Origin of the sequence: Neolewinella aquimaris, from assembly GCF_014197245.1 — a bacterium.
GTDB classification, from domain to species: Bacteria; Bacteroidota; Bacteroidia; order Chitinophagales; family Saprospiraceae; genus Neolewinella; species Neolewinella aquimaris.
This window is the reverse complement of record NZ_JACIFF010000009.1, coordinates 173015-230685: the sequence shown is the minus strand read 5'-3', so window position 1 is coordinate 230685 and position 57671 is coordinate 173015. Positions and strand designations below refer to the sequence as shown.

Sequence of the window (57671 nt, the reverse complement as noted above, 5' to 3'; positions counted from 1 at the left end):
ATCAGCGCCCGGTACTCGTCGAGGCCGTGGGGCACGTAGGTAAGGTGGTGCTTGCCGAACAGTGAGGTGCGGTAGCCGGCGTCGTGGAGGGCCTCCGGGAAGGTCCACTGGTCGGGGTCGAAGGGACTCAGGTTGTCGATCTTCCCGTTGAGGTGACTGTACTTGCTGGTCAGGATGGCAGCGCGGCTGGGCGCGCAAATCGAGTTGGTCACGAAGCTGTTGCGGAAGAGCATCCCGCCGTCGGCAATTCGGTCCAGGTTCGGGGTCTGCGTCAGCTCGTCGGTGTAGGCCGAGATGGCCCGCTGCGCGTGATCGTCCGACATAATGAAGATAATGTTCGGCCGGGCGGATGGCGTACTACCCGTCACCTCGTCTTCGGGGGCGGGGCCGCAGGAGCAGAGCAAAAGGAGGAGCAGCAAAGGGGGCAGGGTACGGAACGCGAGCATAGTGGTACGTTGAAATAGTAATGCGGGTCAAGTTAGCTAATGGGCGAAAACCCGGAATAATCAAAAGGCAGAGTTAGCGCTCGTCCAGGTCAATCAGTTGATCTTTACCCTTAACAAGCTCGCGTTGGTGCTCGGCGACGGCGGACTGAATTTCCGTAATGACCTCCGGGTGAGCTTCTGCAATGTTGTGGCGCTCGGACGGGTCCATGCTAAGGTTATAGAGCAGGGGCGGGTCGTGCTCCGCACGCTCTTCCCCGCCGTAAGCGCCCTGGGTGATGAAGTGGGCCTTATAGTCCCCCACCCGGATGGCGTAAAGCTCATCGCCGCGGTAGTAAAATACCGTATTGCGCGGACTGCTGCCATCGCCGAAGAGGACGGGGGCCAGGTCCAGTCCGTCCATCGGTCGGTCCTCCGGTTCCGGAACGCCGGCCAGGGCGGTGAACGTGGTGAACAGGTCCATGGTGGTACCCAGATCGGTCACTACGCCCGGCCGGATCATTCCGGGCCCCCAGAAGATGCAGGGTTCCCGCATGCCGCCCTCCCAGGTGGTTCCCTTGCCTTCGCGCAGGAGTCCGGCGCTGCCGCCCTGGATGCCGAAGGGCAGCCACGGTCCGTTGTCCGAGGTAAAGACGATCAGGGTATTTTTGGCGAGCCCTTCCTCCTCCAGTAGTTGCCGGATGCGGCCGATCCCGGCGTCGATTTCTTCGACCACGTCGCCGTAAATTCCGCGCTGGCTGGTTCCTTCAAATTCTTCCGAAGCAAACAGGGGGATGTGGGGTAAATTATGTGCCAGGTAGACAAAAAACGGTTCGTCGCCCCGTCCGCGGATAAAGTCCATGGCCTCTTCCGTGTACCGCCGGGTGATGGTGTGCTGGTCGGCGGGGCGCTCCACGATCTCGGTATTGCGCATCAGCGGCACATTGTAGCTCTCCGTTTCCGCGCCGGCCGGGGAGGTGAAGAAGTTCCAGTACCCCCCGGCCGCTTCCAGGTCGGCGACAATGTCCATATCGTTGGAATACGGAATGCCGAAGTAGTAGTCGAAGCCGTTGTTGGTGGGCAGGTAGGGCTCCTTATGCCCCAGGTGCCACTTCCCAACGCAGGCGGTGGCGTAGCCGGCGGATTTGAGTTGATCGGCGATCGTTATTTCGGATTCGGGCAGTCCGTTTTTGGAGTAGGGGTAGAGCACCCGACGCTCCCGGCTTACCATTCCGCTCCGCACCGGTAAGCGACCGGTCATCAGAGCGGCCCGACTTGGTGTGCAGACGCTGGCCCCCACGTAGAAGTTGGTCCACTTCTGTCCCTCCGCGGCCATGCGGTCGAGGTGGGGGGTACGGATGGTCGGATGTCCGTACGCGCCCAGGTCTCCGTAGCCCAGATCGTCGGCGAAGACGACGATGATATTTGGTGGCCGTTCCGGATTTTCTCCGGCTTGACCCCGTAGAGCTAGGGACAGCAGCAGGGCAATCACGGCGAGACCGAACCGAGGAAGGGAAGCGAGCAGGATCTTCATTAGTAGCCGGGGTTTTGCTCGAGCAGGCCGTTTGCATCGATTTCTACCTGGGGGAGGGGGAACAGTACCCGGAAGTCTTCCGCATTGTGGCCCCGGGCACGCGCCTGCGGGATGAAGCGATCGTGGCGCCGTTGGTCCTCCCGCTGCTTCGATTCGAACCAGAACTCCCACTCCCGCTCGCGCAGAATGGCATCGCGCAAGGAGGATTGGTCGTAATCGGCCAGCTGCAGGGGATCCGCACCGGCCCGCTGGCGAACCATATTTACCAGATCGATCGCTTCCTGGCTGGGACCGTTCAGCTCGTTCAGGGCTTCGGCCCGGCTGATCAGGATGTCGGCGTAGCGCACCATCGGCAAATCGTTTCCGGCGTTGAATCCTACTGAATTCGGATCGAATTCGTACTTGTAGGGGAACGATTGGTCGTTGCCGAGTCCCACTACGACTTCTCCCGACGCCGTACTGGTGTACTCGGTCACGATCAGCTCGCGGCGGGTGTCCGTATCGCCGAACGAGTTCACGAAGTCGTCGTAGAGGTAGGTCCGGGCGGCAAAAACGCCGTTGTTGGGGTACGGGCGCGGGTAATCGGGGGGGAAGAGCAGCGCGTTGATGCCCTGGCTGGTGCTGGGGGAAACGGCCGATTTTGGCAGTGCCCAGACCATCTCTTCGTTGCCTTCGTTGGCCACGGCGAATACATCGGCGTAGTCTTCTACCAGACCGTAGTCGCCGCTATCCATAACGCGTTTGGCCATATCGGCGGCCTCCTGCCACTGCCGGGTGTTGAGGTAAAATTTCGTCAGTACGCCCATGGCCGCTCCCCGGGTAGCCTTGCCGTAGGCGAGGGGCTCGGCCGGCAGCCCTTCGATGGCCTGCAGTAGTTCGTTTTCGATGAAGGCACGCATTTCCGATTCGGTAGCCCGGGGTTGTAGCGGGTCGTCGGTGGAGGAGGTATAGAGGGGCACCGGCCCGAAGAGGTTATAGAGCTCTCCGTAGTTCCATCCCCGGAGGAAGTGCACCTGGGCCGCGGTGCGCTGGCGGAAGTCGGCGCTGAAGGCGTCGTTGTCCAGGTTGTCGAGCACGAGGTTGGCGTCGCGAATGCCGTTGTAGTACACCGTCCACATGGCCAGGATGTGGTCGTGGTTGGCGTCCCAGGTAAAGGTGATCAGGCTGGTCCAGAGGGATTCGATCGATCCGCCCCGTCCGTAGATTTCTCCGGAAGTCATGCCCTGCAGGTAGTAAGGAGCCCAGGATTCCTGGAAGCCGGAGCGGTGGCTGTAAGCGTAGGCCGAGTTGAGCACGGCTTCGATTCCGCTTTCGGAGGTGAAGAGGGTAGACGGGGCCAGTTCGCTGAAGATTTCCTCGTTGAGGGGTTCTTCACAGGAAGCAAATCCGAAGAGGCAAACGGCAAGGATATAGTGGGAGATGGCTTTCATGATATATTTATTGATTCCGGTTTCAGAAACTAGCGTTCAATCCTACGATGTACGTGCGGGCGAGCGGGTAGCTGCTGTAGTCTACCCGCACGTTGCTGCGTCCGAAGGAGTTCGCCTCGGGATCGAAGCCGATGTAGTCGGTAATGGTGAAGAGGTTCTGCCCGGTGACGTACAGGCGCAGGCTGTTCAGGATGCCCTCTCCGGTCAGCGGGACCGTGTAGCTCAGCTGTACGTTTTTCAGTCGGAAGTAGGAAGCGTCCTGCAGGACGAGGGTGTTGACCTTTCCCGCCCCGTAAGCATTGGGGTCCACACCGGAGGGCCACTTGGTAGTGGTGTTCTGGGGGGTCCAGCGGTCGAGGGATTGCTCCGCCAGCCGGTTCCGACGGAAGTTGGCCGGGTAAAGGCTCTCGATCACGTTGATGTTAAGCAGGTCGGCACCCTGCTGGCCCTGGAAGAAGATGTCCAGCTGCCAGTTCTGAAAGGTGAAAGAGTTCGATACGCCGTAGGAAAAGTCGGGGAACGGACTGCCGATGATGGTCTGGTCCGCCGGCGTAATGGCTCCGTCGTTGTTCCGGTCCTCGAAGATGGGGAAGCCGGGCTGGGCGTTCGGCTGGGCCGATTCGGCGATGTTGTCACCTTCCTGGAAGATGCCCTCCACCACGTAGCCGTAGTAAGAGGCCAGCGGCTGACCGACCTGGATGACCGCGGTGTTGCCCACCGCCTGGATGTTACCGGTGACGATGGAGGAAGCCCGGCCAAGGTCGAGCACCTTATTTTTGATCGCCGAGAAATTGAGCGAAGACTTCCACTTAAAGGAAGGCGTCGAAATGTTGACGGAATTGGCCAGAAACTCGAAGCCCTGATTGCGGACTTCCCCGACATTTGTCAGCACCGACTGGAAGCCGGACGAGCGCGGCAGCGGCAGGTTGAAGAGCAGGTCCTTAGTATTCTTGAGAAAGTAGTCTACCGATCCGTAAATGCGACCGTTGAGGATGCTGGCGTCAATGCCGATGTTGAACTGTTCGGTCGTCTCCCAGCGTAGGTCGGGGTTTGCGATGCGCTGCGGCGTCACGCTGCCCTCGACGTTGCCGTTGAACACGACGCTCGGTCCGGTTCCGAAGGTGAGCTGGGAGGCGTAATTGCCGATTTCCTGGTTGCCGGTCTGTCCCCAGCTCGCCCGCAGCTTGAGCTCCTCGAATACGGCCGGGACGAAGGGCTCGCCGGACAACTTGTAGCCAAAGGCAAAGGAAGGAAAGTAGCCGTACTTCTGGTTCGCTCCGAAGCGGGAGGAGCCGTCGGCCCGGATGGAGGCCGTGAAGAGAAATTTGTCGAACAGGTTGTAGTTGGCCCGGGCCAGGTAGGACAGAAGGGTATTCTCCTCCCGCCCGCTCACGAGGGCGTCGGTGTTGGTATCTCCGAGGCTGAGGTTGCCGGTGCCGATCTCGTCGGTCGGGAACCCGCTGATGCTACCCCCAAAGAGTTTGTTCTGAAACCATTGATAGGTTACTCCGCCCAGTAGGGTGAAGACGTGGTTCTCGTTGATCGAGGTGTTGTAGTTCATCGTGTACTCCAGCAGGGTGCTCGACCGCTCCAGCATCGAGATATTGGCGATGCCGCGTGCCGGTCCGCCGTAGAACGTAGCGCGCGTGTTGTAGATGTCGCGGCGCGTCGTCTGCCGGTCCGTGCCAAAGTTCAGCTTAGCTATGAGGTTCGGGAGGGCTTCTACGGATACGAAGGCATTCCCCAGCGTCCGATTAGTTTGCCCGCCGCTGTTCACGCCCCGGATCAGGGCCACCGGATTGTTGACGGTAAGGTTGGTCGACTGATTGTAGCTGCCGTCGGCGGCAAAGATGGGCTCCGTCGGATCGTACAGCAGGGAGGAATAGATCGGGCCGGCGTTCTCGTTGGTCTGGATGCCGTCGATGTTGTTGTTGTCCTCGACCAGACTGGTGTTGATGTTGATGCCCACGTCGACCCGGTCGCTGAGCTCGGATTCCACATTGATGCGACCGATGTACTTCTCGATACCGGAATTCTCGACGACGCCCTGCTGGTTGAAGTAGTTTACGGAGGCGTATACCGAGGTGCTGCCGGCCCGGCCGCTCAGGGAGAGGTTGTGGTCCATCACCGGCGCGTTGCGGTAGACCTCGTCCTGCCAGTTCGTGCCGGCGCCGATGGCCGTTATGTCAGCCGCACTGAACACCGGATCCTGGCCGCGAGCCACCGAGAGGTCGTTCATCAGGGTGATGTACTCCTGGGTGGAGAGAATGTCGAGTTCCTTGGCGACGGTTTGCAGGCCGGCGTAGGCGTTGTAGCTTACGGTAAGTTGTTCGCCCGCACCCTTCTTGGTGGTTACGATGATGACGCCGTTGGCGCCCCGCGATCCGTAAATCGCGGTAGCCGAGGCATCTTTCAGGATTTCAATTGATGCGATGTCATTGGGGTTAAGGGAGTTCAGCGGATTGCGGGGGCTTTCGTTCGCGCCGATGCCGCCCGCCCCGCCGGAGGAGAGGTTCGGGCTGTTGTCGATGGGAAACCCGTCGATCACGTACAGCGGCTCGTTGCCCGCATTGATGGAGCTGGCCCCCCGTACCCGGATGGAAAGTCCGCCGCCGGGTTCGGCACTGCTCTGGTTGATCTGCACGCCCGCGGCCCGCCCCTGCATCATCTGGTCGACGGAGGCGTTGGCACCGGGGTTGAGGTCTTCCGTCTTAAGGGAGGATACCGCCCCCGTCAGGTCGCTCTTCTTTACGGTACCGTAGCCGACCACCACGACCTCTTCCATGGCGATTCCCTCCGCCAGGACAATGTTCAGGTCGCCCGTTGCCGGAACTTCCTGGGTGGAGTAGCCCGTGTAGGTGAAGACCAGGGTGCTGGTTTCGGGCACTTCGTCGAGCGTGAAATCTCCGTTGTAGTCGGTGACGGTACCCCTAGTGGTACCCTTTACCATAATGGTAGCCCCGATAAGCGGCTCGCCATCCGAACCGGTCACGTTGCCGTTTACCGTCTGGGCCAGGGTGGTTGCCGTGCATAGAAGTAGGCAGGCGAATACATTGAGTAGTGGTTTCATGATCGAAAGTTGTTAAGTTTAAAACCTAGTGGAAGCAAGAAAAAGTAAGCTGCTGGAATCGACGAAGCACCAGTTAAAAACCCAGTTGCGTAAGCAGCGTACGGGCCGGGGCGTCGATCTCGTCGAAGATGTAGGGGACTTTCTCCACCCCCTCCGTGTGGTCGGCAACCAGCTGGCGTAATCGAGCAACGACCTCCCGGTTCCCGGCACTCACCTCATACTGCTCGGACGGATCGTGCTCCAGGTTGTACAGCTGGGGACGGGTGTACTGGGTGACGTTACTGTACGACTCTACCGACTTCAGGTGCATCTTCCAGGGGCCGGAGCGCACCGCGTACAGTTGATTCAGGTGGTAGTAAAAGAAGGTTTCCGTCGCTTCCTCCTGCTCGCCCTTCCACACCGGTAGAAGATCGTTGCCGTCGATGGTCCGATCCGTAGGTACCTGGCCCCCGCCGAGCTTAATCAGGGTGGTGTACAGGTCCATGGTGGTACCCAGCGACTGAATGATCTGATTTTCGGGGATCGTTCCCGGCCACTGTACCACCGCGGGTACCCGCATGCCGCCTTCCCAACAACTGCCCTTGCCGCCGCGGAGCAGTCCGGCGGACCCGCCTTCCTCGTGCTGGGTGGTCCAGGGTCCGTTGTCGCTGGTGAAGATGACGATGGTGTTCTCCTCCAGTCCGCGCTCCCGCAACCGTTCGAGCACTTTGCCGACGCTCCAGTCAAGTTCTTCTACTACGTCGCCGTAAAGTCCGCGGCGGGTGCTGCCTTCGAAGTCTTCGCTGGCGTACAGGGGGACGTGGGGGAAGTTCGGCGCGTAGTACATGAAGAAGGGCTCGTCCCGGTGCTCGTCGATGTAGGTGAGCACCCGGTCCGTGTAATCGATGGTCAACTGACTCTGGTCGACATCCTCGTCAACCACCTTCTCTCCCTCCAACATGGGGAGGGTGGTGTACAACTGCTTTAGCGGGCCCTCGGAATCCGAATTCGACCGCATGTCATTAGAGTAGGGGATGCCATAGTAGTAGTCGAAACCGTGGCGGGTGGGCAGGTATTCGGGAAGGTGTCCGAGGTGCCATTTACCGACCATTCCGGTGGCGTAGCCGGCATCGCGCAGGGCTTCGGGTAGCGTTACTTCTTCCTGCGGCAGTCCACCCGTAGAAAAGGGGAAGAGCACGCCGAGTTTTTCGCCCACCATGCCGCTGCGGATTGGTAAGCGTCCGGTCAAGAGGGCCGCCCGGCTTGGTGAACAGACATTGGCACCGACGTAGAAGCTGGTCAGTTTGGCGCCGCGACGGCCCATTTCGTCCAGGTGAGGGGTGCGGATGGTCGGGTGACCGAAGGTGCTCAGGTCACCGTAGCCCAGGTCGTCCGTAAAGATGACGACGATGTTCGGGGGGCGGTCCTGGGCAAGCAGCACACCGGATAGTAACAAGAAGAAGGTAATTTGGCGTAGGATTAGCATGACCGTATTTTGTTCCAAATATCGGCCGACTACCTCCCTGGTCCCTTCTACATTCTCGTCAAATGCGTTGAAAAATCGGTCACGGAGTCGCTTTGTCCCGCTGACGAGCCTGGAATTCCGTGGGCGTCATCTGGTACAGTCGCTTGAAGCAGGTGGAGAAGTACTTCGGGTCGGAAAAACCCACCCGGTACCCGATCTCGGAGATGTTCAGCTCCGTGCGCTGAAGCAGATCGAGGGAACGCTTCAGCCGGATGGTGCGGATGAATTCGTTGCCGCTAAGGTCCGTCAGGCTCTTCAGCTTGCGGTAAAAGGTGGAGTTGGACATGCCCAGCTCCTCCGAAATGTCCGCTACTTCCAGGGTGCCGTCGTCCAGCCGCTGGTCGATGTATTCGACTACCCGGTCAATGAATGCCTGGTCGGCCTGATTCAGCACGAGGTCATCGGTGGCCAGTAGGGTAGAGTGGAGGAAGGCTTGCTTCAGTCGCTTTCTGGATCGAAGGAGGTTTTCCACCCGGGCGCGCAGCAGACTGGTAGGGAAGGGCTTGGTTACGTAGGCGTCTGCTCCCGTGCGCAGCCCCTCTATTTCGTGATCGGTCGAGTTCAGGGCGGTTAGGAGAATGATGGGGATGTGCCCCAGCAGGAAGTCGGCCTTCGCCGCGGTACAAAAGGCGTAGCCGTCCATGCCCGGCATCATCACGTCGCAAATGATCAGGTCGGGCATGGCGGTGCGGGCGAGTTCCAGGGCGCGTTCGGCCGATTCCGCCGTAAACACCTCGTGGCGGTCGGCGAACATCTCTTCGATCAGTTCCCGGACGTCGGGCTCGTCGTCTACGACGAGCAACTTGCCCTCGGATACTTCGGTACTAATCCGCTCCCGCTCCGGGATGGGGGCAAATTCCGTTGGCACATTGCTTACCCTTGGTTCCGGCGAATCTTCGTGCATCAACTCCAGGTCGGCCTTCGGAAAGCTGAGCGTAAACTGCGTGCCCTCGTACAGGGTAGACGTAACTTCGATCGATCCGCGGTGGAGGACGGTCAGTTGCTTCACCATGTGTAATCCCAGTCCCGAGCCTACCCGACTGTCGTCCCGTTGTTCCTGAAAGAAGGTGGTGAAGACCTTGTCCAGATTCTCCGGCTTGATGCCGCGGCCGGTATCGGTAACCCGCAGGTGGTAATGGGCAGGGTGGGGGGAATCTTCCGGTTCCGTGACCTTCAGTGTGACCGACCCCGCATCGGTGAATTTCACGGCGTTGGCCACCAGGTTCGTCACGATCTTTTCCATGACGTCCCGGTCAAAGATCACGTACGGATACTTTTCCATGTTTGTCTCGAAGTGGAGGCGAATGCCTTTCTCCTCCGCCATCCCCAGAAAACCGTACAGGATTTCCTCGGCGAAGGCTACGATGTTGCCCTTCTTTCCAAATACTTTCATATCCGATTGCTCTATTTTTCTAAAATCCAGAATCTGGTTGACCCGGTGCAGCAGCTTATGGGTGTTGCGGTGAATTAGCCGGAGGAGTCGACCCTCTCCGCCGCCACTACTACGACTGATGATCTCCTCCAGCGGACCGATAATCAGCGTCAACGGCGTCCGCAACTCGTGGGTGATCTGGGTAAAGAAGTCAATCTTGAAGTTATACAACTCCTCCATTTTTTCCCGCTCGAAACGCTGCATGACCACCTCCTGCCGCAGCTGCCGGCGGTGGCGGCGGAACAAGTAAAACTGGCGGCCCAACAGGAAGAGGACAATCCCGTATCCCAGGTACGCCCATCCGCTCTGCCAGGGTCGGGGCGGCAAATGCACCGCCAGACTGGCCGTTTGCCCCGCGAACTCGGCCCTCGCCCCCCGGTATTTCACCTCGAAAGTATAGTCACCGGCCGGCAGGTCGCGGTAGGTCGCGTAGTTGCGGCTGCCCACGTAATTCCAGTCTTCCTCGTAGGGATGCAAACGGTAGGCGTAATTCATCCGCGACGGGTTGTGGTAGTCCAGCGCGGTGTACTCGAAGGTGATCAGGTTTTGGTACACCGGCAGGCGCACCCCATCGATGTACGCCAGCTCACCCGGTACCCGGAAGCCCGCAACATCCGATTCCACGGCCGACCGGTTCAGGAGTAGAAAGTCCGTCAGGTGCACCTGTGCGTTGGGTGTGGGCGCCGTGTGTAGGTTTGCGGGGTCGAAGGCATACATCCCGCTGTTTCCCCCGACGACGATTTCTCCCCGGGACGTGGTCACTAGGCCGTTACGGTTGAAGTAGGTCGGCTGAAACCCTTCGGTGTGATCGAGAATGTTGCGCACCCGCCACTGCCCGTCGACGCGGACAAGCCCCTGGTTCGTGGCCAGCCAGTACCCGTCGGAAGGGTCCTCACAGATGGACATCACCGTGAAATGTTTGTCCGGGGGTAAGCCGCTCAGCATTTCGTACTCGGTCAGGTCAGGACTGTAGCGAATCTGCCCCTGGTGATCCGAACAGATGATCAGCCGATTCTGGGCGTCGAGGTAAAGGGACGTCACGGCGGTGAGCGGTGGATGCTCCGGGGGGAAGGCGTGGTGGCGAAAGGTGCGATCGTGCTTGGAGAAGACGTACAGACCACCGGTGCGGGTAGATAGGTACGCCACGCTGTCGTTGTGGACCAGGGAGGTCACCATGGTGGTGGAGTCCGGCAACCGGTACGTATCGAGACTGCCGTCGTCGAGGTCGTATAGCTGCAGCCCGTCCAGATTAGAGAGGTAGATCTTTCGACCGTCCTGCAAAATGTTGCTGACCAGGCTCCCCGGGCGCAGTTTCTTGTCCCGGTTGGCGTGATGAAAATAGTTCCAACGCCCGGTAGCGAGGTGATAATCGTAAAAACCGGTGAGCGTGCCGATCAGCAGGTGATCCTCCGCGTCGGTCAGCAACAGGCTCATAATGTAATTATTCTCCTTGCGGCGTCCCAAATCCAGGGAATCGGAATCGGTAGGCGTAAATTTCTCGAAGCGGTCCGCGCTCCGGTCATAGTACAGGAGTCCCTCTTCCCCGGCCCCTACCCAGAGATCGTTGTTCTTCGTGGGGGCGAAGGAAGTGATGTAGTTGCTGTTGATGCCGTTATTTTCTCCCTTCGGAAAGTACAGGTTGTACCGCATCTGGTGCTGGTAGTAGTACTCCAACCCACTGGTGAAGGTGCCGATCCACACCCCTCCCGCATCGTCCGCGTAGATGCAGGAAAGGGAGTTGGTCACGAAGTTGCTCTCCGGCTGGTCTCCGTACTGAATCACGTCGACGTCCCCCGTCGCCGGGTCCAGAATGTTCAGCCCGTTCCGCCCCGTACCGATCCATATCCGGCCCTCCCGGTCTTCAATGACGCCGTTGATGAAGCGGGAACTGAGGTTCTCTACTACCGTCCAGTGGCGGCTGCCGGGGTCGTAGTACCGCAGACCGTTGCCCCGATCGCTCACCCAGATGCGTTGCGCCGAGTCAAAGTAGATCGTGGACACGAATTCAACTACCCCCGGTTCGCGGATAAAATCGTCGGCCAGAGGATTGCTCATGCGCCCCGCCGCCGCATCGTACCGCCGCAGCCCCACGTTGGTATTGATCCATACCCGGTCGTCGGCATCCACGTGCAGCGCGGTCATCGCGTCCATTCCGGGTTCGGAAGACAGGCCGGCAAGCTTCAGTTCTCGGACCACCTTCAGCCGTTCGTCCAGTTGCAGCAACACCCGTTCCGTAATGACGAATACCCGTCCACTACCGTCGCCCGCGATCGCCTTGATGGATTCTTCACCTAGTACCGGATGCGCGAAACGTTGGAAGCGGGAAGTTCGCCGGTCGTATACGTTGAGTCCCGCCAGCGTTCCCACCCATAGGCGGTCCCGCTCGTCCTCGTACAGCGCCGTTATCTGGTCGTTGGAGAGACGGGTGCTGTCCGTAGCGTCCGCGAGGTAAATGGTGAACTGGCGGCCGTCGTAGCGGTTGAGCCCCAGATCCGTGCCGACCCACATAAAGCCGCTCCGGTCCTGGAGGATGCACGTTACCCGGGGGTAGGACAGTCCCTCCCGTACTGAGATATTTTTGAAGTGGATCTGCTTGCTAAACTGAGCGTTCAGCGGCGGGGCAAATACGCACCAGGCTACCAGGAGGAGCCACTTAACTGGACGGGAAATGTGTAGCATGCAACGACTGTTCCGGGAGCTGACCCGGGTAGGGAAGATACAAATTCGCCCGTTTCCGGGGGCGGGGCCGCGGGAGCAAGCAACCTACCAACCGCTTGCGCAGCGGGCAAAAATCCAGGGTAAAAGCTATTGCGTGTTGTCACATAATGCCGTACTTTAGGAGTACCCCCATTACAAGACGGTAGCCTGGAACCCATGCACACTTACCATTAAGGATGCCCATCCGCCCCCCAGGATGGCTTTGACCGGTATGCATTACTCACCCATACTTCTATCGCCATGGCTAGCAAAATTCTAAAGTTTGTCGCGTTCCTAGTGGCAGGTATCCTGCTGGTCGCGGCAGTGACCGTGCTCTACCTCAAAACAGCCCTGCCGGATGTGGGCCCGACGCCGGAAATCACCGTAGACCGAAGTCCCGCCAACGTGGAAAGGGGAAGATATCTGGCCAATCACGTCATGGCCTGTACGGACTGCCACTCCCAACGCGACTGGACAAAGTACTCCGCTCCCGTCATACCGAACTCCGTTGGAATGGGCGGAGAAGTATTTGACCACGAGATCGGCTTGCCCGGACGCTACGTGGCCAGCAACCTTACCCCCGCGAACCTGGGCAGCTGGACAGACGGCGAGATCTTCCGCGCCGTTACTTCCGGAGTGGGCGAGGGGGGGCGGGCCCTTTTTCCCATTATGCCCTACCATGCCTTCGGAAGGCTCGATCGGGAGGATATTCTGTCGATCATTGCCTACCTCCGTTCCCTCGATCCTATCGACCACGTAACCGAACCGTCGCGGTCCGATTTCCCGATGAACCTGATCGTGAACACCATCCCGGCCAAGCCGCAGTTCACCAAACGCCCGGACCCGTCGGACCAGGAAGCCTACGGAGAGTACCTGGTCACGGCGGCGAGTTGCATCGACTGCCACACGCGTCAGGAAGGCGGGGAATTCGTGGGTAAGCCCTTTTCCGGAGGCTTCCGGTTTCCCCTGCCGAACGGTACGACCGTCTTTTCGGCGAACATCACCCCCCACGAAACCGGAATCGGCAGTTGGACGGCAGATCAGTTCGTAGCACGGTTCAAGCAGTACCAGGACACCGGCTACGTCTCTCCCACCATCATGGAGGGTGACCCCCAGACTGTCATGCCCTGGGTAATGTTCTCCGCGATGGAGGAAGAAGACCTACGTGCGATCTTTGCCTACCTGCGCACGCTCGAGCCGGTTGAATCGCGGATTACAAATTTCGGTGCCCCGCCGGCACAACCGCGCAATCCCGTGGTCCGGCAGGAAGGAAAGAAATAATCACCGACCGGTACGGAAGCACTTTATCACCGCGGACATTTAGTCCCGAATTCAAGCCATCAACCCCGCCGGGTCCCCCGATTCGTATGCCCGGAAACTTCGCTTTTGCGGGTTGCCCTTGAACCTGCGCACCGCCGCCCAAGCAGGGAATGAAAAAGTGAAAATTTTCTTAAAAAAATCTTGACTAAATCTGTGACCCGGTGTTTGTCACTCAGTCTATTCCGTGAACTGAGCGTCAGCATTCAGCCCCGACGGTCGGATACACGCGGTAGTTCGATTCACTTAATTTTTATTCCATGAAATACCTTTTGCTCGCAGGCTTGCTCAGCCTGACTTTTGCCTGTGACAACGGCACCACAACCACCGAGGAAACTACCGGAACCGACCAGGAGGTAATGCCCGGCGGTGAGGTGGCTACCGAACCCGTTTCGCCCGAAACCACCCTGGGCGTCGAAACGGGAACCGATCTTGCCTCCCACTTCGACATCGCCCTCAGTGACTTCGACCAAGCCCACTACGCGGATGCGGCCGACCACCTGAGAATGGGCATCTCCGCACTGGAAACCGCGGGCGTCAATCTGGAGGATGAAGCTCACGAAGAGCTGAAAGTCGTGATTGAAGAAATGGAAGACGTAACCGACCGCGTACGCGCCGGCGAGGTTACCGACCGTAGCGAAATCGAGACGCTCGTAGAGCGGGCCAACATGATCGTTACCCCGATCGAGGAGTAAGCTTTTCGGCAAATCTGACTTGAGAAACGCAGTCTCGTAGAAGTACGGGGCTGCGTTTTTTTTATTCGGAACGGGTAAATGCGCTACCTTGGAAATTGGTTAACCAAAATTTGGTTATCCGACACCGACATTAGAGCGGCCAACAATGGCCGGCGGAATTCGACATAAACTGCGCATCATGCACCAATTAAACAAAACGGCTTACGCCTTCATCTACATCACGTTAGCTGTCTTAGCCATCGGCTGTACCGGCACCCCGGAGTCGACCGAAACGGAATCCCAACCGGACGAGATAACGTACCCGAGCGACGTTCTGCCCTCCCTCGACCAGTGGAGCATCATGCTCGGCGACGGGGAAGTGATCCGCGACCTGACGGATTTCGCGCATCCCGAATATTTCTATACGGCCCACGATAGTACCGACTGGGTCGTCTTCAAAACGCCGAACGGCGGCGTGACTTCGCCCAACTCCCACAATACCCGAACCGAGCTGGGACAGAAGGAACGGTGGACGCCCGAAACCGGAGGTAAACTGCGCGGTACCCTCAAGGTGATGCACGTTTCCACCACCGGAGACGCGCGGGTGGCCGCATCGTATTCGGTCGTCGTGGGACAAATTCACAGCGGGGACGGACACGAGAACGAACCGATCAAGATCTTTTACAAGAAGTTTCCGGGACACGAGCGGGGGTCCGTCTTCTGGAATTACGAGATCAACACGGAAGGCGACAATGATAAACGGTGGGATTATTCCACGGCCATCTGGGGCTACGATATGTCGACCCTGGGCGATGGTCCGGACACTTACCCGGCCGAACCGGAAGACGGCGTTGCACTGGGAGAAGAATTCCGGTATGAGATCAACGTTCACGAAGGAGTGATGTACCTTACCTTCGAGCGCGAAGGGTACCCAACCAAAACCTTCACCAAAAGCCTCCTCGAATCGGAGTACGCGAATAAGGAAGACATGCCCGAACAGATTGTGACGCTCTACGCCGGCCTCGGTCGCGACGGGACCGAACGCCCCACGGCCTACGCAGGAGAGCAGCAGTTCTTTAAGCAGGGGGCCTACAACCAAACCAACGGCCGGGATCCCGGGACGAATAGGGTCTGGAGTACCGGAGCGGATACCTACGACGGAGACGTAGCGAAACAGTACGCCAACGGTAGCTACACCGAAGTGTGGTTCCGGGAATCCTCCATCGGACCGGGAACGGCACCGACGCGCTGAACGAGGGTACGACGGTAACGGGCGACCTGCTAACTTACGGGTACCAACAACCCGCGCTCCCGTATGCCGTACCCCCATTTCCTGACGATCCTCGCTTTTTTTCTGCTGACCCTACCCACACTACCGGCCCAGTCTCCGCAACCGGACCTGGAACGCCAGATGTGGCCCGCCCACTGGATCACGGTACCGGGAACCGACCCGCAGGGCTACGGAATTTATCTGTTCCGTAAAGAAGTGGAATTGGCCGGGATGCCCGACAGCTTTCCGGTCTTGATCACGGCCGATAACCAGTACGAACTGTACGTCAACGGCACCTTTGTCAACCGGGGCGCGGCGAAGGGTGATCTCGATCACTGGAACTACGACCGGTTGGACCTATCCCCCTTCCTCACCGCCGGCACGAATACCGTAGCGGTGCGGGTCTGGAACGCGGGCGACTTTCGTCAGGAAGCGCAGATTTCCTACGGAACCGGTCTGATCGTCCAGGGCACCGCGCCAATTTCCGCTACGATCAACACCGACGACAGCTGGGTGTCTCGCCAGGACAGCAGTTACCGGCCGGTGCCCGTAAGCGTCTACGGACCCCGGCCAGATATGATCGGTATGTACGGCTACTACGTGGCGGGGCCCGGCGACCGCGTGGACATGGCTCAGCGAATCGACAAGTGGGCTAGCACCGACTTTGACGATACCGATTGGCAAAAGGCCCAGACCGTATCTCCCGGCGTTCCGCGCAATACGGTCGGCATGGACGCCCGCCAGCCCTGGCGATTGGTGTCCTCCCCGGTGCCCCCGATGCAACGCACACCGGAACGCTTCGCGGCCCTGCGCCAGGCGGAGGGCGTGACCGTACCCGACGATTTTCTGGCCGGAGGTGCCCCCCTACAGATTCCCGCCCGCACGACGGCTAGGCTGCTGCTCGACCAGTCGTACCTCACCAACGCCTTTCCTTCCCTTACCCTGGGCGGGGGCGCAGGAGCAACGACGGTACTGACTTACGCCGAAGCCCTCTACGAAGCTGACCTGCGGACCAAGAATAACCGCGACGAGGTGGAGGGCAAAAGCATACTGGGTCGCCAGGACAGCGTATTCACCGACGGCACGGCCGGGCAAACCTTCACCCCGCTTTCCTACCGGACGTACCGCTACGTGCAAGTGGAGATCACGACCGCGGACGATCCCCTCACCATCGCAGACATATCGGCCGTAGCCGTGGGCTTTCCCTTCGAACGGCGGGCCAGTTTACGTAGTCCACTCCCGGTTATGGATACCCTGCTCGACATCGGCTGGCGCACCGCCCGGATGTGCGCCATGGATACCTATATGGACTGTCCGTACTGGGAGCAGCTGCAGTACATCGGCGATACGCGCATCCAGGCGATGGTCTCCCTCTACGAGACCGGCGATGACCGATTGGTCAAGAACGCTTTGAACCTAATACACTACTCCCGGCAGCCGGAGGGCATCACCACGAGCCGCTACCCGACCAACATCAAGCAGATCATCGGACCCTTTTCGCTGTGGTACATCGGGATGTTGCGCGACTACATGTGGTACGGAACCGACCGGGCCTTCGTACAGGACAAGCTCTTCGGGGTGCGGCAAATCCTGGATTATTTCGGCAAATTTCAGGATGCCGACGGCTCACTGCGCAACCTGCCCAACTGGTCCTTCACCGACTGGGTGGAAGGTTGGCCCCGCGGCATTCCCCCCATGGACGAAGGCGGCCACTCCGCCGTGCTCGATCTCCAACTGCTGCTCGCCCTCCAGAACGCCACCCAACTGGAAGCGGAGTTGGGTATGGCGGTCTTTGCGCAACAGTACCGGGAACAAGCCGACCGGCTCGCGACCACCATCCGGGACCGCTACTGGGATGCCGGTCGCGGACTATTCGCCGACACCAGGGCACACGATCTTTATTCCCAACACGCCAACAGCCTGGCCATCCTGGCCGGACTCGTGCCAGAGGGAGACCTGGCATCGGTAGCGAGGCATCTGTTAGAAGACGAGGATCTGGCCCCCGCTTCCATTTACTTCCGCTATTACCTCCACCGGGCGCTGGTGCAGGCGGGGTTGGGCGACGACTACCTCAGCTGGCTGGACGTCTGGCGTACCAATATTAACCTGGGGCTGACCACCTGGGCGGAAGATTCCGACGTAGCGGGCGCCCGCTCCGACTGCCACGCCTGGGGATCGAGTCCCAATATTGAATTCTACCGCACCGTACTGGGCATCGACAGCGCCGCGCCACATTTCCGTAGCGTACGGATCGAGCCCCACCTTGGCGGCATCCGGCAAATTAGTGGGGAAATGCCCCATCCGGCGGGCAGTATTTCGGTCGACTACGACCTCGATGCGGGAACCGCCGTCGTCACCCTGCCCGCAGGCGTTACGGGAACCTTTACGTGGCAGGGAAGGACTACGCCGCTTGCCGCAGGGGTCAATCGGGTGAACCTGTAGATATAGCTTTTTCTGAGTGCGTTGCTCCCGCGCGCCGTCGCCCGAAGAGATTAATTGCACAAAATTGGAATAATGGAAAAGATCAGCTACCTTACAATTGGTTAACCAATTCATGGTTGACCAATTTTAGCTGTCTCGTTGTGGACGGAAGGTTTTTGAAAAGTCGATCGCATGAAATATTTATGGATGAGCTGCGGGTTTGCGCTCCTATTGCTGTCCTGTGGAGAGAACTCTACGGCGGAAAATGTTACCGTCGCGAATATGCAGGAACTGACCGATGCCATCGGCCGCAGCGCTCCGGGCACTGAAATCGTACTGGCCAACGGCGTTTGGGAGGATGCACGGATTAATTTTTACGGCATGGGGACGGAGGAAGCACCCATCACCCTGCGCGCCGAAACGCCCGGCGAAGTGTACCTGGAAGGACAATCTTACCTGCACCTGGGCGGGGAGCATTTGGTGGTAAGCGGGCTACACTTCCGGAACGGCTACACGCCCGAGGGGGGAGTAATTCAGTACCGCATCGGGCGGGACACGACGGCCTTTCACACCCGGGTGACCGACTGCGTGATCGACGGATTTACCCAGCCCAATCGCTACGATAGCGATACGTGGATCGAATTTTACGGCAAGCACAATCAGCTGGACCACTGCTACATCGCCGGGAAGTCGAACGACGGGGCCACGCTGATGGTCTACCACGCCGGCAACGAGCACACCGACAATCACCACCAGATCGTGAATAATTACTTCGGTCCGCGCCCCCGCAAGGGTGGGCCCCGGGGGGAGACGATCCGCCTGGGCGGCAGCGAAACGTCCATGACCCCCGGCCGGGTGAACGTGTCGAACAACTACTTCGAGGCCTGCAACGGGGAGGTAGAGATCATCTCCGATAAGACGAACTTCAATTTCTTCACCCACAACATCTTCGACAAATGCGAGGGCTCCCTGGTCATGCGCCACGCAAACTACACCACCGTCGACGGGAATATTTTCATCGGCGGGGATGATTCGGATTTCTACGGCGGCGTCCGGGTGGTGAACACCGGTCACTGGATCACCAACAACTACTTCTATAAGATCCGGGGGGAGCAATTCCGCAGCCCCCTGGCGATCATGAACGGCATCCCCAAGAGCTCGCTGAACCGCTACAAGCAGGTGACGGACGTGGTTGTAGCCCACAATACCTGGATCGACAGCCGTTCCCCCTGGCAGATCGGCGTCGGACAGAATATGGCCAGCGCCGACGTCCTCCCGGAGAGCGAGATCCGCTCGGCCCCGCCCATCCGGACGACCATCGCCAATAACCTCGTCTACAACACCGAAGTGGATACGCTGCCGGTATTCAATCACGACGACATCACGGGCGTTCGCTTCCAGAACAACCTGATCGACAACCACGGCACTGCCTATACCGAATACGAGGGCATCCGTAGTGCCGACATCGAGATGAAGCAGGTCAACGACTGGCTGCTCGTGCCGGCCGACGGACAGGACGAACTCCTAAATGAAGTGTACGCCGGCTTCGATTTCGACCGGATCAAGACCGACCTGTTCGGCAATTCCCGCGGCGAGAAAAACCGCATCGGGGCCATCAGCGACCTGGCGGCTGCGGCTGATTTTCGTATCGACAAAAGCCAGTACGGTCCGTCGTGGTACTCTACCGAGAAGGTGGCTGCTGAACCCACCGTGCACCAGGCAAGTCCGGCAGCCGGCGAGCTGGCAAACCTAATCGGACAGGCCGCCGCCGGGGACGTCATCGAACTGGGTGAAGGGGAGTACTCGCTTGACGCTTCCCTGAGGATCGATAAGAAAATTACCCTCCGCGCCGCGAGCCCGGGGGATGTCCGCCTTGTATACACCGGCGCGGATAACACTCCGGCCCTGGAAATGCACCCCGGAGGAGACATCCGCCTGGAGAATCTGCACCTGAGCGGCGGGGACAATCAGCTAGCCTTTGCCCCCCTCGACGAGGGAATGGCCTCGGCCTACAAGCTATCCGTCGACAACTGCGAGATCGAAAATTTCGGTCACGTCCTACTGGCTTCCCGTGGCTCCTTCGCTGACTCCCTCCGCTTTACCAATACCACGATCCGCAACTGCGCGAACGGCTTCGTGCTGGCCGCGGACGAGAAGGGCGACTATAACGCCGAGATGGTAACCTTCGAGGGCTGCACCTTCGACGGGGTGAGAAGTAATGTGATCGATTTTTACCGGGGCGGCTACGACGAATCGACCATTGGCGGACAGCTGACCCTGACCGGCAACACCTTCACCGGCTGCGGCGCGGGGGAGGGGAGTGGCGTACTCATCCGCACGCGGGGCATCATTAACGTGCACCTAGTTGGCAACACCTTCCGCGACAATCCGGTAGAACTGGTCGCTCTCCTGTGGGGGGAAAAGAACAACCACCACCGCGACAATACGGTGATCCGCTCCGGGCGCATCGAGGTGGAGCAGCAACAGGAGCTGGAACTGCTCTACTGATCGCTCGCCTCACTAACCGTACCTGCGACCCATACTATTCACTCACCGTAAGAAGCGTACCCCCATGAATCACGAAAACGGACCGGCCAACGACCATCCGACCACCAAAAAAAGTGCAGGGCAAAAGCTGCTGGCCTTCCTGCTGGCCTTCGGTCCCGGCATCTTCGCCATCGGCTACACCATCGGTACGGGCAGCGTCACCTCCATGATCGTGGCGGGTAATTCCTTCGGCATGGACCTGCTGTGGGTGCTGTTCTTCAGTTGCATCTTTACGGGTGTGCTGATCTACGTGTCCGGCAGCTACTACCTCTTTACCGGGGAAACCGCCCTGTACGCCGTGCGCAAACATTTGCCTATGGGGAAGGCCCTGGCCATTGCCATCATCGTCGCCGTGGGCATCGGCCAGTGGAACTCGCTGATCGGGATCCTGGGCATCACCTCCAACGTCATTTTTGAGATCCTGGTCATCAACTTCCCGGGACTGGCCGAGCAGCAGTACTGGGTGGTGCTCGGGCTGGCCATCCTGGTCATCGGCATTTTTTACCTGCTGCTGATCAAGGGCAGCTACTCGCTTTTCGAAAAAGTGCTTGCTCTGTTCGTCAGTATGATGGGTTTGTCGTTCGTCTTTACGCTACTCTTTGTGTTTCCCCTGCCGTCGGATATCGTTCGGGGGCTCATCCCGAAAATCCCCCAGGTGGAGGGGGCGGGTATTCTCATTGCAGCCTTCGTGGGAACGACCATGGCCGCGGCTACCTTCCTTTCGCGGCCACTGTTCATTCAGGGTAAGGGGTGGACCATGGATGATTTTCGGACCCAGAAGAACGACTCCATCATCGCGGCGCTGTTGATCTTCACCATCAGTGGGTCGATCATGGCGGTGGCGAGCGGCAGTTTGTACGGCCAGGGCAAGGAAATTACGACCGTGCTCGATATGTCGGGGGCGCTGGAGCCGTCCGTCGGGAAATTCGCCGTTAGCATCTTCTTTGCCGGCACGCTGAGCGCGGGGCTTTCCTCCATTTTTCCCTGCCTGATGATCGTGCCGTTGATGCTCGGCGATTACAATTCCGGGCAGCTGGACGTGAATTCCACTCGCTTCAAACTGATTACGGGGGTAGCTAGCATCCTGGCCCTGAGCGTACCGGTCTTCGGTTTCAACCCCATTCAGGGGCAAATCTTCACCCAGGTATTCAATGTTTTCGCCCTGCCGCTGGTGGTCTTCTGCTTCCTCTTCCTGTGGAACCGGAAAAACGCGGGACTGCCCGCCAATCGCCTGGTCACGAACATCGTGATGGTGGGGGCCTTCGTATTTTCCCTCATTATCCTCTGGAACGGACTGTCGGATATATTTTAGGCGGGTAGGTTCCTCGCCGACCAGGCGCTTACTTCGAAGCCTGTCCCTCCGCCAGTTGCAACTGCACCGCCACGATGATCATGGGTAGGCCACTCTCCGCCGTGGGGTGGGAGAGGACCAAGTAGAGATCGTCGGAAGCGGATGGATCGGCGTCCGTGGGCAGCTTGACCGGAATGTGCAGGACCGGGGGCGCGGCGGCCATGTTCATATCTTCGGAGGGGGGCAGGAAGTCGGACTTCCCGATCAGCGGACCGTCGGCACTGCCGAGGTGCAGTTCGACCACGCCACCCACGGCGTTTACCATCGGTTTCGGAGCCATGGCAACCACATTTACGGCCTGTACGCCCGCCAGGCTGACGTCGTTGAGAGTCACATAGGAACCGGGACCGTCGGGCAGCAGCATATTCTGGCCGCCGTAGGTCAGCTTACGGACCTTCTCGTAACTGTCGAAACCGAAGACATCGAGTTGGGCGTTGCGCAGCACCACCGTTTTTTCCGTCGTTAGGCCGGGCAGGCCGCTGGCACCCTGGTCGCGGTAGGCGGCCCGCAGGATGTACACGCCCTTGCCGGCGTCGCCTTCGGGCAGTTCGATGGCGTAATCACCGCTAAGGGGCAGACCGGGACCGGTATCCTTGTTCTGGGCCATGATGTAGCGCACCATGCTTGCGGCATCCTCCGCCGCCAGCTCCGGGTGGGCCGACATCACGTGCTCGCCCCAGTTGCCCGTACCGCCGGAAATGATCTTGCCGGCCAGCATCTCGTGGGCTTCGGCGTCGCCGGTATAGCGTTCGGCGATGGCCTGGTAGCTGGGTCCGATGGATTCGCCGGCTACCTTATGGCAGGCCATACAGTCGTTCTCACCGATCAGGACTTCGCCGCGGGTGGTGAGCGCACCGTCGTCGGCCGAGCGGTGACCCTGGGCGATGGCGACCTTATCGTAGCCCTCCGGCAGGTAATCGACGGTGAAGGCGACCCGGTCGGCGGAGATTCCACTTTCGAGGGTGCCGTCTTCGGCGTCGCTTACGTTTACGGCATAGCGGATGGGCCGGCCGGGGGTGTAGAAGGAGCGGCTGCCCTGTAGATCAAGCTCCACTACGGGCGGCTCGTTGCCGACGGTCAGGTCGGTAGACTGGGTCGTGACTCCACCGTTGCCGTCGTCGACGGTAAGGACGGCACGGTAGATGCCGGGTTCCGTGAGGGTAACTTCCGTGGCGGTGCCCGCGAAGGTTTCTTCGTAACCGTTGTCGGAGGTGATCTTCCACCGGTAGTCGAGTTCGTCGCCGTCGGCGTCTTCCGTTCCCTCGGCCGAGAGGCTTACGGTGAGGGGAGCGGCACCGCCCATGGTGCTGGCAATGAGTTGGGCTTCCGGTACCCGGTTGCCGCCGTTGTATTCGATGCGTACGAGGCGGGCGTCGTCGTTCTGGGTAAACCAGCCGGAGCCGTACTCGAGCATATAGAGGTCGCCGTCGTCGGCAAAGACCATGTCCATCGGATTGCTGAAGCTGTAGCTCGGCATGAAGCGTTCCATGGAGACGTAGTCGCCGTTTTCGTCGAGGGTCACGGCCATGATCCAGCCGCGCATCCACTCGTAGGCTAGCAGTTTGCCGTTGTAGTAATTGGGGAAGGCGCGCTCGGCACCAGTGAAATCGTCGGTGTAGAAGACCGGTCCGGCCATGGCGTTGCGTCCACCGCTACCCACCAGAGGGAATTCCGGGGAGGGGCCGTAGGGGTACCAAATGAGGGCTTCCCTGGCCGGGGGCAGTTGTTCCAGGCCGGTGTTGTTGGGAGACGTATTGGTGGGTGCGTTGACGTCCCACATTTCGCCGGATCGTTCGGCGGCGAAGTCGTACTTGTGGTAGGCTTTGTTGTTGCCGACAAAGTGCGGCCAACCGAAGTTGCCCGGCTCCCGCGCTTGTCCGACCTCGTCGTGTCCGGCGGGGCCGCGGGTGCTGTCCGGGTCGGAAGCATCTGGGCCTACTTCCCCCCAGTAAACGTAACCGGTACGCTGATCGATAGAAATACGGAAGGGATTCCGGTGGCCCATGGTGTATATCTCGGGCCGCGTCTTTTCGGTGCCCTCGGGGAACAGGTTCCCGGCGGGGATGGTGTAGGAGCCGTCATCTTCGGGGTGAATGCGGATGATCTTGCCGCGCAGGTCGTTGGTGTTGGCCGATGATTTTTGGGCGTCCCAGGGGCCGCGGTCGGGGCGCTCGTCGCTGGGGCTGTAGCCGTTGGAGGCGTGGGGATTGGTGTTGTCGCCGGTGGAGAGGTAGAGGTTGCCGTCGGCGTCCCACGCGATGGAGCCGCCGGTGTGGCAGCACTCCTCACGCTGAACGGGCACGTCGAGCATGATCTTTTCGGAATCCAGGAGCAGTTCGTCGCCGTCCATTGTGAAGCGCGACAGGCGGTTGACGGCAGGTTCCACTGGGGAGTAGTAGAGGTAGATCCACTGGTTGTCGGCAAAGTCCGGATCTTTGTTCAGGCCGAGCATGCCGTCTTCGGCCGTGCCGCCGCCCGCGTACTTGGTGCTGACGGGGAGGGTGGCTATGGTCCTGAGTTCCTGCGTCTGGGTGTTGTACAGCCGGACTTCGCCCTTGCGCTGGATGAAAAGGATGCGGTGGTCGTCGAGCAGGGTCATCTCCATGGGCTCGTCGAGCTTATCGGCCAGGACGACCTTGGCGAAGCGGTTCTCTTCGGGACGTGCTTTCGAGTAGTCGAGGGGCTGGGGGTCGCTGCCTCCGCTGGCGTAGTCGATGCCGGCCCAGAGGTGCTGCAGGAAGGTGGAATCGGCGTAAGCTTCGTTCGTATGTCCCAGGGCGGTGTAGAAGGAGCGTCCGCCGTCGAATTCCTGGTACCAGGCCATGGGGTGGTAGTCGGGGTTCTCACCGCCGATGTAGCTGCTGTCGTCCAGTTCCAGTACGGCGTTGATGCGGGGGGAGATGTTGCGGAAGCTGTAGAATTCATCGGTGCGACGGAAGGTGTCGGGGAACATCGACGTGGCCCACATATCCTTTTCCAGGACCGTAAACTTGCCCTCCTGCACATTGCTGGGCGTACTGGGGTGCATGAGGAAGTAAGCGCCGGCGAGTTGGCCGTACCAGGGCCAGTCGTATTCGGTATCGGTAGCGGAGTGTACCCCCACGTAGCCGCCGCCCGCCTGGATGTAGCGCTCGAAGGCTACCTGCTGCTCGGGATTGAGCACATCGCCGGTGGTGTTCAGAAACACCACGGCCCGGTACGTCCGCAGCGTATCCTCGTTAAAGCGCTCGGCGTCTTCGGTCAGGGTGACGGTGTAGCCGTGCTCGGCGGCCATTTGCTCCACGGCGGCCTGTCCCGCTTCGATGGACTCGTGGCGGAAGCCGTCGGTCTTGCTGAACACAAGTAGGCGGGAGGCATCGTCAGTCCCTTCAGTTTCGGAACCACAACCCGCGGCGAACAGCAGCAATGAAGTGCACAAGGTGTAAATCAGTGACGGTAAGCGCATAAAATTCATAGGAGCATGATCTGGTAGTCACCAAAGGTAACGATAAGTAAGCTAAAGTCTAAAAAAAAGATAATAGCCAAACTTCCCATATATTGCGTTGGGCGTCGCGTACCGACGAAACGATCGGCCCGTAATATATCGCCCACCTGTTCTTCTTCCTGTCCCTTAGCCATGCCCGACACCGACCTGCCGACCGACCTGAATACCGAGTACATCCGCCAGCTCTCCATCGACTGCGTGGTCTTCGGCTACCGGGACGGGAAGTTGTACGTCCTGGTTCCCGAACTGATCTTTCGGGGCGATTTCTACGGCCTCCCCGGCGGCTTCATCCGGCAAACGGAGTCCATCGACGCCGCCGCCCGCCGCATTCTCGAGGGGCGCACCGGCATCACGAACATTTACCTGGAACAGTTTCGGGTCTTCGGCGGTACGGATCGCAACAACCGTAGTGCCCTGGAACGTCTGGTCGAGTTGAATGCCGATGCGGATGGCAGCGTGCGCTGGATGCGGGACAACCTCCACTGGCTCGTCGACCGCTTCGTCTCCATCGGCTACTATGCACTGGTGGACATGCGTGTGGTAAAACCGAGCAAAACCGATGTGGACGCCACCGTCGACTGGTACCCGGTGGATAACCTCCCGAAGATGATCATGGATCACCGCGAGATCGTAGGGGAAGGGTTACTTTCCCTGCGCCGTGTCCTGGACGAAAAACTCATCGCCTTCAATTTGCTGCCCGAGAAATTTACGATGAAGGAGCTGCGGCTCCTGTACGAAGCCGTCTACGACCGACCCTTCCCCCGCAACAACTTCCAGAAAAAGATCCTGGACCTCGGCGTACTGGAGCGCCTGGAAAAAAAGTATACGGGAGCTTCCAATCGGGCGCCCTACCTGTACCGCTTTCGGCGGGAACGCGGGAGCGAACCCTCCGCACCACTATCTTAACCATGTGTAGTAGCCGGCCCGAGCTGATCCACCTATCATTGTGGCAAGCAAGCAAGCGGTAAACCCACGTCCGATATGAAGAAAAGCGCACTACCCGATCCCTTCGCCGCCGCTCGGCTGGAGAAAGGAATCGGTCACATGAACGACCAGGATGATCCGGTGACCATGATCCTGCGGTTGAAGGACTTGCGCAAGACGGCCCACAACTACAAGACCTTCCAGTCCGGAGCCACACCCGGCCGCATCGTAGTTCCCTCGGAGGTAAACATCCGCGATACCCGCCAAATTCCCTTCGAGCTCGACCCGCCGGAGCACACCGCCTACCGTGCCGCGGTGGAAGCCTGGTTCCGCCGGCCGCTGGAGGAGGATTATACCCGGGCGCTGACCGGACAGATCGAAGCCCTCGTGAACGAGGTGCTGCAGCGGGACACCGTAGAGGTCGTTAGTGCATTCGCCCTGCCCCTGCAGTCGCGCGCACTGACCCTCTTGCTCAACATTCCCGAAGCGGAAGCGGAAATCTGGATCTCCTGGGGTACCCACGTTTTCCGCAGCGAGGGCGTGGCACTCGATGGGGATAAGGCCAGCATCCTCTACGACTACATCGACGAGCAGATCGACCGAGCAATTGCCAATCCAGGGGAGGATCTCTATTCCGTGCTCCTTGCTTCCGCAGTCAACGGCAAACCAATGACCCGGGAAGAGGTCAGGGGCGTCATGATCCTCACCTTTGCCGGCGGGCGCGATACCCTCATCAACGCCATCACCAATTCCGTGGCCTACTTCGCCGAGCATCCGGAGTCCCTGACCCGGCTGCGCAATGAGCCGGAGATCCTCAACCGAGCCGTAGAAGAACTGGTCCGCTACTTTGCCCCGCTGACCCACATGGGGCGGGTCGTGACTCAGGACACCGAAGTGTGCGCCCACGCCGTCCGCGCCGACTCCCGCGTCTCCCTCTGCTGGGCCTCGGCCAACCGTGATGCCGCCGTCTTCGACAAAGCCGACGAGATCGTGCTGGACCGCAAGCTCAATCCCCACGTCAGCTTCGGCTTTAGTCACCACAATTGCCTGGGGGCCACCCACGCCCGCCAGCTGCTGCGCGTCTTGGTGGCTACCCTGGCCGAAAAAGTAGCTTCCATCGACCTGCTCGACCACCAAGACAACATCGAAGACCTCGATCAATTCAAGCGCAAGGTCGGATTCGATTCCCTCACGGTGCGCTTCCACGCGCGCTAACCCTCCCTATTCCCCAACTAACCATACTGAAATGGCAAACATCACCTTTATCACTACCGACGGCACATCGACCACGGTAAGCGGCAATTCGGGTTCCGTCATGGAGCTCGCCCGCGACCACAGCATCGAAGGCATTCTCGGCAATTGCGGCGGCGTGTGCTCCTGTGCCACCTGTCACGTACACGTCGCCCCCGAAGACGTGCGCAAAACCGGCGAAGCCAGCGAGATCGAGCGCGATATGCTCGAACTCGACGACAACGCCGACGAATACAGCCGCCTCTGTTGCCAGATCGTGGTCAGCGATGCCATCGATGGCGTCGTGCTGCGCGTCGCCGAATAAGCTTACCAAACCAACAAGCAATCGAACATGGCCGAAAGCCCGGAAGAACACGTATGCCTGATCGTTGGTGCCAGTCACGCGGGCGTCGGCTGCGCGTTCGAATTACGTCGGCAGGGCTGGACGGGGGGTATCGTACTCATAGATCGCGACCCCCAGCTTCCCTACCACCGCCCCCCGCTATCCAAGACCTACCTCACGAGTGAGGAGGGAAGTTACCACAATCCACTGCGCGCGGTCGACAACTACGAAAGAGAGGGGATCGAGTTGCGTCTTGGCGTCTCCGTTGCCTCCATCGACCGCGACCGTTCGCTGATAGTGCTGGACAATGGAGAGGAGCTAGCCTACGATAAGCTCGTACTGGCTACGGGTGCCCGCCCGCTCATTCCTCCCTTTCCGGGACTGGAGTCCGCCCGTCACGTTTTTTCCCTGCGAACGGCCGCCGACGTGGCCGGTATTCGCGCGGCACTGTCCGAAGATCACGGTAAGCGCGTAGTCGTTATCGGGGGCGGCTACATCGGACTGGAAACGGCCGCCTCCCTCCGTAAACTCGGTGCGGAGGTCACGGTACTGGAGCGGGAGGAGCGGGTGCTGGCCCGGGTCACGACCCCCGGTATGTCGGCCTTCTTCGAGCAACTGCACGCCGACCACGGAGTAAAAATTCTGACGGGTAAGACCGTTTCCGGGTTCCAAACCAACGCCACGCACACGATTGTACGCTGCGCGGATGGGGATGAACTCGTCGCCGACGTGATCGTGATCGGCGTGGGCATCCGCGTAAACGTCGAACTGGCCCAGCGTGCCGGTCTGGAAGTAAGCAACGGTATTTGCGTAAATGGATCGGCCCGTACCAGCGACGAAAATATCTACGCCATCGGGGATTGCACCTACCACCATAATCCGCGCTACGACCGCTTCGTCCGCCTAGAATCGGTGCAGAATGCCGTTGATCAGGGTAAGGTAGCCGCCGCCGCCCTCGTGGGGAAAGTGGCTATCTACGACGCGATTCCGTGGTTCTGGTCCGATCAGTACGACGTGAAGTTGCAGATCGTCGGGCTATCCGAGGGACACGACCGGGCGGTGGTGCGTAAAGAAGTGGGGGAGGCCCCCAAGTTTTCCATTTGGTACTTCGCCGGCGACACCCTGCTGGCCGTTGATGCGGTGAACAACGCAAAGGCTTACGTAATCGGCACAAAGTTTATCCAGTCGGGAGCACTGATCGACCGGGATAAGCTGGCCGATCCTACCGTACCGCTCAGGCCCGCTAACCTGGTGCGTTAGCTTTTTGCATTAGCCTTGCACCCGCGTCCCCGCCCAAGCATTTGACCGATACGGTGGTTGGAGTTGTTAGTCTGGTAAGTACAAATCCGCCCGCTCATGCAGCTATCCGATATCAGTCGTTTTGAGGACATCAAGGTCATGGTGGATGCTTTCTACGCCGAAGTCAGGGAGGATGAGTTGCTGGGTCCCATATTTGGCGGCGTAATCAAAGACCGGTGGCCCGTCCACCTCGACAAGATGTACCGGTTCTGGCAGACGGTGCTGCTCGGCGAGCGCACCTACGGAGGGAGCCCCTTTATGCCGCACCTGAAGTTACCGGTGAGTAGCGAGCACTTCAACTGCTGGAAGGAACTTTTTTACCGTACGGTGGACGCGAATTTTCGGGGACCGAAGGCCGACGAAGCGAAGTGGCGCGCGGAGCGCATGGCCGAAATGTTTCAATTCAAGATCGACCACTACCGCCGCAGCCGGTCCGAACCGCTCATCTGATCGTGATGGAAGTCGAGCTGGGCCGCATCTTTGTTTTTCCCGACCCCACCCGGAAAGTTTCTCCGCGGGAGCTGCATTCTCTCGCGCTTCATCTTCCGTTCATAAAAGAAGTTGCCGAGCGCTTGGAACTCGTCTACGATGCGCAGGCGGATGGTAGAGGGCAGGTATGTTACGCCAGTGCGCCGGAACTTAGGTCAGCGTACAAAACCGCCTTCACGAAAGCAGACTTGATCCGCTACATCGCTGCCAACATCGGAGCGACGTGCATCCTTGAGTCTGCTACGCTGGTGCCCTTACCGGAGCAGGCGGCTGATTTTTGGGAAGGGGAATAAAGACCAGCAGCGTAGGGCGAGAACGCAGGAGCAATCTACCTCCGCTAATCCCGACGTGGCTTCCGGCGACCGAACTTCTTCGGTCCTTCGCTGGCCGGGCGGTCGGAGGACGGTGCCTGGTCCCCATCACTCTTTGCCTGACCTTCGCTGCGCCCGCGGCCGCGCCCCCGGTTTTGGTTGCCGCCGCTGCTTTTGCCTCTACTGCTGCGGTGTTTACCGCCGCGACCCCGGCCCTGGCCGCGTCCGCGTTCGTTGCCGCCCGAGTTGCCGCTGCCGGGTTCGGCGTCGTTGAGTTCGTCGGGGAGGGGGATGCGGCGAACCTTTTTCTCCACCAGTTCCTCGATGCGCTTAAAGCGCTGGCGGTCTTCCTTACTGATCAGGGTGATGGCTTCCCCCTCGGCGCTGGCGCGGGCCGTACGACCGATGCGGTGGACGTAATCCTCCGCGTCGCCGGGTACGTCGAAGTTGATGACCAGGTCGATGCCGTTGATGTGGATGCCGCGGCTGAGTACGTCGGTGGCGATCACGATGGGTATTTTGCCCGAGCGGAAATCGGCAAGACGTTGCTCGCGTTCGTCCTGTTCGAGGTCGGAGGAAACACTTTCGGCCTGGTGGCCCTTACGCTGCAGGCGACGGGTCAGGTCGCGCACGGTTTTCTTGCGGCCACAGAAGATCAGGATGCGCTCCATGTCCTTCTTGTCCTTCAGGATGTGCTCGATGAGGCTGATCTTGGCCCAGTCCGCCACGTCGAAGGCCTTCTGGTCGATCTTCTCGGCGGGCTTGGAGATGGCGATGCTGATCTCGACCGGGTTCTTGAGGATCTCGCGGGAGAATTTGCGGATCTTATTCGGCATGGTGGCCGAGTAGAACAGGATCTGGAGATTTTCCTTGGGCAGCAGGTCGATGATCTTGATCATGTCGTTGACGAAGCCCATGTCGAGCATGCGGTCGGCCTCATCGAGGACCAAGTGTTGCACGCCGCTCAGGTCAGCGTATCCCAGGTCAAGGTGGGCGATGAGGCGGCCGGGGGTGGCGACGACGAGGGGCGCCCCGGTTTTCAGGGCGGTCTTCTCCCGTTCCATGCTGTGCCCGTCGCGGCCGCCGTAGATGGCGATCGAGGAAGCGGGAGTGTAGAAGCTGAATCCTTCGAGCTGGCGATCGACCTGCATGGCCAGTTCCCGGGTAGGTTCCAGGATGATGGTATTGACCTTCTTTACGGGGTTCCGGGTGAGCTTATCGAGGATAGGAAGTAGGAAGGCGGCGGTCTTTCCGGTACCGGTCTGGGCTACGGCGAGTACGTCGCGACCCTCGAGGGAGGGGGGAATGGCCTGGGCCTGAATCGGTGTGCACTTATCGAAGCCCATATCGTCGAGGGCATCCAGTAGTTCGTCGACGAGATCGAGCTCATCGAAGTAGACCACCGCTTCTTCGGGGGTCTGGTCGGGGTTGTTTTCCATTTGGCTTGTCTTAACGCAAGCCAATTTTCTCCGGCCCGCGCGCTATTGCAAGCGCAAAGATACTGTTTATTAGCCAGTTACTCCGGTTGTCGTTCCGGGATGCGCCAGTCGTAGTATATACGGCTATTCGGCGGCACGCTCTTTACGATCCAGGTATTGCCGCCGATGATGCTGCCGGCACCGATGACGGTATCTCCTCCGAGAATCGTGGCGCCGGCGTATATAATCACATCGTTCTCAATGGTCGGGTGGCGTTTTGTGCGGGCCATTTCCTTCTTTACGCTCAGCGCACCGAGGGTAACCCCCTGGTACATCTTCACCCCGTCGCCGATCTCGACCGTCTCCCCGATGACGATACCCGTTCCGTGATCGATGCAGAAGCGGTTGCCGATGCGTGCTCCCGGATGAATTTCGATCCCGGTCTTACCGTGGGCGATTTCGCTGAGCATCCGGGCCACCAGCCCAACGCCGAGCGCGAGCATTTCGTGGGCAATGCGGTAAACGGCCAGTGCGTAGAACCCCGGATAGGTCGTGATGACCTCGGTGCGGCTCACGGCCGCCGGGTCACCGGCCAAGATTGCGTCTGCATCCGCGAGGAGACTGCCGTGAATGGAGGGTAGGCGCTCCTCGAAACGGGCGCGTATCTCGTCAATCGGGCACCCCAGATCGTGACTCAACGCATCCAGAATCGTGTAGAGTTTCAGATCGTTGGTGCGGTAGTGGTTACGGAAAGCCTCTTCGCTGCCGAAGCGGAAGGTGCTCATTTCGGGAAATAGGAATTGGAGCAGGCCACCTAGCCAGTCCTCTATCAGTCGTGGTGACGGTAAGCGAACTACCGAATGGTGCTCGTGGAAGAGCCGTCGTATGAATTGATCGTCCATAATAGTCAAAGGTACACTTCCGGTAGGGGCAAAAAAAAGAGCCGGCCCGGGGGCCGACTCTCTGAAAATCTGGGACGAGGGGGTTAAACCTCATCGATAAATTAAAATCACTGGGTAATGCTTTATAAGGCTTGGAAAGACACGAATAAAACGTCAGTGTTCTTTATTACTCCAGAATCTAAAATGTCATTGCATATGGTACGTCTAAAAAATACAATGTACTTGTGTGTTCAAAAAAACGATGTACTTGTGTGTTCAGAAAAACAATATGCTTGTGTGTTCAAAAAATTAAAACTGTGTTTGTCGTCTCTCGGAAATGTCAAAAACTCTCAGTGTCAAAAAATCGTGCGTTCAATGTGTCTGCGTCAAAATCTCTCAGAAAATTATTGTCAAGTCTCTCACAACTTAAGAATAGTAAAGTCTCTCAGTATAAAAGATGTGTGTTCAAAATGTTTGCTACAGTAATCTGTGTTTCTTACAAGTGTCTAAAAAGTTAGGGTTTAGCTTTCAGTTTGGTTCGGGCTGAGGATCAGTTGCGGGTACCGATCATGCCTTTCATTTTCTGGCGGGCCAGGAAGATGCGGCTTTTGACGGTTCCGATGGGGATATTGAGATGGGCTGCGATTTCCTTGTACTCGTATCCGCGGTAGAACATGAGGAAGGGTACGCTGTAGATTTCGCCGATAGTGCTCATCATGCGATTGAGTTCTTTGAGGCGCATGTCATGCTCGCCCTGATTGGGGATGGCACTGGTGTTCTCAAGAGCAAAGGTGAAGGTTTCAATGGGCTGGTTCACGTGTTTGCGGCTTTTTTCTTTGCGGTAACGGTTGATGTAAGTGTTACGCATGATTGTCGATACCCAACTTTTGAAATTGGTTCCCATAGTAAATTTGTCTCTGTGGCGGTAAGCCCGCATGCTGGTTTCTTGCATCAGGTCCTGCGCATCTTGGTGATTGCGGGTCAGGCGCAGAGCAAAGGAGAAAAGTAAGTTCTCAAGTTTATTGATCTCCTGGGTGAATTCTTGGTTGGTCATAATGTGGATAGTTACTGTTACTTATTGTGGTGTGAACTTCGCCACACTTGCTTGCCCCAGTATTATCAAACCCCGTGCCAAAAATGTAATTGTATGATTATCAATGTTTTACATATTGGTCACGCCAAGGATGATGTACTAAATGCCGGTTTGTGACTAAATACAGTCATTGCGCCCCGGTGGGAGTTCGAAAAATGTTCGGTTCTACCGATTTTTTCCTCCAGCGGGCGCATTTGTACCGGAAAAGGGCCCGGTGCATTCCGCACCGGGCCCTTTCAAAAGCTGGAAACCACGCTGAGGCGGGGGCAGTCAGTAGAGTTGGACGCCATCCGCCAAAAAATGCAGCTCCCGGCGCGGCTCGGTGATCATAGCGATCTCTTCGTCCGACTTGCCGGCATCCTTAGCAAAGTGCCGCAGTTCCTCAACGTCCGTAAGCTGATAGTAAGCCGCTCCGTGGAGGATCACTTCTTCACTTCCAATGTCCTTGGGCACGAAAAAGCCGTAATCCTTAAATTTCACCATCATGTCCTCGCCCGCTACGCTAACGGTCATCCAGCACCCCTTCGCCTGACACACTTCATGGACGGTGCCCCGTACGGTCGTCCGTACGGTATCGATCAGGGCCCGTTCGGAATAGGTGGTGAGTAGCGCATCTGCCGCTAGCACTTCGGTTGGGGTGAAGTCTGCGCCGAAAGATTCGGTAGGTGCCGGATCGTCGGAACTACAGGCCAAAACGGTAAGCAGGAAGAGGGAAGCGAGGAAGCGGTTCATGACGCAAAGTTATTGGTAAGCGACCAGATCGGTGATGTAGCTTCCTCCGTAACCCGCCTCGCGGAGGGTCTCCTGGAGTGCTACAGCCTGCTCCCGGTCGACAAAGCTTTCCCGGCTCTCGACCACCCAAACCTGCTCGCAGGGGCGGAAGCGGGCGACCAGGGAGGGATGGAAGGGGTATTCCGCGGGATCGGTGTACCGGAGAATGGCCACCTGAACCTTGTACTCCTTGGTTGGTGTAGTGGCGAATTTGGGCAGGGAGGGTGCAGCTTCACCGGGGGTGCCGTAAGTAGCGGGAGCTTCCTCACAGTAAGAAGGTTTCGCTTCCTGAGCGAATAAGGTGTTGGCCGCGAAGGCCAGGAGAAGAACGGTTAGAATACGCATAGTAAGTCGGTGTAGGGTAGGCAGAAAGTTGGTTTGGAATGATGACGCGCGGCACCTTGGCCGGCTGTGAGCATATAAAGGACGGCAGTCAGGGAAAGGTTCGCTTTCGCGCTAGCGGAACCGCACGATGACTTCTACCCGGCGATTGAGGTTCCTTCCCGCCCTGCCGGCAATCTCCCCCCGCCCCGCAGTGGTGATCCGATCCTCGCTCACGCCCAGCTGCTCCAGCACCCGGGCCACGGCCAGTGCGCGCCGGCGGCTGAGCTCCAGGTTGTAGACTTCCTGTCCCACCTCGTCGGCGTATCCTACTATGGATACCGACTCAATCCGTTGGGTGCCCGTACCGGCGACCAGTTGTTTCAGGAGTTCATATTGCCCTTCATTCACGGCATCTTCCCCGAAGGCGAAGAGGACCCTGGCGGTCTCCTGTCGGATCTTTGCGGGCGGGGGTGGCGGCGGCGGCGGAATGGCCGGAAGTTCGAGGGCTTCCTTGGTCAGTCGAAGGTCGACGCGGTAGGGCGACTGGTTGTCCCAGGCCGGGATTGCGAAGTCGCGGCGGTAGGGTAGGTAGTCGGGGTGGTCGACGCTCAGGGGCAGTTGTTGATTGGGTGGGGCGCAGATGAAAAAGCGACCGGCGTAATTCGTGCGAAAAACGGCTCCTCCGGACACTGGTACTTCCTGGTCCGCGATGGGTTTGCCGGAGAGGCTATCGGTAAGGTAGCCGGCGACGTAGGTAACTTCCTTTCCCGTCAGTTTCTCGTCGAGGGTGAAGCCGTAGATGTCGAGGCCGCCCCTGCCGCCGGGCCGGTCGCTGGCAAAGAAGCCCTGCCGCCCGTCGGCCGACAGGTGGAATCCAAGCTCGCGGTTGGCGCTATTGATGGGTGGCCCGATGTTGATGGCCTTGCTCCAGCGCTCCCGCCCCGCGTCCCAGCGACTGAAGTAAATGTCCTGGTCACCCAGTCCGCGGTGGCCCATACTGGAAAAGTACAGGGTTTCGCCGTCGTTGCTCAGGAAGGGGGCTTCCTCGTCTTCGGGTGTATTGACGCCCGCGCCCAGGTTGCGGGGTTCGGACCAGCTGCCGTCGTCGAGTCGTTCGGAGCGGTAGAGGTCGCTGCCCCCGATGCCGCCGGGTCGCGTGCTGGCGAAGAAGAGCTGGCGCCCATCGCAACTAATGGCGGCCTGGCTGTCCCAGGTAGTGGAGTTGACGTAATCGGGCAAGCGGGTGACCTCCTCGATACGCCCTTTAATAAGGATACCGGAGTAAATATCGCATCCCCCGCCCCCGGCGTCTTCGTGGCAGAGGGTGAAAAAGATGGTTTCCCCGTCCCGCACCAGGGTACACATTCCCTCGGGCTGGTTGGTGTTAAAGTTTCCGAATCGGGAGGTTCGGTAGTTGCGTTCCGGCCGGCGGCGCGCTCCTTCGATGAGGTCTTCGTCACCGTCCTTGCCCTGCCGGGTGAAGAGCAGGCCGTCGAGGTCGTTGGTGAAGAAGGGGAAGTAATCGTTCTGTTCCGTATTGATGGGCGCACCCAGGTTATACAGGCCGGTGGCGTTGGTGTAGTTTATGCTATCGGTAAGGATGCGGGCCGACAGGATGCGTTGTTCCAGCTTGTGATTCAGTATTTCCTGTTCGGTGGCCGTCTCCTGTTCCCCGACGAGGCCGAAGCGGCCGATGTCCTCCGCCTGCAGCTCCCTGAACTTCTGCAGGTACTCCAGCGCCCGGCGGGGTTGACCGTCGCGCAGGTAGACGTCGCCCGTGTGGTAATACAGCACCCGGGAAAAATAGGGGTCGTGGTTGATTACGGCCAGGTAGGCCTTCAGTGCATTTGCGTAGTCGTTCTGCAGATCGTAGGCGATACCGAGCATCCGCAGGCCGGGTACGAAGGTGGAATCGAGGGCTACCGCCTGCCGCAGCGATTTACTGGCCCGTTTGGCGTTCCCGTCGAGCAGGTGCTGCACGCCGGCATCAAACGCGGCAATCGCCCGGTTGCGCGAAGACTCCTGACCGAAAACGGCCGATGACGCGAACAAGAGTAGGGGAAGTACGATTAGGAGGACGATCCGCATACCGGAATTTCACTGGGATCGGTTTACCGAAAGCTTGGGCTCCGTCCGAAGACGGAGCCGCAAGTACAATGAGTGCATTAGTAAACTATCGACGCTAATGTAGAGCCTTTTTTACATTCCCGCCCCGTCCGCCCCCGCCGGCGGCCGGGGCGTTTGTTTTTGCGCTGTTAATTTCGCCCCATGAACTGTCTCCCCGCGCTGGCTGCCCTGGCCCTGCTTTTCGGCTGTAATGCCCGGCCTTCCCCGGATTCCTCCGCACCCGCGTCCCCGCCCTCCGTTTTCAGCGGCGAACTGCCGCCCTATTGGTACCAGAGCACGGCCGAGATTTCCACCTACGACCTACAGCAGGCCCGCTACGGAGAAATGCGCGACGGCGAAGCCATTCTCATCCAGGTATCGGAAGATTTCCTGACCGACAGGCAGGTCAAGAACGACAACTACGAAAATCCCAACAGTGCCCCCGTGCTCAAGACCAACCTGTTCCGTCGCTTCAACACGGGCATCTACGATTACTCCCTGATGACCTCCGTCTTTACGCCCACCAACGCCGTCGAACACCCGCGCACCCTAAAGGTCACGACCAGCAGCCAGGACTGGTGCGGCCAGAGCTATACCCAACTCAACTACGCCGGCGGGGAGCAGTGGGAGATGCAACTGCGCAGCTACTTCGAGCGCGAGGGAGACCAGGAGATTGATCTGTCCGCCGACTTCCTCGAGGACGAGGTATTCAACCGCATCCGTATCGGGGGCAACCCGCCCGAGGGTGAGTTTGAAGTAATCCCAAACACCGGCTACCTGCTCATGACCCACCAACCGTACGTGGCTGCGGAAGCCACTGCATCGGTCGAGGAGGCCGGAGCGGGCCGGAGAACGTACGTGCTCGACTACACGGGGCTCGACCGCCGCCTTACGGTTACCTTCGACACCGCGTCACCCTATATCATCCGGGAATGGACCGAAACCTACCCGAGCCGCGATACGGTGCTGACCACCACGGCCACCCTGCGCGAACAAAAGCTGGAACCGTACTGGCAACTGAACGGGACCAAAGACGCCCCCCTACGTGCTGAATTGGGGCTTGATTAGCACAAACCCGACGCCCCTCCGTTGTCCCTCTCATAATGTAGTGGTTACATGATCTACCGTTTACTCTCTATCCTGTTTTTAGTCCTTTCCCTGCTCGTCTCCCAGTTTCTACCGGCTCAGGGACTGGTGGTACACCCTTACAATCCGAGCAACGCCACCAATGCGGTGCTGCTGGGATTGGGTGGTGCGCTTACGACAACTTCGATTTTGCTCGACCGCCGGGTAAGTCCGCTGACGGAGGACGATATTTCGGTACTTGAGATCAATAAGATCCCCGGCATCGACCTGTTTTCCACCCGTCATATCTCCCTGGATGCGGACGAGAGTACCGACAAGCTCCTGCTGGCCAGTTTCGCCAGCCCGTTCTTTCTGCTCCTCGACCGGCCGGGGCGCGACAACTTCGACCGCATGGCCCTCATCGTCTTTGAGGGAGCGATGATCAACGCTGGCCTCATCAACCTGACAAAAGTACTGGTGCGCCGTCCCCGCCCGTACACCTACAATGCCGACGCTCCCCTGGACACGAAGCTGAAAAAGTCGAGCCGGTACTCCTTCTTCAGCGGCCACAGTGCCACCACGGCTTACTTTAGCATCACTACGGCCAAGCTATACAACGACCTGTATCCGAACAGCAAGGCCACGCCCTACGTCTGGCTCGGTGCCGCCCTCTTGCCCGCCGCGGTCAGTTACGGACGGATGCGGGCCGGCCGCCATTTTTTCACCGACGTGCTGGTGGGAAGCGCCGTCGGCACGATCATTGCAATCGTCGTACCGACCCTCCACCGCAACGGAGAGGGAAACTAGCAGTTACCATGGCGCAGTTCATCGACTATTACCAGACGCTCGGCGTAGACAAGTCGGCCGACGAAAAACAGCTAAAGAAGGCCTTTCGCAAGCTGGCCCGGAAGTACCATCCCGACGTGGCTCCGGATGACGCCGCGGCGGAACGCAAATTCAAGGAGGTCAACGAAGCTTACGCCGTGCTTTCCGATCCGGAAAAGCGCAAGAAGTACGACAAGTACGGCAAGGACTGGGAGCACGCCGATGCCTTCGAGCAGGCCCGTCAGCAGCAGGGTGGGGGATTCGGCGGTGGCGGCGGAAACCCATTTGGAGGCCAGTACACGTATTCCAGCGGGGGAGAGGGAGCTGATTTTTCGGACTTTTTCCGCGACATGTTCGGAGGAGCGGGCGGGGCCGCGGGTGCAGGCTTCGGTGGCAGAGGGCGATCCTTTCGGGGACGCGACGTCGAGGCGGAACTACGGGTCGACCTGAGCGATATACTGGAGGACAACAAGCAAGTGCTCAACGTCGGCGGCAAACAACTTCGGGTCACCATTCCGAAGGGGGTTGAGGACGGACAGACCCTGCGGCTACGCGGACAGGGCAACCCCGGCGCCGGGGGAGGGCCCGCCGGTGACCTGTACATCACCTTCCGCGTCAGCACGCCCCAGGAATACCGCCGGGAAGGTGCTGACCTGTACAAGGTGCAAGACGTAGACCTGTATACCATGCTGCTCGGTGGTAAAACCACCGTGCAAACCCCCACGGGAGCGGTCAACTTCCCCATTGCCGAGAACACCGAAAACGGAAAGCGGGTACGACTAAAGGGAAAGGGGCTGCCGAAGTACAAGAGCGGAGGCAATGGAGACCTTTACCTAGATCTCCGGGTCAAGCTTCCCGAAAAACTGAACAGCGAAGAAAAAGCAGCCTTCTCCAAACTGGCCGGCCGCTAGCCGGATAAATTCTATGCACCATGGCCGGAGTAGCCTACATCACCATTCAGCAGTTCTGCGCCTTCCACCAGTGCGATATCGTGGTGGTAGAGGAGTTCATCGATCACGGTATCTGTGAAGTTCAGCCCGACCAGCAGATCATCCTGATCCCGGAGAACCAAGTCCCGCGCATCGAGCGTGCATTGCGGCTGCGCAACGACCTGGGCGTCAACACACCGGGCATCGACATCATCCTGCGCCTGCTCGATCGCATCGAGGGCGGCCGCCGGGGTCCGGTCGAGGACTACGACCACTTTAGCTAACTAAAGAAGCCTACCCGCCAGGGCTTGAACCGGGTACGGATCAGGGCCCGGTGGGGTCCCCTTAGCTCCGGGCGCAGAAACAGTATCCCGAAGTGATACGTATCGATGGATGCCGTAACCCGCGGCAACTGTTTAAGTTCCTTCCACGCAGTTTCCATTCCCCGAGACCAGTGGATATCGGCCACCACGATTATGCTGTCGTCGGTAGCGACTTCCAGCAGGCGGGTCACGTATGCTATGGTTGGTGCGTGCCGGTGGTCTCCGTCGATGAAGGCGAGTAGGCGGGTCTTATCCTTCGGCAACTGATTGTCGAGATACTCCCTAAAGGTCGCGGTGAAAGAACGCAATTGCGGAGAAACCCCCGCCCGCCGGAAGGTTTCTGTTGCCAGCGCGGCTACTTCCGGATTGCCCTCTACCGTGTGCAGGGGAATGCGGGTATCGGCCGCGTGGAGGTAGAGGGTGGAGATGCCGGCGTTGGTCCCCAGTTCGACAATGCGCGACGGGCGGTGCCACAGCGCCAGACGGAAGAGAAACTCTCCGGCGCGCCGACCGATGGCGTTGCTCCGGACCAGGCTGGCCACGGAACGCCGCGAACGTCGGGTGGTGCGGCTCTTGGCCCCGAGCGATTGCAGGCCGACGCTGTCTTTGCGCGTATCCCAGTAAGCGCGAAGGTGGCGAATCAGTTGAAAGGCGTAGTACGTCCGATCGTCGTGGTACACTTCCCGTACGAATTCGCTCAGGAAGGGGGAATGAACGTCGTAGCGGGTTTCCGCACGCCAGTACCAGCGCAGTGCCGAGCCAAGCCGAAAGATCCAGTACCTGATGAGCGAAAACACGGGGGCAATGATAACACTTCGTCGCTGGCCCGGCGGCACGGACTTCACCTGCCGGGTTCGGGGCCGCTGCAATAGTGTGTTGGCAACTTCGCGTCTCCGGTGCGGGTTGTCTGATTGTACCAATACCTTACTACCATGTCCCGCGGCTTCGTCAAAGAATCAGATCAGGAAGAGCTTCCCATCATTCCGCCCCGTTCCCCCCTCCCCGCCGGCGAAACCAATTACGTCACGCCCGCCGGCCACCGTGCCCTGGAAGCCGAGCGCGACCAGCTCGAAGCCGCCAGGGCCGCCCTGCCGACCGACAACGAGGATGAGCGCCGACGGGCCGCTACGGTAATCGACGGCAAACTGGCCCTGCTGCAGCAGCGCATCGTCTCCGCCCGGATCCTGGATCCCGCGGATCAGCCGCAGGAGGAAGTCCGCTTCGGGGCCCACGTCAAATTGCGGCAGGCGGGCAGCAATCAAATTCAGGAATTTCAGATCGTGGGGGTCGACGAGGCCAACGTGAAGGAAAAGAAGATCAGCTTCACGGCCCCGATCGCACGCGCCATCACCGGCCTGTGGGTTGGCGAGGTGGCGGACTTCCGCCTCGGCAGTGAGGTAAGGAAACTGGAAGTCATCGAAATAAGGTACTGACCGATTGCGCGGGTAACTCCGGGACATCGGGCGTCCACCTATCTTTGCCGACCAACCATTACCAACATGCGCCTCCTTCCCCTGCTTTTGCTATTACTTCTCTTCGCCTGCGGAAGCGACGAGCCGGAAGTCACCCCTTCCGAATCTCCCGACCCGTCGTTCACCAAGCTGCTCGACGAATACCAGGAGGCCCGGCTACAACTCAACCCCCTGGAAGCCACCTTCATGGGCGACGATCGCTACAACGATCGCCTCCCCAACATGCTCTCGCAGGAATACAAGGAGGAGAGCCGGGCGTTCTACCAGGATTACCTGGCCCGCCTCCGCAAGATCAACCGGAACCGGCTCACCCCCACCGAACAAGTCACTTACGACGTCCTGGAATGGGACCTCAACATCGCCCTGCAGGGTGCCGATTTCACCGAAGAATTACTGCCGCTCGATCAGTTCAGTGGACCCCACCTCATGATCGGCCAACTCGCCAGCGGTGCCAGCGCACAACCCTTTCGGACGGTGGAAGACTACGAGAACTGGTTGCTGCGGGTCGAGGACTTTGCCACAATGATGGACACCGCCCGCGTCAACCTGGAACGGGGTGCCGCACGGGGCTACTTGCTGCCCCGCTCCCTGACGGAAAAATTGCTGCCGCAACTCGAGAACTTGTCCGCGGAGCCGGTGGAGGACCACCTCTTCTACGGCCCGGTAGGGATGATGGGCGACAGCATCAGTACAGCGGAACGAGACCGACTCACGGACGAGTACAAGCGGATGATCGGCCAGCGCATCATTCCCCTCTTCACCGACCTCACCACCTACGTCCGTAACGATTACCTGCCGCAGAGCCGCGAGACCAGTGGCATTGACGGTATTCCCAATGGGGAAGCCTACTACAAGTACCTGATCAAGTTGTACACGACCACCGACATGACGGCGGATGAGATCCACGAACTCGGATTAAGTGAGGTCGCCCGCCTGCGGAGTGAGATGGAACGAGTAAAGACCGAGGTAGGATATACCGGTGACCTCCAGTCGTTCTTCGACCACGTCCGCAGCCGCCAGGAGTTGATGCCATTTAGTCAGCCGGAGGAAGTGATCGAAAACTTCAACGCCATCTACGAGCGAATGAAGCCCCAGCTGGCGCAGTTGTTCAACAAAGTCCCGAAGACGGAATTCGAAGTGCGCCGCACCGAAGCCTTCCGGGAGGCCAGCGCTTCGGCGGAGTACAATCCCGGCAGCCTGGACGGTACCCGCCCCGGCATCTTCTACGTGCCGATCCCCGACGTGGCTACCTACAACACCTTCAGCGACGAAGACCTGTTCCTCCACGAGGCCATTCCCGGACACCATTACCAGATCAGTCTCCAGCAGGAAAACGAGGAGCTGCCCGCCTTCCGCCGCAACCTCTGGTACAGTGCCTACGGGGAAGGATGGGCCCTGTACTGCGAGAGCCTCGGCGAGGAACTGGGATTGTACGAAGACCCCTACCAGTACTTCGGTATGCTGAGTGCGGAGATGCACCGCGCCATCCGCCTGGTCGTCGATACGGGCATCCACAGCAAGGGGTGGAGCCGGGAGCGCGCCATTCAGTACAGCCTGGAGAATGAAGCGGAAAGCGAAGCAAGCATCATCTCCGAGATCGAACGCTACATGGCCATTCCCGGACAGGCACTAAGCTATAAGGTCGGCCAGCTGAAGATCCGTGAACTACGGGCCCGTGCCGAGGAACAACTCGGAAACGATTTCGACATCAAAGCCTTCCACGACCTGGTCCTGGAGGGCGGCTGCCTGCCGTTGGCCGTCCTGGAACGGAAAGTGGACGAGTGGATCGCCGGAGCCTGAGCTACCGCTTGGTGCTCGGCTCGGCCGCGGGTACGATCAGGACCGGTAAGTTCAGCTCGCGATAAGCCGCATTAAAGCCCTCTACATCCTCCGCAATGATCCGGTCGAGGACCTGCCGGTAGCGCTGCCAGTCGGCGGTAAGCTCGGTCAGCCGGTCCTTTGCGCCCTGGGTCACTACGGGTACGGGACCATCGACCCGGCTCTTCAGGTTCATCAGTTCCGCGTTCAGCCGATTGGGGAAGTTGATCACGTCCTGAAACGTTTTCTGGTCGGGCTGAATGAGGTTGTTCTCCCAGTCGGTGATTCGTTCGATGATGTCCTTGCCCTTGGTAATGAGATCATCCGTACCCGATACCTCCTTCAGGTTGGTATTGAGTGCTTCTAGCTGTGTCCGTACGCGGCGCATCCGATTGACGGAAGCATGAATGTCACGGACACTTTCCTCAGCTGAGGTGAGCAGTACTTCCTGGGCTGAATACTCCCCGGAGGAGGCATCGAGATTGGGATCGGCGAGGAGCGTTGCGTCGACACTCACAGTATCCGTACCAGAGGCCATTCTCAGCGTATAGGTGCCGGGCGCGACCAGACTTCCCCGGTAATCGCCCAGGACGAAGATGCCGTCGACGGCGGGTAGGGTAGCGCGCCGCAGGTCCCAGTTGAAGCGATTAAACCCGGCTTCGGCCGGCAGTGCTTTGGGAGCGGGTGGTCCGCCCGGCCAGCCCTTCGCCTTGTCGGGTTGACTGGAGTAGCTGCGAATCACTGTGCCGTCGGCGCTGAGGATGTCCAGGGTCAACTTAGTACTGTCCGAAGCTTTCTCCGGCAAGTAATAATCGAAAATGATCCCGCTGGCCGGGTTCTGTCCCGCGGCGTCCGGCGCTTCGTCGGGGGTGCTGAAGTTGTAGCGATAGGTCGGCTTAGGTTGGATGATCGCGAGTCCGTTGGGCATTTCACTCCCGGTTTGCTGGAGGGCGCTCAGGTCATCCAGGATCCAGAAGGCCCGGCCGGAAGTGGCGACGATGAGGTCGTTGTCGCGGGTGGTCAGGTCCAGGATCGGAACGTCGGGTAGGTGGAACTTCGGTTTTTCCCAACTTACCCCACCGTCGAAGGAGAGGTACAGTCCACGCTCGGTACCGGCATAGAGCAATTCGGGTCGCTTGGGGTCTTCGCGGATCACCCGCACGAATTCATTGTCGCCGAAGCCCGCGTCGATCCGCTGCCAGCTACTGCCGTAATCGGTGGTCCGGTAAGCCTCGGGCGTGAAGTCATTAAACTTGTAGTTGGTTACGGCCAGGTAGGCGGTGGCGGGATTGTGGGGCGAAACTTCGATGGCATTGACGAGCTTTTCCCCCAGATTCGGTGGGGTGATCTCGCCCCATTCGCCTCCCTCGTCGTGGGTGATCCACACCCGGCCGTCGTCGGTACCCACCCACAGTTCCCCGGCCCGGTGGGGACTGGCGACCAGGTAACTGATCGTACCGTACACTTCGCCGCCGGCACCCTCATTGGTGAAGGGGCCGCCGCCGTCGACGAGTTTGCTGGTGTCGTTGCGGGTGAGGTCGGGACTGATCTCGGTCCAGCTCCGGCCCAGGTCGGTGGTCTTCAGGACGTGGTTGCCCCCGTGATAAATTACGCCGGGATCCTGCGGCTGAGCTACGATCGGGGCGTTCCAGTTGAAGCGGTACTTCATTTCCGTGGGCGGCGTAGCCAGACCCGCTACCGGGTAGGCCATGATGTCGACTTCCGTATCCGTCTTATTGTCGTACACCGAGATGTTGCCCTGGTAGCTGCCGCCCATCACGTAGCGGGGATTCTCGGGGTCGAAGGCAAGAAAAGCGCTCTCCCCACCCGCGGTAGGTCGCCAGTCAGAAGTCCCGATGCCCCCGCCCCGGCTGCGGCTGACAATGTCTACGGCGGAGTTGTCCTGCTGCCCCCCGTAAACGTGGTAGGGCATCTGGTTGTCGGTGATCACGCGGTAGAACTGCGACGTAGGTTGATTCGCCTGAGTGCTCCAACTCATGCCGCCGTTAAAGGTGACGGTGGCCCCTCCGTCGTTGCCCAGAATCATATTCGCCGGATTTTCGGGATTGATCCACAGGTCGTGCTGGTCGCTGTGCGGATTGGGAACGGACATAAAACTCCTGCCGCCATCCAGGGAGCGTAGCATCGGGGCATTCAGCACGTACACCGCTTCAGGATTCACCGGATCGGCAAAGATCTCGATGTAGTACCAGGCCCGGGCTACGGTGGTGCGGTCCTTGCTGGTCTGCGTCCAGTTTTTGCCGCCGTCGTCGGAACGGTACACTCCGCCCTTGTCTCCGGCTGCTTCCACGTTTGCGTACACCAAACCCGCGCGGGCGGGACTACTCGAGATAGCAACCTTACCGAGTGTATCGGGTAAACCCTCCGTGAGCCGTTCCCAATTATCGCCACCGTCGGTTGATTTGTATAGTCCGCTGCCCGGGCCTCCACTTCGGACGGTCCAGGGGTAACGCCGGTGGTCCCACATGCCCGCGTACAGCACACGCGAATTATGGGGATCCATACTGAGGTCGGCCGCACCCGTGGTCGCGTCAACGTAAAAGACCTTTTCCCAATGTTGTCCGCCATCGGTAGACCGGTAGACGCCACGGTCTTCGCTATCGCCGTGTACGGCCCCCTGCACGGCGACGTAGACGTGGTCTGGATCGGCAGGATGAACAACAATTTTGGCGATGTGGCGGCTGTTCGGCAGTCCCCGGTGCTCCCAGGTGACGCCGCCGTCGGTGGACCGGTACATGCCATCGCCCGCCGAGGTCATCACCCCGCGCACGGCGTGCTCGCCCGTCCCGGCGTAGATCACATTCGGGTCGCTGGGAGCAACGGCGAGGGCACCGATGGAACCCGTATTGAGTTGGCCGTCGGAGATGTTGCGCCAGTTCATGCCCGCATCATCGGTGCGGTAGATTCCGCCCCCGACGCCCCCGAAGTAATACAGCAACGGATTGCCGGGTACCCCGGTGACCGCATTGGTCCGTCCTCCGCGAAAGGGACCGATGTTGCGAAATTTCAGGCTTTCGAAGCGATCGCTGCGCGTGGTATCGGCGGCGCCCTGGGCAGCAAGCGGAGAACAGAACAGCGGTATAAATAAAAACGCGAGTAGGGTAGTGAGTGATTTCATTGGGCCAGTTTGCGTCCAATATAAGCAGGGCGGCGGTGCGCGGGTGCAGTGGACTGTGGGAAAAGCAAAGGACTTCGGTTACCGGTTGTCGGCCTTGATCCAGGCGTTGAGTTCCCGGTAGTCCAATTTGCCATTCACGGCCTTCAGGTATTCGTGGATCTGCACGGCCTTCTTGGCCCGGGATTCGGGGCGTTTGAGTTTATCGATCTGGTAGAGGAGATTGCGCTGGTTTCCCGGAGTTAGGGTATGGAATGCATCGCGGGCTTCCGGATCGATGTCCCACAGTTCAGCCGCCTCCGCGGGTAGGGGCATGCCGTAGTCGCTGTCGTCGGGGCTAAGGGTCAGGCTCACCTCGTCTCCTACCTCCAAATCAAAGCGATTGCACACTTCCTTATTTACGGTGATGAAGAAGTTTCCTTCCCCATCCGGCATCAGGCCGCTGTAGATCTCGCCCGCGTTGTTGATGCGGCAAATCACGCGGCTGGCGTTGTGCGGTCGTTCCAGCAACTCGGCCACCGCCGCGCGGGGGATTAGAAATACGGTGGAGTAGACCCCGGCGTACGGGGTGCCTTCCGCGGCGCTGGTGAGGGTAACGGTGATACTAGCCATGCAGCAAAAATACCCCGTCCGACGGTTAAGCGGTCCGACGGGGTGACACCGTCCGACGGCTAAGCGGTCCGACGGGGTGGCTTAACTTGCGGGCCGATGGTCAAAGCTGCACCTGCAAAATGAAACGAGACTTTAATAAATTCCTCGCCCACTTAGAGGAGGACGAGTTGCGGGAGGAACTGGCCATGCTCTACGGCCGGTTCAGCGTGTTACGGGAGTACTACGCGATGGAGCTTACCGATCCCAAAAAGGTGATCGACAAGTACAAAGCGGGCATGCGCAAGGCATTTTTTCCGGCCCGGGGTCGGGGGAAGCGCGGGCGGTCGATCTCCAGCAAACTGATCAAGGCCTTTACCCTCATTTCCATTCACCCGAAAGACGTGATCGAGCTCCAGTTTTACCGGGCGGAACTCATGACGGAGTACATCGGTGCCCGGCGCATCGACAGCGAACCCTTCCACGAGAGCACCGTCAAGACGTTTGCGGACGCCTGCGCCCTGGCCGACCGCGAGGTGCTGCTAGACTACTTCGCGGAAGGGGCGGGAAAGCTCGCCGAGTACTTCGACCAGCAGCGACGCAACCGTAACTACAGCCTGTTCCCTACCTACCGTCACTACTGGTAGCGACGAAGGTGGCATTGCTGGACTGATAGGCACCGGGGCTGTTGCCGTAGCATTCGCCGAATACGCGGGTGAAGTAGCTGACGCTATTGAAGCCACAACGAAGGGCCACCTCACGGATGCTCCGCTCGGGATCCAGCAGCAGGCTGGCAGCGAGGCGGAGCCGTTCCGTATTAATGAATTCCACGGGGGAGCAGCCCATCTCGTTTTTGAAGGAACGGTAAAAGCCGGACTCACTCATGCAGGCAATGCGACACAACTGGCTCACCGTCAGTTTCTGATCTAGGTTATTGCGGACGAAAGTGACGACTCCGTCAATCGGATTTTGGGTTGCATTATCCGCCGCCCGCCGTAGGTGGTGGTGGTTCGACTCTGCCTCCATGACGCGCACCAGGAGTTCGCGCAGGAGCATGTTGACGAAAAGGTCCTTCGAGGGGTGGTTCTCGACGCAGAGGAAGACCAGGCGCTGCAGCAGTTGGGATACCGCCGGATCCTGGGCGAAGTGAAAATTATAGGTAGGGGACGACCACTCGGAGCCGTCGCAGCGGGGGCGCTGCTCGTTCATCATCTGAAGAACGCGACCGACCTCCAGCTCGTCGATCTCCAGGGCAAGGCACTTGGTCGGTTGTTTGTCCGTGGCGTCCGGAAAATCTATGGTGACGGGTTCGCCGGTCGGTAACAGGATGGACTCGCCCGGAAGGAAGGCAAAACCGGGCTGCTGCCGCAGGTGGACGATCTTTTTACCCCGGATCATGCTCGCCAGTACGGGGCTATCGAAGCGCAAATGAAAAGCATCAGTCGCCTCATACGTTTCGAAAAGATTGAGCTCCACGGACTCCATACGGTAGACCGTGCGATTTTCGACCAGGGTTTGGAGGGGGGCGGTGCGGAGGTGTTCGGTCTGCAACATGGTAAGTAAGTTACAGTACTAAAGGTACACAGCCCCGGTGAAATCCTAATTTTCGAGGGTGGCAGGGCGATTAAGCGAAGGATTGTAGTATTGTGCAACTGACTTGCAGAATATTACAACGGATAACACGTACCAAGGCCTATCTTGGATGCCAAGCCAACATTGCTGCGTCAGCCGTCTGCACTGGACCCGCGCGCCGCCGCCCAATTTTTTTACACTTTTTATCACTACCGAACGATCATGAGCACCACAGCAACCAATACTTCCGATACCCTCGCAAAACCGAAATTTAAGGACCAGTACGAAAACTACATTGGTGGAGAATGGACGCCGCCCACCAACGGCGAATACTTCGATAACCTCTCCCCGGTCGACGGCAAGAGCTTTACGCGCATCCCGCGGTCGACTAAGGAGGACGTCGACAAGGCCGTCGCCGCCGCCCACAAGGCCGCCGAACACTGGAACCACACCTCGGCCACCGAACGCAGCAACCTGTTGCTGAAGATCGCCCAGGTAATGGAGGACAACCTCGAAGCTCTGGCCCGCGCCGAGACCTGGGACAACGGCAAGGCGATCCGCGAAAGCCGCGCCGCCGACCTCCCGCTGGCCGTGGATCACTTCCGCTACTTCGCCGGCGTCATCCGCGCCGAAGAGGGTGGGGTGGCCGAGCTGAACAGCAGTACCGTATCGACCAACATCTGGGAGCCGCTGGGCGTGGTCGGACAGATCATCCCCTGGAATTTCCCCATTCTCATGGCCACCTGGAAACTGGCCCCCGCCCTGGCCGCCGGCAACTGCGTGGTGCTGAAACCCGCCGAACAAACACCCGTCGGCATTCTCATCCTTATGGAAATGATCGAGGATATTCTGCCCGCCGGAGTACTAAATATCATTAATGGATTCGGGGTCGAGGCCGGTAAACCCCTGGCCAGTCACCCGGACATCAACAAGGTTGCCTTTACGGGAGAGACCACCACCGGGCAGCTGATCATGCAGTACGCCAGTAAAAACATTATCCCCGTCACCCTGGAATTAGGAGGCAAGAGCCCCAACGTTTTCATGGAAAGCGTGATGGAGGCCGACGATGCCTTCTTCGACAAGTGCCTCGAAGGCGCGACCATGTTCGCTCTCAATCAGGGAGAAATTTGTACCTGCCCGAGCCGCCTGCTGGTGCAGGAGTCGATCTACGATCGCTTCATGGAGCGCTTCATCGAGCGGGTCGAGGCGATCAAGATGGGCCACCCGCTGAGTCCGGACACCATGATGGGCGCCCAGGCCAGCAACGACCAGTACGAAAAGATCCTGAAGTACATCAACATCGGCAAGGAGGAAGGCTGCGAAGTGCTCACCGGCGGCGAAGCTGCCTACGTAGACGGACTTTCCGACGGCTTCTACATCAAGCCCACGGTGCTGAAGGGCAACAACAAAATGCGGGTGTTCCAGGAGGAGATTTTCGGTCCCGTCCTTTGCGTAACCACCTTCAAGGACGAAGCAGAAGCGATTGAAATCGCCAACGATACCCTATACGGACTCGGTGCCGGCGTCTGGACCCGCGACATGCACGAGGCCTACCGTATTCCCCGCGCCATCAAAGCGGGCCGGGTGTGGGTGAACTGCTACCACGATTATCCCGCTCACGCACCCTTCGGCGGCTACAAGAAATCCGGCATCGGCCGGGAGAACCACAAGATGATGCTTGATCACTACCGGCAGACGAAGAATATGCTGGTCAGTTACAGCAAGGACCGCCTCGGGTTCTTTTAGAGCTAAGTTAAATCTCAGTTTGTATAGTGTCAGCCGGCCGGTATGTTGTACCGGCCGGTTTTTTTAAATTGTACCACCATGGCAAGAGTAGACATCACCGACCGGGCCCGCGACGTCATCGATACCCTCCGCGAAAAACACGGACCCCTTATGTTCCACCAGAGCGGAGGCTGTTGCGACGGCTCCTCACCCATGTGTTTCCCGGAAGGTGAGTTATACATTGATGACGACAACGACGTGCTGCTGGGCGAAGTCCACGGCTGTCCGTTTTACATGTCGTCCTTTCAGTACGAGTACTGGAAGCACACCCACCTCACCCTCGACGTGACGGAGGGCAGGGGAGCCAGCTTTTCGGCGGAAATTCCCCTCGGACTGCGCTTCGTGATCGATTCACGGCTGCTTGTCGAAGAGGATAACTAATCGTTCCTTTCCCGCAGCAGGATACGGCTGCCACGCACCCACCCGTGGTATTCCGGGCCGTACTGCATACCCAGGTATTCGGCCGACAGCCGGAAGGACTCGTAAAAACCGTCATTGGCCCGCTCCTCACCCGAGCACGAAAGGACCGCCATTTCCTTGCCCCGCAGTCGCCGCCCCAAATCCTTGTGGTAGGTCAGCAGGTCGGTGAAGCGATCCAGAAAGTCCTTCATCCCGCCACTCATGCTGTACCAGTATACCGGACTGGCTAGAATTACGCGATCGTAGGTTACGATCCGCCTGACCAGCGCGAGAAAAGCATCCTCCGGCGGGTAGTCATGTCCATAGTCGTAGGGTGCGACGCTGTACTCGAGCAGATCGAGCAGTTTGCCCCCCATTTGGTCGCTAAGTTGTTGGGCCGCGTCCGCAGTATTGCCATCGCCGCGGGCGCTTCCAATGATGATCAGGGTGCTGCTCATTTTTCCGGCAGTGGCTGGGGTACGGCCGCCAGGTTCAGGCTCACCTGGTGTCCGCCGGGCAGTTCGGTGGGTTCGCCCGTGAGGGTGGTGACGTATTCCAGCGTATCGGCCAGCGTCTCTTCCATCACGTAAGCGCGGTGGGCTTCGATGGCTTCGTGTACTTCCTCCGGGCCGCCCAGGCGCACATCGATGCGGTCGGTCACTTCAAGGCCGGAATCTTTGCGCAGGTTCTGAATGCGGCTTACGACCTCACGGGCCAGTCCCTCACGGGCCAGTTCCGGAGTGACGTTCACGTCGAGGGCTACGGTCAGTTCGCCGTCGGTGGCCACCTTCCAGCCGGGGATGTCTTCGGTGAGGATATCGACTTCGTCGGTCGTGATTTCTACCTCCTGGTCACCGAGTTGCAGGGTGAACCTTCCCCGGTTTTCGAAGGTGTTGATGTCGTCCGGACTCATGGCCCCGATGGCCCGTGCCGCATCCTTCATTTGCTTCCCGAGCCGCTTGCCGAGCACCTTAAAGTTGGGCTTGATGGTCTTCTTCAGGAAGTCGTCGTCCGTCAAAAATTCTACTTCCTTGATGTTCGTTTCCGCCTGAATGATGGGGGTGACGGCCGCGACCCTCCGACGGAAATCCGTATCCAGGGCAGGCAACAGAATTTTCTGCAGGGGTTGACGCACCCGAAGTTTCTCCCGCTTACGCAGGCTCAGGACGAGGGAGGAAATACGCTGCGCGTAGGCCATTCGCCGTTCGAGGTCGGTGTCGATTTGGGCGGGGTCCGCAGGAGCGAAGTGGGTAAGGTGGATGCTGGGGGGGTGGGGTGGTGGGGTGTTGGGTTGATGGGTTGTTGAAGTGGGGTGGGTGAGGTTGCGGTAGAGCCAGTCGGAGAAGAAGGGGGCTACGGGCGACATCAGTTGGCTTACGCGTAGCAGACAGGTGTGTAGGGTTTGGTAGGCGGCGCGCTTGTCGGCGGTCATCTCTCCCCTCCAGAAGCGGCGGCGGCTTTGGCGAACGTACCAGTTGCTCAGCTCGTCGTTGACGAAACCGTCGATGGCCCGGCAGGCGGGGGTGGCGTCGTAGGTGGCGAATAACCCTTCGACTTCGGCCGTGAGCGTATTGAGGCGGCTGAGGATCCAGCGGTCGATCTCCGCGAGGCTTTCGGCGGCTACGGGGTCGTCGGCCGCCGCGTCGTAGTTGTCGATGTTGGCATAGAGGGCGAAGAAACCGTAGGTGTTGAAGAGGGTGCCGAAGAAGCGGCGTTGTACTTCCTTGATCCCTTCCAGGTCAAACTTCAGGTTGTCCCAGGGGTCGCTGTTGCCGATCATGTACCAGCGGGTAGCGTCGGCTCCGAAGGTGTCGATGGTCGTGAAAGGGTCGACGGCATTTCCGAGTCGCTTGGACATTTTCTTGCCGTCCTTATCGAGCACCAGTCCGTTAGAAACTACATTTTTGAAGGCTACGGAGTCAAAGACCATGGCCGCAATGGCGTGCAGGGTGTAGAACCAGCCGCGGGTTTGGTCGACACCTTCGGCGATGAAGTCGGCGGGGAAGGACCGGGCGAACAGCTCCTCGTTCTCAAAGGGATAATGAAACTGCGCGTACGGCATACTCCCCGAGTCGAACCATACGTCGATCAGGTCCAGCTCCCGGCGGAGTTCCTTCCCGTTCTGCCAGAGAACCACCTCGTCGATGTAGGGGCGGTGGAGGTCCTGGGGGACTTCCTGGTTGAGGCCCAGTTGCTGATTGGCGACGGTGACCAGGGCTTCCAGTTCTGCGATGGTGCCGATGCACACCTCTTCCGTACCGCATTCGCTGCGCCAGATAGGTAGGGGAATGCCCCAGTAGCGGCTGCGGCTGAGGTTCCAGTCTTGCAGGTTCTCCAGCCACTTGCCGAAGCGGCCCTCGCCGGTGCTGGCGGGTTGCCAGTTGATCGTGCGGTTGAGCTCCTGCATGCGCTCCTTGACGGCGCTGGCCTTGATGAACCAGCTGTCGAGCGGGTAGTAGAGTACGGGTTTGTCGGTGCGCCAGCAGTGGGGGTAGCTGTGATTGTACTTGGCCACGCTGAAGGCCAGGCCGCGCTTCTTGAGGTAGACGGCGATGTCTACGTTCACGTCCACGTAGTTTTCCTCGTCCTTATAGTTCTTCACGTAGCGGCCGGCAAACGGTCCCGCATCCTCCGTAAAGCGGCCGGTCTTGTCCACCAGGGTCAGGGAGCCGATGCCATTGGCCTTGCCGACCATCATGTCGTCGGCACCGAAGCTGGGCGCGGTGTGCACGATACCGGTTCCGGCTTCGGTAGTCACGAAGGAACCCGAGATCACCCGGAATGCGTCCCCATCGGTAGGTACACTAACCGGTAGCAACTGTTCGTAACGTAATCCTACCAGTTCCGATCCCTTAAAGGAAGCACTCTGGTGCTCTACCGTGGGTTGGTTGTTGCCTCCGAACCACTTGTCTACCAGGGCTTCGGCGAGCACTACCTCAATGGGATCCTGGGTGTAGGGGTTGGTCGTTTTTACGCGGACGTAGTCGATGTTTTCGCCGACGGTAAGGGCGGTGTTGCTGGGGAGGGTCCAGGGGGTGGTGGTCCAGGCTAGGAGGTAAAGGGATTGAGGGGGGGAGGGATTGAGGGATTGAGGGGGCTGTACCCTGAACATGGCGACGACGGTGGTGTCGGTGACGTCCTGGTAGGCGCCGGGCATGTTGAGTTCGTGGGAGCTCAGGCCGGTGCCGGCGGCGGGGCTGTAGGGTTGGATGGTGTATCCCTTATAGATGAGTCCCTTGTCGTAGATCTGTTTGAGGAGCCACCAGACGGACTCCATGTACTCCCGCTCGTAGGTGATGTAGGGGTTCTCGAGATCTACCCAGTAGCCCATTTTGCGGGTGATGTTGTCCCAGACGTCCTTGTAGCGCATGACGGTTTCGCGGCAGGCGCGGTTGTAGTCGTCTACGCTGATCTTGTCGCCGATGTCCTCTTTAGTGATGCCCAGTTCCGATTCCACCTTCAGTTCGATCGGCAGGCCGTGGGTGTCCCAGCCGCCCTTGCGTTCTACGCGCTTGCCCTTCAGGGTCTGGAAGCGACAGAACATGTCCTTGATCGTGCGGGCCATCACGTGGTGGATGCCCGGTTGGCCGTTGGCGCTGGGGGGGCCTTCGTAGAATACGAAGGGGTTGTCGGCGGGACGCTCCTCGATGCTGCGGCGGAAAATTTCGTGGTCCTTCCAGAAATCGAGAATTTCCCGGTCGATGGCCGGCAGGTCGAGAGATTTAAATTCCTGGTACATGGTGGTCTGGAGATTGCGGGGTGCAAAAATAAAAAAGCTCCGATGGCGGGGGTCCGTCGGAGCTTTCAGTCGTTATCGGGCTAACGGTACAGCTACGGACACGGGGCGTGGCCGGCAATTATACCATCAATAATGATACGGACTGTCATGGTACAAAGATAGCAAACGGAGGGCTGGTAGGGGCTACCGGCGCCCCCCCGGATGGTAGCGGTAAAATATATTGAGGAAATGGAAAAAAAACTTGTCGGTTTGCTTGCCAGTGATTAAATTTATTCTACCTTGACGCTGCGATAGAACGGTAGATAATCCTGCCGCTTACAGCAAGAATTAGTTTTCATTTGGTTTTTTGGGGTTATTGGGAGGCAACTCGTTGCCTCTTTTTTTTGTCCCCAACCGATTGATCGCCAAGTTCTCAATCAACCAGAATTTTCGGTGCGTAAGTGATCGGCACCTTGACTGAATTTGCGATAAAGCATTTCTCCCCCGCTTCGGCGTGCAGATCGTGCGCCCGCTGTCTGCCCTCCTCCCGGGCGATGCGGATGACGGGGCGCAGGGTGACGGAGGTAAAGCTACCGGCCCCACCGTCCTCATCTACCATCGTGCCTTCGGCGTGGTCTTCGTAGTCGAGCACCGTGATGCCGTTGACGGCCGCCAGGTGGAGGTACCACAGCATGTGGCAGGCTGAGATACTCGATACGAACAACTCTTCCGGACTGTACCTCCGTTTGTCGCCCCGAAAGTTCGGGTCGCTGGAGCCTTCGATGGATTGGTCCTTCCCCTTTACGGTGATCAGGTGATCGCGGGAGTAGGCGCGGTAGTCGAGGGTACCGCTCCCGCGGTTGCCGGTCCAGCGAATCGTAGTATCAAAATGGTGTTGCACGGTTGGCCGATTGAAGGGGTGAAGGGGTTGGGTAGCGGAAAGTAAGGTAGGTCAAAGGTGGCAGAAGTGCCGTATGTTACGGCTCCCATCCGGGCTTAGTTTACTATCAGACTATCCAAACCATGATCCAAGGAACCGTCATTAAATCCACCGGGAGCTGGTACAATGTGTTGCTCGACGAGGAAACACCCGACGGCGCCCGCGAACTCCGCTGCCGCGTGGCCGGCAAATTCCGCCTGGACGACCTCAACCTGACCAACCCCATCGCCGTTGGCGATCGGGTCTCCGTGGATGTCGAAACCACCAACGACGACGAGACCGGTGCCATCCGCGGCATTGCCGACCGCACCAACTATGTCGTGCGCCAGAGTCCCCGGCGCAAGCATGATCTCCACCTGCTGGCCAGCAACGTCGACCAGGCCGTCCTCATCACCACCATCATCGATCCGGGAGTCAAGCTTGGCTTCATCGATCGCTTCCTGCTCATGACCGAGCCCTTCGGTATTCCCACCGTGATTGTCGTGAACAAGGCCGATCTGTACACGGAGGAGGAGATGGAAACTTACCAGGTCATTCACGATCTCTATACCGACATCGGCTACACCGTCTTGCTCGTAAGCGCCACCAGCGGACAGGGGATTGAGGCGCTCCGCGAACTGATGGAGGGCAAGCGAAATTTGCTGAGCGGGCAGAGCGGAGTGGGGAAATCCACCCTCGTCAACGCCGTCGAACCCCGCCTGGACCTGCGCACCGGCGAGCTCTCCGACTATACCGGAAAGGGGCAGCACACCACTACATTTGCCGAGCTGTTTCAACTGAGCTTCGGTGGTGAGCTGATCGACACCCCCGGTATCAAAACACTGGGATTTAATTACCTGAAACCACAGGACGTTGCCCACAATTTCCGCGAGATCTTCGCCCTAAGTGAAGCATGCCGTTTCGGAGGATCCTGTCTGCACAAGGATGAACCCGGCTGCGCCGTGAAGGCATCCGTCGAGGAGGGCGATGACCGCGTAACCGATCTGCGCTACTTCTCCTACCTCGGAATTCTCGACGAGATCGAAAGCCAGAATTACTGGGAACGCCGTAAAGTATAATTCTTCCCATGGCCAAATGGATGCTCAAAGCCGCGGTACAAAAAGCCATTTCTTACCTACCCTTCAAGGAGCGGGTCAACTTCTTCTTCCAGAAGTACGTCACCCGTGGCGTCGACCTGACGGACCAGCACTTTCAGTACAAACTCGAAGCAGCCCGCGATCACATTCGCTATTACAATAAGTACGGTACCGTAGCCCGGGAACAGGCACGCGTCCTGGAATTAGGCACCGGCTGGTACCCCATTGTACCCACGATGCTGTTCCTGGCCGGATTCGAGCGCACCGTCTCCATCGACATCCGCAGCTGGATGACGCCCGAGCGGCAGCTGATTGGCCTGCGCAAAGTACTGGCCTACCACGACGACGGAAGACTCGCGGCCTACCTGCCGGAAGTGCGGCCGGAAAGACTGGCCGTCCTCCGCGAAATCTGCACTTCCCCACCCGCAGTGGATACAGCAATTAGCGACAGCATACTACTCGACGCTCGCGTGATGGATGCCACCCGTCTCGACTTTCCCGACCACGATTTCGACCTTATTTGCTCCAATAATACCTTCGAGCACGTTTATCCAACGGTGCTGGAGCGGATCCTGGCGGAGTTCAGACGCGTCCTGAAACCAAACGGCGTTATGAGTCATTTCATCGACCTCTCGGATCACTTTGCCCACCTTGACCCATCAATAAACATCTACCACTTCCTCCGCTTCAGCAGGCAGCAGTGGCGGCTTATCGACAACGATATTCAACCCCAGAACCGACTCCGCTGGCCCGACTACCTCGCGATGTACGATCGCCTGAATATACCCGTGGTCGAGGAGGAGATCCTTCCCGGCAGCCCACAGTTGCTGGGTGAGGTAGCCGTACACCGGGAGTATGCCGGCTATACACCGGAGCAACTGGCGATCAGTCACGGCTATATCGTGAGTTGATGTTCACTACACGCTCCAAACGTTGGTTTCCAGAACACCCGTACATATGCCACTGACCCGTCGAAACGTTCTAGCGATCGGTTTCCTGTTCAGCCTGCTGGTAAACTTCGGTCTCCACTGGCGGATTTTCCCCCAGGATGTACAGGGAAAGCACAACTGGCGACAGTCACAAACGATGTGGAACGTGCGCAACTTCGTTCGTTACGACAACGACATCTTCAATCCCCGCGTAAGTCACTTCAATGGATCGGACAATAACCTGCAACGGCTTGAATTCCCCCTTATGCAGTGGGGTATCGCGCAGATCGTACGGCATACGGGCCACGAAGTTCTGGTGGCACGGCTCTCGGTCTGGGCGATCAGCGTAGCGGGCCTCGTTGCCTTCGGGCTTCTGATACTCACCATGGGTTTTACCCCCTGGGTTGCAGTGGTCGGTACGGTTTTCCTGCAGTTCAGTCCGGTGTTTTATTTCTATTCCGTCAACGTCCTGCCCGATGTACTCGCACTCTCGGCCGGAATGTGGTATCTGTACCTGGTCTTTGCTTACTTCCGGGACCGACGTTGGTGGCAGGTCATGGCCGCCGCCTTAGCCCTGGGCATCGCCACCCTGGCTAAGCTGCCCTTCGCGATGTTTGGAATTGTCGGGATCGTATACGTCCTCGGGCGGTTGTTTCGCAACGGGAAATTCGACTGGCGCGTAATTGCCTTTGCGGGACTGCACATTCTCTTTATCCTGCCCGCGGTGAAGTGGTACATGTGGGTCATGCCGGGT

Annotated in this window: 44 protein-coding genes (2 of these 44 running past the window's edge); 24 read left to right on the top strand and 20 right to left on the bottom strand. The window is 59.1% G+C overall.

The window, feature by feature from the left end:
• From GGR28_RS16705 to GGR28_RS16680, 6 genes are all read right to left on the bottom strand, one after another.
• Positions 1-446: the 5' portion of a sulfatase family protein gene (locus GGR28_RS16705; RefSeq protein WP_183496966.1), read on the bottom strand. The gene continues 1153 nt to the left of window position 1, outside the view; only the first 446 of its 1599 coding nucleotides appear in the window; it begins with the start codon at positions 444-446; its stop codon lies beyond the left edge, outside the window.
• Positions 447-519: 73 nt separating this feature from the next.
• Positions 520-1956, bottom strand: a complete 1437-nt coding sequence (locus tag GGR28_RS16700) for a sulfatase family protein (protein WP_183496965.1) — start codon at positions 1954-1956, stop codon at positions 520-522.
• Entirely contained in the window at positions 1956-3386 is a 1431-nt protein-coding gene (locus GGR28_RS16695; RefSeq protein WP_183496964.1) for a RagB/SusD family nutrient uptake outer membrane protein, read from the bottom strand. The genes GGR28_RS16700 and GGR28_RS16695 overlap by 1 nt, the downstream gene beginning before the upstream one ends.
• A gap of 22 nt (positions 3387-3408) precedes the next feature.
• Positions 3409-6456: a SusC/RagA family TonB-linked outer membrane protein gene (locus tag GGR28_RS16690; protein ID WP_183496963.1), complete on the bottom strand. Its 3048-nt coding sequence runs from the start codon at positions 6454-6456 to the stop codon at positions 3409-3411.
• A 73-nt stretch (positions 6457-6529) separates the two neighbouring features.
• The gene (locus GGR28_RS16685; protein ID WP_183496962.1) at positions 6530-7921 is read right to left on the bottom strand and encodes a sulfatase family protein; all 1392 of its coding nucleotides are present in this window, start codon (positions 7919-7921) and stop codon (positions 6530-6532) included.
• Between the two features lie 79 nt (positions 7922-8000).
• Positions 8001-12071 (bottom strand): hybrid sensor histidine kinase/response regulator transcription factor, encoded by a 4071-nt coding sequence (locus GGR28_RS16680; RefSeq protein ID WP_183496961.1) that lies wholly within the window; start codon positions 12069-12071, stop codon positions 8001-8003.
• A 279-nt stretch (positions 12072-12350) separates the two neighbouring features.
• Between GGR28_RS16680 and GGR28_RS16675 the strand changes: the two genes are divergently transcribed.
• The 6 genes from GGR28_RS16675 (at position 12351) to GGR28_RS16650 (ending at position 21630) form a co-directional block, all read left to right on the top strand.
• Complete coding sequence (locus tag GGR28_RS16675; RefSeq protein ID WP_183496960.1) at positions 12351-13370, top strand: c-type cytochrome; 1020 nt, start codon at positions 12351-12353, stop codon at positions 13368-13370.
• Between the two features lie 296 nt (positions 13371-13666).
• A complete protein-coding gene (locus GGR28_RS16670) occupies positions 13667-14101 on the top strand; it encodes a hypothetical protein (RefSeq protein WP_183496959.1) in 435 nt (144 codons plus the stop codon).
• Between the two features lie 178 nt (positions 14102-14279).
• Positions 14280-15332, top strand: a complete 1053-nt coding sequence (locus GGR28_RS16665) for a polysaccharide lyase family 7 protein (protein WP_183496958.1) — start codon at positions 14280-14282, stop codon at positions 15330-15332.
• Positions 15333-15395: 63 nt separating this feature from the next.
• Positions 15396-17792 (top strand): alpha-L-rhamnosidase-related protein, encoded by a 2397-nt coding sequence (locus tag GGR28_RS16660; RefSeq protein WP_183496957.1) that lies wholly within the window; start codon positions 15396-15398, stop codon positions 17790-17792.
• Positions 17793-17963: 171 nt separating this feature from the next.
• Positions 17964-20279 carry a chondroitinase-B domain-containing protein gene (locus GGR28_RS16655; protein ID WP_183496956.1) on the top strand — a complete coding sequence of 772 codons (2316 nt, stop codon included), beginning with the start codon at positions 17964-17966 and terminating at the stop codon, positions 20277-20279.
• Positions 20280-20343: 64 nt separating this feature from the next.
• On the top strand, positions 20344-21630 hold the full coding sequence (locus GGR28_RS16650) for an NRAMP family divalent metal transporter (RefSeq protein ID WP_183496955.1): 1287 nt from the start codon (positions 20344-20346) through the stop codon (positions 21628-21630).
• 28 nt (positions 21631-21658) lie between these two features.
• Here the strand turns inward: GGR28_RS16650 and GGR28_RS16645 are convergent, their stop codons facing one another.
• Entirely contained in the window at positions 21659-25114 is a 3456-nt protein-coding gene (locus GGR28_RS16645) for a ThuA domain-containing protein (protein ID WP_183496954.1), read from the bottom strand.
• 171 nt (positions 25115-25285) lie between these two features.
• On the opposite strand from GGR28_RS16645, the gene GGR28_RS16640 reads away from it, so the two are divergent.
• The 6 genes from GGR28_RS16640 to GGR28_RS16615 all read left to right on the top strand — a co-directional run bounded on the left by GGR28_RS16640 (position 25286) and on the right by GGR28_RS16615 (position 29731).
• A complete protein-coding gene (locus tag GGR28_RS16640) occupies positions 25286-26059 on the top strand; it encodes an NUDIX hydrolase (RefSeq protein ID WP_183496953.1) in 774 nt (257 codons plus the stop codon).
• A 75-nt stretch (positions 26060-26134) separates the two neighbouring features.
• Entirely contained in the window at positions 26135-27292 is a 1158-nt protein-coding gene (locus GGR28_RS16635) for a cytochrome P450 (RefSeq protein ID WP_183496952.1), read from the top strand.
• A 31-nt stretch (positions 27293-27323) separates the two neighbouring features.
• Positions 27324-27632, top strand: a complete 309-nt coding sequence (locus GGR28_RS16630; RefSeq protein ID WP_183496951.1) for a 2Fe-2S iron-sulfur cluster-binding protein — start codon at positions 27324-27326, stop codon at positions 27630-27632.
• A gap of 27 nt (positions 27633-27659) precedes the next feature.
• A complete protein-coding gene (locus tag GGR28_RS16625; protein ID WP_183496950.1) occupies positions 27660-28910 on the top strand; it encodes an NAD(P)/FAD-dependent oxidoreductase in 1251 nt (416 codons plus the stop codon).
• Between the two features lie 96 nt (positions 28911-29006).
• Positions 29007-29399 (top strand): group III truncated hemoglobin, encoded by a 393-nt coding sequence (locus tag GGR28_RS16620; RefSeq protein WP_183496949.1) that lies wholly within the window; start codon positions 29007-29009, stop codon positions 29397-29399.
• Positions 29400-29404: 5 nt separating this feature from the next.
• Complete coding sequence (locus GGR28_RS16615; protein ID WP_183496948.1) at positions 29405-29731, top strand: hypothetical protein; 327 nt, start codon at positions 29405-29407, stop codon at positions 29729-29731.
• A gap of 44 nt (positions 29732-29775) precedes the next feature.
• Here GGR28_RS16615 and GGR28_RS16610 read toward each other — a convergent pair whose 3' ends face one another.
• From GGR28_RS16610 to GGR28_RS16585, 6 genes are all read right to left on the bottom strand, one after another.
• Positions 29776-31188: a DEAD/DEAH box helicase gene (locus GGR28_RS16610; RefSeq protein WP_183496947.1), complete on the bottom strand. Its 1413-nt coding sequence runs from the start codon at positions 31186-31188 to the stop codon at positions 29776-29778.
• Positions 31189-31265: 77 nt separating this feature from the next.
• A complete protein-coding gene (gene epsC, locus GGR28_RS16605; RefSeq protein WP_183496946.1) occupies positions 31266-32069 on the bottom strand; it encodes a serine O-acetyltransferase EpsC in 804 nt (267 codons plus the stop codon).
• Between the two features lie 529 nt (positions 32070-32598).
• A complete protein-coding gene (locus tag GGR28_RS16600) occupies positions 32599-33102 on the bottom strand; it encodes an RNA polymerase sigma factor (protein ID WP_183496945.1) in 504 nt (167 codons plus the stop codon).
• 309 nt (positions 33103-33411) lie between these two features.
• Positions 33412-33873, bottom strand: a complete 462-nt coding sequence (locus GGR28_RS16595; protein WP_183496944.1) for a DUF4920 domain-containing protein — start codon at positions 33871-33873, stop codon at positions 33412-33414.
• Positions 33874-33882: 9 nt separating this feature from the next.
• The gene (locus GGR28_RS16590; protein WP_183496943.1) at positions 33883-34257 is read right to left on the bottom strand and encodes a hypothetical protein; all 375 of its coding nucleotides are present in this window, start codon (positions 34255-34257) and stop codon (positions 33883-33885) included.
• Positions 34258-34368: 111 nt separating this feature from the next.
• Positions 34369-36324, bottom strand: a complete 1956-nt coding sequence (locus tag GGR28_RS16585; protein WP_183496942.1) for an OmpA family protein — start codon at positions 36322-36324, stop codon at positions 34369-34371.
• A gap of 180 nt (positions 36325-36504) precedes the next feature.
• Here GGR28_RS16585 and GGR28_RS16580 point away from each other — a divergent pair, with 180 nt between their 5' ends.
• The 4 genes from GGR28_RS16580 to GGR28_RS16565 are packed head-to-tail and all read left to right on the top strand — an operon-like array spanning position 36505 to position 39445.
• Positions 36505-37410, top strand: a complete 906-nt coding sequence (locus GGR28_RS16580) for a hypothetical protein (protein WP_183496941.1) — start codon at positions 36505-36507, stop codon at positions 37408-37410.
• Between the two features lie 48 nt (positions 37411-37458).
• Positions 37459-38214 (top strand): phosphatase PAP2 family protein, encoded by a 756-nt coding sequence (locus GGR28_RS16575; protein WP_183496940.1) that lies wholly within the window; start codon positions 37459-37461, stop codon positions 38212-38214.
• Between the two features lie 8 nt (positions 38215-38222).
• Positions 38223-39143 carry a DnaJ C-terminal domain-containing protein gene (locus tag GGR28_RS16570; protein ID WP_183496939.1) on the top strand — a complete coding sequence of 307 codons (921 nt, stop codon included), beginning with the start codon at positions 38223-38225 and terminating at the stop codon, positions 39141-39143.
• 20 nt (positions 39144-39163) lie between these two features.
• A complete protein-coding gene (locus GGR28_RS16565; protein ID WP_183496938.1) occupies positions 39164-39445 on the top strand; it encodes a chaperone modulator CbpM in 282 nt (93 codons plus the stop codon).
• Here GGR28_RS16565 and GGR28_RS16560 read toward each other — a convergent pair.
• Complete coding sequence (locus GGR28_RS16560) at positions 39442-40281, bottom strand: O-methyltransferase (RefSeq protein ID WP_183496937.1); 840 nt, start codon at positions 40279-40281, stop codon at positions 39442-39444. The genes GGR28_RS16565 and GGR28_RS16560 overlap by 4 nt on opposite strands.
• A gap of 135 nt (positions 40282-40416) precedes the next feature.
• Here GGR28_RS16560 and GGR28_RS16555 point away from each other — a divergent pair, with 135 nt between their 5' ends.
• Positions 40417-40917, top strand: a complete 501-nt coding sequence (locus GGR28_RS16555; RefSeq protein WP_183496936.1) for a GreA/GreB family elongation factor — start codon at positions 40417-40419, stop codon at positions 40915-40917.
• 66 nt (positions 40918-40983) lie between these two features.
• Complete coding sequence (locus GGR28_RS16550) at positions 40984-42756, top strand: DUF885 domain-containing protein (RefSeq protein ID WP_183496935.1); 1773 nt, start codon at positions 40984-40986, stop codon at positions 42754-42756.
• A gap of 1 nt (position 42757) precedes the next feature.
• On the opposite strand, the gene GGR28_RS16545 is transcribed toward GGR28_RS16550, so the two are convergent.
• Both GGR28_RS16545 and GGR28_RS16540 read right to left on the bottom strand, forming a co-directional pair.
• Positions 42758-45913, bottom strand: a complete 3156-nt coding sequence (locus GGR28_RS16545; RefSeq protein ID WP_183496934.1) for a VPS10 domain-containing protein — start codon at positions 45911-45913, stop codon at positions 42758-42760.
• 78 nt (positions 45914-45991) lie between these two features.
• The gene (locus GGR28_RS16540) at positions 45992-46522 is read right to left on the bottom strand and encodes a YdeI/OmpD-associated family protein (protein ID WP_183496933.1); all 531 of its coding nucleotides are present in this window, start codon (positions 46520-46522) and stop codon (positions 45992-45994) included.
• A 119-nt stretch (positions 46523-46641) separates the two neighbouring features.
• Here GGR28_RS16540 and GGR28_RS16535 point away from each other — a divergent pair, with 119 nt between their 5' ends.
• Positions 46642-47145, top strand: a complete 504-nt coding sequence (locus tag GGR28_RS16535) for a DUF6155 family protein (RefSeq protein WP_183496932.1) — start codon at positions 46642-46644, stop codon at positions 47143-47145.
• Here GGR28_RS16535 and GGR28_RS16530 read toward each other — a convergent pair.
• Positions 47123-48052 (bottom strand): AraC family transcriptional regulator, encoded by a 930-nt coding sequence (locus GGR28_RS16530; protein WP_183496931.1) that lies wholly within the window; start codon positions 48050-48052, stop codon positions 47123-47125. The two genes, GGR28_RS16535 and GGR28_RS16530, sit on opposite strands and share 23 nt — an antisense overlap.
• Before the next feature lie 240 nt (positions 48053-48292).
• On the opposite strand from GGR28_RS16530, the gene GGR28_RS16525 reads away from it, so the two are divergent.
• A complete protein-coding gene (locus tag GGR28_RS16525; RefSeq protein WP_183496930.1) occupies positions 48293-49816 on the top strand; it encodes an aldehyde dehydrogenase family protein in 1524 nt (507 codons plus the stop codon).
• Between the two features lie 78 nt (positions 49817-49894).
• Positions 49895-50236, top strand: a complete 342-nt coding sequence (locus GGR28_RS16520) for a DUF779 domain-containing protein (protein ID WP_183496929.1) — start codon at positions 49895-49897, stop codon at positions 50234-50236.
• Here the strand turns inward: GGR28_RS16520 and GGR28_RS16515 are convergent.
• The 3 genes from GGR28_RS16515 to GGR28_RS16505 all read right to left on the bottom strand — a co-directional run bounded on the left by GGR28_RS16515 (position 50233) and on the right by GGR28_RS16505 (position 54873).
• Positions 50233-50712 (bottom strand): flavodoxin family protein, encoded by a 480-nt coding sequence (locus GGR28_RS16515; protein ID WP_183496928.1) that lies wholly within the window; start codon positions 50710-50712, stop codon positions 50233-50235. The genes GGR28_RS16520 and GGR28_RS16515 overlap by 4 nt on opposite strands.
• On the bottom strand, positions 50709-53993 hold the full coding sequence (gene ileS / locus GGR28_RS16510) for an isoleucine--tRNA ligase (RefSeq protein ID WP_183496927.1): 3285 nt from the start codon (positions 53991-53993) through the stop codon (positions 50709-50711). The genes GGR28_RS16515 and ileS overlap by 4 nt, the downstream gene beginning before the upstream one ends.
• A 412-nt stretch (positions 53994-54405) precedes the next feature.
• On the bottom strand, positions 54406-54873 hold the full coding sequence (locus GGR28_RS16505) for an OsmC family protein (protein WP_183496926.1): 468 nt from the start codon (positions 54871-54873) through the stop codon (positions 54406-54408).
• Between the two features lie 122 nt (positions 54874-54995).
• Here GGR28_RS16505 and rsgA point away from each other — a divergent pair, with 122 nt between their 5' ends.
• The 3 genes in view from rsgA to GGR28_RS16490 are tightly spaced (at most 46 nt apart) and all read left to right on the top strand, a layout consistent with a single transcriptional unit that may run on beyond the window.
• The gene (rsgA, locus tag GGR28_RS16500; protein ID WP_183496925.1) at positions 54996-55970 is read left to right on the top strand and encodes a ribosome small subunit-dependent GTPase A; all 975 of its coding nucleotides are present in this window, start codon (positions 54996-54998) and stop codon (positions 55968-55970) included.
• Between the two features lie 8 nt (positions 55971-55978).
• A complete protein-coding gene (locus GGR28_RS16495) occupies positions 55979-56899 on the top strand; it encodes a class I SAM-dependent methyltransferase (RefSeq protein ID WP_183496924.1) in 921 nt (306 codons plus the stop codon).
• A gap of 46 nt (positions 56900-56945) precedes the next feature.
• On the top strand, positions 56946-57671 hold the beginning of the coding sequence (locus GGR28_RS16490) for an ArnT family glycosyltransferase (protein WP_183496923.1). The gene runs 771 nt beyond the window's last position; 726 of the gene's 1497 nt are visible here — the first part of the coding sequence; its start codon is at positions 56946-56948; the stop codon falls past the right edge of the window.

Bases quoted from the DNA above. Each gene is read 5' to 3' on its own strand.
- GGR28_RS16685 (WP_183496962.1), bottom strand. From the start codon at position 7,921: ATGCTAATCCTACGCCAAATTACCTTCTTCTTGTTACTATCCGGTGTG.
- GGR28_RS16700 (WP_183496965.1), bottom strand. From the start codon at position 1,956: ATGAAGATCCTGCTCGCTTCCCTTCCTCGGTTCGGTCTCGCCGTGATT.
- GGR28_RS16590 (WP_183496943.1), bottom strand. From the start codon at position 34,257: ATGCGTATTCTAACCGTTCTTCTCCTGGCCTTCGCGGCCAACACCTTA.
- GGR28_RS16620 (WP_183496949.1), top strand. From the start codon at position 29,007: ATGCAGCTATCCGATATCAGTCGTTTTGAGGACATCAAGGTCATGGTG.
- rsgA (WP_183496925.1), top strand. From the start codon at position 54,996: ATGATCCAAGGAACCGTCATTAAATCCACCGGGAGCTGGTACAATGTG.
- GGR28_RS16675 (WP_183496960.1), top strand. From the start codon at position 12,351: ATGGCTAGCAAAATTCTAAAGTTTGTCGCGTTCCTAGTGGCAGGTATC.
- GGR28_RS16585 (WP_183496942.1), bottom strand. From the start codon at position 36,324: ATGCGGATCGTCCTCCTAATCGTACTTCCCCTACTCTTGTTCGCGTCA.
- GGR28_RS16665 (WP_183496958.1), top strand. From the start codon at position 14,280: ATGCACCAATTAAACAAAACGGCTTACGCCTTCATCTACATCACGTTA.
- GGR28_RS16670 (WP_183496959.1), top strand. From the start codon at position 13,667: ATGAAATACCTTTTGCTCGCAGGCTTGCTCAGCCTGACTTTTGCCTGT.
- GGR28_RS16610 (WP_183496947.1), bottom strand. From the start codon at position 31,188: ATGGAAAACAACCCCGACCAGACCCCCGAAGAAGCGGTGGTCTACTTC.
- GGR28_RS16690 (WP_183496963.1), bottom strand. From the start codon at position 6,456: ATGAAACCACTACTCAATGTATTCGCCTGCCTACTTCTATGCACGGCA.
- GGR28_RS16565 (WP_183496938.1), top strand. From the start codon at position 39,164: ATGGCCGGAGTAGCCTACATCACCATTCAGCAGTTCTGCGCCTTCCAC.
- epsC (WP_183496946.1), bottom strand. From the start codon at position 32,069: ATGGACGATCAATTCATACGACGGCTCTTCCACGAGCACCATTCGGTA.
- GGR28_RS16570 (WP_183496939.1), top strand. From the start codon at position 38,223: ATGGCGCAGTTCATCGACTATTACCAGACGCTCGGCGTAGACAAGTCG.
- GGR28_RS16640 (WP_183496953.1), top strand. From the start codon at position 25,286: ATGCCCGACACCGACCTGCCGACCGACCTGAATACCGAGTACATCCGC.
- GGR28_RS16515 (WP_183496928.1), bottom strand. From the start codon at position 50,712: ATGAGCAGCACCCTGATCATCATTGGAAGCGCCCGCGGCGATGGCAAT.
- GGR28_RS16615 (WP_183496948.1), top strand. From the start codon at position 29,405: ATGGAAGTCGAGCTGGGCCGCATCTTTGTTTTTCCCGACCCCACCCGG.
- GGR28_RS16635 (WP_183496952.1), top strand. From the start codon at position 26,135: ATGAAGAAAAGCGCACTACCCGATCCCTTCGCCGCCGCTCGGCTGGAG.
- GGR28_RS16625 (WP_183496950.1), top strand. From the start codon at position 27,660: ATGGCCGAAAGCCCGGAAGAACACGTATGCCTGATCGTTGGTGCCAGT.
- GGR28_RS16660 (WP_183496957.1), top strand. From the start codon at position 15,396: ATGCCGTACCCCCATTTCCTGACGATCCTCGCTTTTTTTCTGCTGACC.
- GGR28_RS16695 (WP_183496964.1), bottom strand. From the start codon at position 3,386: ATGAAAGCCATCTCCCACTATATCCTTGCCGTTTGCCTCTTCGGATTT.
- GGR28_RS16535 (WP_183496932.1), top strand. From the start codon at position 46,642: ATGAAACGAGACTTTAATAAATTCCTCGCCCACTTAGAGGAGGACGAG.
- GGR28_RS16630 (WP_183496951.1), top strand. From the start codon at position 27,324: ATGGCAAACATCACCTTTATCACTACCGACGGCACATCGACCACGGTA.
- ileS (WP_183496927.1), bottom strand. From the start codon at position 53,993: ATGTACCAGGAATTTAAATCTCTCGACCTGCCGGCCATCGACCGGGAA.
- GGR28_RS16645 (WP_183496954.1), bottom strand. From the start codon at position 25,114: ATGCGCTTACCGTCACTGATTTACACCTTGTGCACTTCATTGCTGCTG.
- GGR28_RS16575 (WP_183496940.1), top strand. From the start codon at position 37,459: ATGATCTACCGTTTACTCTCTATCCTGTTTTTAGTCCTTTCCCTGCTC.
- GGR28_RS16580 (WP_183496941.1), top strand. From the start codon at position 36,505: ATGAACTGTCTCCCCGCGCTGGCTGCCCTGGCCCTGCTTTTCGGCTGT.
- GGR28_RS16650 (WP_183496955.1), top strand. From the start codon at position 20,344: ATGAATCACGAAAACGGACCGGCCAACGACCATCCGACCACCAAAAAA.
- GGR28_RS16545 (WP_183496934.1), bottom strand. From the start codon at position 45,913: ATGAAATCACTCACTACCCTACTCGCGTTTTTATTTATACCGCTGTTC.
- GGR28_RS16540 (WP_183496933.1), bottom strand. From the start codon at position 46,522: ATGGCTAGTATCACCGTTACCCTCACCAGCGCCGCGGAAGGCACCCCG.
- GGR28_RS16520 (WP_183496929.1), top strand. From the start codon at position 49,895: ATGGCAAGAGTAGACATCACCGACCGGGCCCGCGACGTCATCGATACC.
- GGR28_RS16595 (WP_183496944.1), bottom strand. From the start codon at position 33,873: ATGAACCGCTTCCTCGCTTCCCTCTTCCTGCTTACCGTTTTGGCCTGT.
- GGR28_RS16600 (WP_183496945.1), bottom strand. From the start codon at position 33,102: ATGACCAACCAAGAATTCACCCAGGAGATCAATAAACTTGAGAACTTA.
- GGR28_RS16680 (WP_183496961.1), bottom strand. From the start codon at position 12,071: ATGCTACACATTTCCCGTCCAGTTAAGTGGCTCCTCCTGGTAGCCTGG.
- GGR28_RS16655 (WP_183496956.1), top strand. From the start codon at position 17,964: ATGAAATATTTATGGATGAGCTGCGGGTTTGCGCTCCTATTGCTGTCC.
- GGR28_RS16555 (WP_183496936.1), top strand. From the start codon at position 40,417: ATGTCCCGCGGCTTCGTCAAAGAATCAGATCAGGAAGAGCTTCCCATC.
- GGR28_RS16525 (WP_183496930.1), top strand. From the start codon at position 48,293: ATGAGCACCACAGCAACCAATACTTCCGATACCCTCGCAAAACCGAAA.
- GGR28_RS16550 (WP_183496935.1), top strand. From the start codon at position 40,984: ATGCGCCTCCTTCCCCTGCTTTTGCTATTACTTCTCTTCGCCTGCGGA.
- GGR28_RS16530 (WP_183496931.1), bottom strand. From the start codon at position 48,052: ATGTTGCAGACCGAACACCTCCGCACCGCCCCCCTCCAAACCCTGGTC.
- GGR28_RS16495 (WP_183496924.1), top strand. From the start codon at position 55,979: ATGGCCAAATGGATGCTCAAAGCCGCGGTACAAAAAGCCATTTCTTAC.